At 62.8% G+C, this 55576-nt stretch carries 55 protein-coding genes (2 of these 55 running past the window's edge); 26 read left to right on the forward strand and 29 right to left on the reverse strand.

The window, feature by feature from the left end; translation table 11 throughout:
- The 4 genes from AC0L17_RS17780 to AC0L17_RS17795 form a co-directional block, all read right to left on the reverse strand.
- On the reverse strand, positions 1–1996 hold the 5' portion of the coding sequence (locus AC0L17_RS17780) for a bifunctional [glutamine synthetase] adenylyltransferase/[glutamine synthetase]-adenylyl-L-tyrosine phosphorylase (protein ID WP_473516796.1). It extends 962 nt beyond the left edge of the window; only the first 1996 of its 2958 coding nucleotides appear in the window; it begins with the start codon at positions 1994–1996; its stop codon lies beyond the left edge, outside the window.
- Complete coding sequence (locus AC0L17_RS17785; RefSeq protein ID WP_287216796.1) at positions 1996–3465, reverse strand: sensor histidine kinase; 1470 nt, start codon at positions 3463–3465, stop codon at positions 1996–1998. The genes AC0L17_RS17780 and AC0L17_RS17785 overlap by 1 nt, the downstream gene beginning before the upstream one ends.
- A gap of 1 nt (position 3466) precedes the next feature.
- Entirely contained in the window at positions 3467–4141 is a 675-nt protein-coding gene (locus AC0L17_RS17790) for a response regulator transcription factor (RefSeq protein WP_023800810.1), read from the reverse strand.
- Between the two features lie 361 nt (positions 4142–4502).
- A complete protein-coding gene (locus AC0L17_RS17795; RefSeq protein ID WP_473516797.1) occupies positions 4503–6032 on the reverse strand; it encodes a Do family serine endopeptidase in 1530 nt (509 codons plus the stop codon).
- Positions 6033–6217: 185 nt separating this feature from the next.
- On the opposite strand from AC0L17_RS17795, the gene AC0L17_RS17800 reads away from it, so the two are divergent.
- Entirely contained in the window at positions 6218–6487 is a 270-nt protein-coding gene (locus AC0L17_RS17800) for a CopG family ribbon-helix-helix protein (RefSeq protein ID WP_473516798.1), read from the forward strand.
- 71 nt (positions 6488–6558) lie between these two features.
- Here the strand turns inward: AC0L17_RS17800 and AC0L17_RS17805 are convergent, their stop codons facing one another.
- The 9 genes from AC0L17_RS17805 to AC0L17_RS17845 form a co-directional block, all read right to left on the reverse strand.
- Positions 6559–7026: a cytochrome c-type biogenesis protein gene (locus tag AC0L17_RS17805; protein WP_473516799.1), complete on the reverse strand. Its 468-nt coding sequence runs from the start codon at positions 7024–7026 to the stop codon at positions 6559–6561.
- The gene (locus AC0L17_RS17810; protein ID WP_473516800.1) at positions 7023–9014 is read right to left on the reverse strand and encodes a heme lyase CcmF/NrfE family subunit; all 1992 of its coding nucleotides are present in this window, start codon (positions 9012–9014) and stop codon (positions 7023–7025) included. Before AC0L17_RS17810 ends, AC0L17_RS17805 begins: the two co-directional genes overlap by 4 nt.
- A gap of 101 nt (positions 9015–9115) precedes the next feature.
- Entirely contained in the window at positions 9116–9559 is a 444-nt protein-coding gene (gene ccmE / locus AC0L17_RS17815) for a cytochrome c maturation protein CcmE (RefSeq protein ID WP_473516801.1), read from the reverse strand.
- Positions 9560–9562: 3 nt separating this feature from the next.
- Positions 9563–10696, reverse strand: a complete 1134-nt coding sequence (gene ccmI, locus AC0L17_RS17820) for a c-type cytochrome biogenesis protein CcmI (protein WP_473516802.1) — start codon at positions 10694–10696, stop codon at positions 9563–9565.
- 324 nt (positions 10697–11020) lie between these two features.
- A complete protein-coding gene (locus AC0L17_RS17825; protein WP_473516803.1) occupies positions 11021–11461 on the reverse strand; it encodes a hypothetical protein in 441 nt (146 codons plus the stop codon).
- Between the two features lie 180 nt (positions 11462–11641).
- A complete protein-coding gene (locus AC0L17_RS17830) occupies positions 11642–13093 on the reverse strand; it encodes an ATP-binding protein (protein WP_473516804.1) in 1452 nt (483 codons plus the stop codon).
- A complete protein-coding gene (locus tag AC0L17_RS17835; RefSeq protein ID WP_023800820.1) occupies positions 13077–13742 on the reverse strand; it encodes a response regulator transcription factor in 666 nt (221 codons plus the stop codon). Before AC0L17_RS17835 ends, AC0L17_RS17830 begins: the two co-directional genes overlap by 17 nt.
- Before the next feature lie 105 nt (positions 13743–13847).
- Positions 13848–14147: a hypothetical protein gene (locus tag AC0L17_RS17840; protein WP_023800821.1), complete on the reverse strand. Its 300-nt coding sequence runs from the start codon at positions 14145–14147 to the stop codon at positions 13848–13850.
- A 168-nt stretch (positions 14148–14315) separates the two neighbouring features.
- Positions 14316–14726 carry a DUF3168 domain-containing protein gene (locus tag AC0L17_RS17845; protein WP_473516805.1) on the reverse strand — a complete coding sequence of 137 codons (411 nt, stop codon included), beginning with the start codon at positions 14724–14726 and terminating at the stop codon, positions 14316–14318.
- Positions 14727–14834: 108 nt separating this feature from the next.
- On the opposite strand from AC0L17_RS17845, the gene AC0L17_RS17850 reads away from it, so the two are divergent.
- Positions 14835–15140 (forward strand): hypothetical protein, encoded by a 306-nt coding sequence (locus tag AC0L17_RS17850; RefSeq protein WP_473516806.1) that lies wholly within the window; start codon positions 14835–14837, stop codon positions 15138–15140.
- Between the two features lie 322 nt (positions 15141–15462).
- On the opposite strand, the gene AC0L17_RS17855 is transcribed toward AC0L17_RS17850, so the two are convergent.
- The gene (locus AC0L17_RS17855; RefSeq protein WP_027152775.1) at positions 15463–15729 is read right to left on the reverse strand and encodes a DUF1488 family protein; all 267 of its coding nucleotides are present in this window, start codon (positions 15727–15729) and stop codon (positions 15463–15465) included.
- Complete coding sequence (locus AC0L17_RS17860; RefSeq protein WP_027152776.1) at positions 15726–15998, reverse strand: hypothetical protein; 273 nt, start codon at positions 15996–15998, stop codon at positions 15726–15728. Before AC0L17_RS17860 ends, AC0L17_RS17855 begins: the two co-directional genes overlap by 4 nt.
- Before the next feature lie 246 nt (positions 15999–16244).
- Between AC0L17_RS17860 and AC0L17_RS17865 the strand changes: the two genes are divergently transcribed.
- From AC0L17_RS17865 to AC0L17_RS17880, 4 genes are all read left to right on the forward strand, one after another.
- Positions 16245–16607, forward strand: a complete 363-nt coding sequence (locus AC0L17_RS17865; protein WP_473516807.1) for a co-chaperone GroES — start codon at positions 16245–16247, stop codon at positions 16605–16607.
- 100 nt (positions 16608–16707) lie between these two features.
- The gene (groL, locus tag AC0L17_RS17870) at positions 16708–18327 is read left to right on the forward strand and encodes a chaperonin GroEL (protein ID WP_473516808.1); all 1620 of its coding nucleotides are present in this window, start codon (positions 16708–16710) and stop codon (positions 18325–18327) included.
- Between the two features lie 87 nt (positions 18328–18414).
- Entirely contained in the window at positions 18415–18804 is a 390-nt protein-coding gene (locus AC0L17_RS17875) for a hypothetical protein (RefSeq protein ID WP_091590375.1), read from the forward strand.
- Positions 18805–18904: 100 nt separating this feature from the next.
- Positions 18905–19069: a hypothetical protein gene (locus AC0L17_RS17880; protein WP_167366301.1), complete on the forward strand. Its 165-nt coding sequence runs from the start codon at positions 18905–18907 to the stop codon at positions 19067–19069.
- A 20-nt stretch (positions 19070–19089) separates the two neighbouring features.
- Here AC0L17_RS17880 and AC0L17_RS17885 read toward each other — a convergent pair whose 3' ends face one another.
- A complete protein-coding gene (locus AC0L17_RS17885; protein ID WP_473516809.1) occupies positions 19090–20643 on the reverse strand; it encodes a trimethylamine methyltransferase family protein in 1554 nt (517 codons plus the stop codon).
- A gap of 171 nt (positions 20644–20814) precedes the next feature.
- Here AC0L17_RS17885 and AC0L17_RS17890 point away from each other — a divergent pair, with 171 nt between their 5' ends.
- The 5 genes from AC0L17_RS17890 (at position 20815) to AC0L17_RS17910 (ending at position 26573) form a co-directional block, all read left to right on the forward strand.
- Positions 20815–21453 carry a TetR/AcrR family transcriptional regulator gene (locus AC0L17_RS17890; RefSeq protein WP_473516810.1) on the forward strand — a complete coding sequence of 213 codons (639 nt, stop codon included), beginning with the start codon at positions 20815–20817 and terminating at the stop codon, positions 21451–21453.
- A gap of 158 nt (positions 21454–21611) precedes the next feature.
- Positions 21612–23771, forward strand: a complete 2160-nt coding sequence (locus tag AC0L17_RS17895; protein ID WP_287216823.1) for a transglycosylase domain-containing protein — start codon at positions 21612–21614, stop codon at positions 23769–23771.
- 115 nt (positions 23772–23886) lie between these two features.
- Positions 23887–24471, forward strand: coding sequence for a DUF1214 domain-containing protein (locus AC0L17_RS17900; protein WP_473516811.1), 585 nt, complete (start codon positions 23887–23889; stop codon positions 24469–24471).
- A complete protein-coding gene (locus AC0L17_RS17905; RefSeq protein ID WP_027152781.1) occupies positions 24464–25012 on the forward strand; it encodes a DUF1254 domain-containing protein in 549 nt (182 codons plus the stop codon). The genes AC0L17_RS17900 and AC0L17_RS17905 overlap by 8 nt, the downstream gene beginning before the upstream one ends.
- A 553-nt stretch (positions 25013–25565) precedes the next feature.
- Positions 25566–26573 (forward strand): hypothetical protein, encoded by a 1008-nt coding sequence (locus AC0L17_RS17910; protein ID WP_473516812.1) that lies wholly within the window; start codon positions 25566–25568, stop codon positions 26571–26573.
- A gap of 49 nt (positions 26574–26622) precedes the next feature.
- Here AC0L17_RS17910 and AC0L17_RS17915 read toward each other — a convergent pair whose 3' ends face one another.
- The 3 genes from AC0L17_RS17915 to AC0L17_RS17925 form a co-directional block, all read right to left on the reverse strand.
- Positions 26623–26970, reverse strand: a complete 348-nt coding sequence (locus AC0L17_RS17915; protein WP_023800831.1) for a DUF1491 family protein — start codon at positions 26968–26970, stop codon at positions 26623–26625.
- Between the two features lie 80 nt (positions 26971–27050).
- Positions 27051–27815, reverse strand: a complete 765-nt coding sequence (locus tag AC0L17_RS17920; RefSeq protein WP_473516813.1) for a peptidoglycan-binding domain-containing protein — start codon at positions 27813–27815, stop codon at positions 27051–27053.
- The gene (locus AC0L17_RS17925; protein WP_473516814.1) at positions 27790–29529 is read right to left on the reverse strand and encodes a PAS domain-containing sensor histidine kinase; all 1740 of its coding nucleotides are present in this window, start codon (positions 29527–29529) and stop codon (positions 27790–27792) included. The genes AC0L17_RS17920 and AC0L17_RS17925 overlap by 26 nt, the downstream gene beginning before the upstream one ends.
- Before the next feature lie 532 nt (positions 29530–30061).
- Between AC0L17_RS17925 and AC0L17_RS17930 the strand changes: the two genes are divergently transcribed.
- Together AC0L17_RS17930 and AC0L17_RS17935 are read left to right on the forward strand one after the other, a co-directional pair.
- Complete coding sequence (locus AC0L17_RS17930; protein ID WP_473516815.1) at positions 30062–30412, forward strand: DUF5330 domain-containing protein; 351 nt, start codon at positions 30062–30064, stop codon at positions 30410–30412.
- Between the two features lie 128 nt (positions 30413–30540).
- Entirely contained in the window at positions 30541–30969 is a 429-nt protein-coding gene (locus tag AC0L17_RS17935; protein ID WP_128172659.1) for a SufE family protein, read from the forward strand.
- 91 nt (positions 30970–31060) lie between these two features.
- Here the strand turns inward: AC0L17_RS17935 and AC0L17_RS17940 are convergent, their stop codons facing one another.
- Both AC0L17_RS17940 and AC0L17_RS17945 read right to left on the reverse strand, forming a co-directional pair.
- Positions 31061–31486, reverse strand: coding sequence for a Ros/MucR family transcriptional regulator (locus tag AC0L17_RS17940; RefSeq protein ID WP_473516816.1), 426 nt, complete (start codon positions 31484–31486; stop codon positions 31061–31063).
- A 426-nt stretch (positions 31487–31912) separates the two neighbouring features.
- Complete coding sequence (locus AC0L17_RS17945; RefSeq protein ID WP_473494121.1) at positions 31913–32281, reverse strand: SH3 domain-containing protein; 369 nt, start codon at positions 32279–32281, stop codon at positions 31913–31915.
- A gap of 118 nt (positions 32282–32399) precedes the next feature.
- Here AC0L17_RS17945 and AC0L17_RS17950 point away from each other — a divergent pair, with 118 nt between their 5' ends.
- The 3 genes from AC0L17_RS17950 to AC0L17_RS17960 all read left to right on the forward strand — a co-directional run bounded on the left by AC0L17_RS17950 (position 32400) and on the right by AC0L17_RS17960 (position 36129).
- Positions 32400–34550, forward strand: coding sequence for a S9 family peptidase (locus AC0L17_RS17950; protein WP_473516817.1), 2151 nt, complete (start codon positions 32400–32402; stop codon positions 34548–34550).
- A gap of 136 nt (positions 34551–34686) precedes the next feature.
- Positions 34687–35076 (forward strand): SET domain-containing protein, encoded by a 390-nt coding sequence (locus tag AC0L17_RS17955; RefSeq protein ID WP_473516818.1) that lies wholly within the window; start codon positions 34687–34689, stop codon positions 35074–35076.
- A 204-nt stretch (positions 35077–35280) separates the two neighbouring features.
- Positions 35281–36129 (forward strand): LON peptidase substrate-binding domain-containing protein, encoded by an 849-nt coding sequence (locus AC0L17_RS17960; protein ID WP_473516819.1) that lies wholly within the window; start codon positions 35281–35283, stop codon positions 36127–36129.
- 10 nt (positions 36130–36139) lie between these two features.
- Here the strand turns inward: AC0L17_RS17960 and AC0L17_RS17965 are convergent, their stop codons facing one another.
- The 4 genes from AC0L17_RS17965 to AC0L17_RS17980 all read right to left on the reverse strand — a co-directional run bounded on the left by AC0L17_RS17965 (position 36140) and on the right by AC0L17_RS17980 (position 39320).
- The gene (locus AC0L17_RS17965; protein ID WP_473516820.1) at positions 36140–37087 is read right to left on the reverse strand and encodes a c-type cytochrome; all 948 of its coding nucleotides are present in this window, start codon (positions 37085–37087) and stop codon (positions 36140–36142) included.
- 9 nt (positions 37088–37096) lie between these two features.
- Positions 37097–37540: a c-type cytochrome gene (locus AC0L17_RS17970; protein WP_287319011.1), complete on the reverse strand. Its 444-nt coding sequence runs from the start codon at positions 37538–37540 to the stop codon at positions 37097–37099.
- A gap of 198 nt (positions 37541–37738) precedes the next feature.
- Positions 37739–38335 carry a superoxide dismutase gene (locus tag AC0L17_RS17975; RefSeq protein ID WP_077382015.1) on the reverse strand — a complete coding sequence of 199 codons (597 nt, stop codon included), beginning with the start codon at positions 38333–38335 and terminating at the stop codon, positions 37739–37741.
- 106 nt (positions 38336–38441) lie between these two features.
- A complete protein-coding gene (locus tag AC0L17_RS17980; RefSeq protein ID WP_473516821.1) occupies positions 38442–39320 on the reverse strand; it encodes a branched-chain amino acid aminotransferase in 879 nt (292 codons plus the stop codon).
- A 157-nt stretch (positions 39321–39477) separates the two neighbouring features.
- Between AC0L17_RS17980 and AC0L17_RS17985 the strand changes: the two genes are divergently transcribed.
- Together AC0L17_RS17985 and AC0L17_RS17990 are read left to right on the forward strand one after the other, a co-directional pair.
- Positions 39478–40140 carry a haloacid dehalogenase type II gene (locus AC0L17_RS17985; RefSeq protein WP_023800845.1) on the forward strand — a complete coding sequence of 221 codons (663 nt, stop codon included), beginning with the start codon at positions 39478–39480 and terminating at the stop codon, positions 40138–40140.
- A gap of 229 nt (positions 40141–40369) precedes the next feature.
- Positions 40370–41194 carry a L,D-transpeptidase gene (locus tag AC0L17_RS17990; protein WP_473516822.1) on the forward strand — a complete coding sequence of 275 codons (825 nt, stop codon included), beginning with the start codon at positions 40370–40372 and terminating at the stop codon, positions 41192–41194.
- A gap of 120 nt (positions 41195–41314) precedes the next feature.
- On the opposite strand, the gene AC0L17_RS17995 is transcribed toward AC0L17_RS17990, so the two are convergent.
- Entirely contained in the window at positions 41315–42862 is a 1548-nt protein-coding gene (locus AC0L17_RS17995) for a helicase HerA-like C-terminal domain-containing protein (RefSeq protein ID WP_473516823.1), read from the reverse strand.
- A gap of 256 nt (positions 42863–43118) precedes the next feature.
- Between AC0L17_RS17995 and AC0L17_RS18000 the strand changes: the two genes are divergently transcribed.
- The 4 genes from AC0L17_RS18000 (at position 43119) to AC0L17_RS18015 (ending at position 47357) form a co-directional block, all read left to right on the forward strand.
- Positions 43119–44558 carry a methylmalonyl-CoA mutase subunit beta gene (locus AC0L17_RS18000; RefSeq protein ID WP_473516824.1) on the forward strand — a complete coding sequence of 480 codons (1440 nt, stop codon included), beginning with the start codon at positions 43119–43121 and terminating at the stop codon, positions 44556–44558.
- Positions 44555–46678, forward strand: coding sequence for a methylmalonyl-CoA mutase (scpA, locus tag AC0L17_RS18005; RefSeq protein ID WP_473516825.1), 2124 nt, complete (start codon positions 44555–44557; stop codon positions 46676–46678). The genes AC0L17_RS18000 and scpA overlap by 4 nt, the downstream gene beginning before the upstream one ends.
- A 71-nt stretch (positions 46679–46749) precedes the next feature.
- A complete protein-coding gene (locus AC0L17_RS18010; RefSeq protein ID WP_023800850.1) occupies positions 46750–46971 on the forward strand; it encodes an AbrB/MazE/SpoVT family DNA-binding domain-containing protein in 222 nt (73 codons plus the stop codon).
- Entirely contained in the window at positions 46968–47357 is a 390-nt protein-coding gene (locus AC0L17_RS18015; protein WP_287320679.1) for a type II toxin-antitoxin system death-on-curing family toxin, read from the forward strand. The genes AC0L17_RS18010 and AC0L17_RS18015 overlap by 4 nt, the downstream gene beginning before the upstream one ends.
- Here the strand turns inward: AC0L17_RS18015 and greA are convergent.
- The 3 genes from greA to AC0L17_RS18030 form a co-directional block, all read right to left on the reverse strand.
- Positions 47354–47827 (reverse strand): transcription elongation factor GreA, encoded by a 474-nt coding sequence (greA, locus tag AC0L17_RS18020; protein ID WP_077382045.1) that lies wholly within the window; start codon positions 47825–47827, stop codon positions 47354–47356. The genes AC0L17_RS18015 and greA overlap by 4 nt on opposite strands.
- A gap of 168 nt (positions 47828–47995) precedes the next feature.
- Complete coding sequence (locus AC0L17_RS18025) at positions 47996–49000, reverse strand: asparaginase (RefSeq protein WP_473516826.1); 1005 nt, start codon at positions 48998–49000, stop codon at positions 47996–47998.
- 129 nt (positions 49001–49129) lie between these two features.
- The gene (locus AC0L17_RS18030; protein ID WP_023800854.1) at positions 49130–50296 is read right to left on the reverse strand and encodes an acetyl-CoA acetyltransferase; all 1167 of its coding nucleotides are present in this window, start codon (positions 50294–50296) and stop codon (positions 49130–49132) included.
- Between the two features lie 220 nt (positions 50297–50516).
- On the opposite strand from AC0L17_RS18030, the gene betI reads away from it, so the two are divergent.
- The 4 genes from betI to betB all read left to right on the forward strand — a co-directional run.
- Positions 50517–51107 carry a choline-binding transcriptional repressor BetI gene (betI, locus tag AC0L17_RS18035; RefSeq protein ID WP_473516827.1) on the forward strand — a complete coding sequence of 197 codons (591 nt, stop codon included), beginning with the start codon at positions 50517–50519 and terminating at the stop codon, positions 51105–51107.
- Positions 51104–52633: a choline-sulfatase gene (betC, locus tag AC0L17_RS18040; protein ID WP_473516828.1), complete on the forward strand. Its 1530-nt coding sequence runs from the start codon at positions 51104–51106 to the stop codon at positions 52631–52633. Before betI ends, betC begins: the two co-directional genes overlap by 4 nt.
- A complete protein-coding gene (betA, locus tag AC0L17_RS18045) occupies positions 52633–54294 on the forward strand; it encodes a choline dehydrogenase (RefSeq protein WP_473516829.1) in 1662 nt (553 codons plus the stop codon). The genes betC and betA overlap by 1 nt, the downstream gene beginning before the upstream one ends.
- 162 nt (positions 54295–54456) lie before the next feature.
- Positions 54457–55576 carry the 5' portion of a betaine-aldehyde dehydrogenase gene (gene betB, locus AC0L17_RS18050; protein ID WP_473516830.1) on the forward strand. Its footprint extends 344 nt past the window's final position, so only the first 1120 of its 1464 coding nucleotides appear in the window; it begins with the start codon at positions 54457–54459; its stop codon lies beyond the right edge, outside the window.

The raw sequence follows: 55576 nt of genomic DNA on the forward strand, positions 1-55576 counted from the left end.
GCGCCGGATCGATCGAGCCGGCAAGCAGCCTGACGCCGATCAGGAATTTTTGCTCGGACGCAAAGATGCGCAAGCGGTCGAGCACGTCCTCATAGGCCCTGTCGCCTTCGAGGAACGCGGCGAGACGGCCGGACAGATAGGCGCGGTCCGGCAGTTCGGTCAAAAGGGCCGGATCAAGCAGGCCGTCAAACACGTGCGGCCGGCGCGTGATGATGGCGGCCAGCCGGGGCGCCGCGCCCATGATGGTCGCCAGCAGCTTCAGCAGAGCCGGATTGGAGTGGAGCAGCGAGAACAGCTGAATGCCGGCGGGCAGACCGGCAAGGAATTCGTCGAAGCGTATCAACGCCTCGTCCGCGCGGCGCGTCTGGCCGAAGGATTGCAGCAGCGCCGGCGTCAGTTCGGTCAACCGCTCGCGCGCCTCGGCTGACTGGGTGACGCGATAGCGGCCGAAATGCCAGCCGCGGATGACGCGGCAGATGTCGCTCGCCCGCTGGAATCCCAATCTCTGCAGGGTCTGCAACGTATCGGGGTCGTCGACATCGCCGGTAAAGACCAGATTGCCGATGCCCGCCGAAAGCTCGGGCGCGGTCTCGAAAAGCGCTGCGTAGTGGCGTTCGACCTGATGGAGTGCGGCGCGGAACGCCTCGGCAAAGGTCGCCGCATCGGCAAAACCGAGCAGGCGGGCAATGCGTTCGAGCCCTTCGTCATCGTCCGGCAGTATGTGGATCTGCTCGTCGGCGACCATCTGAACGGCGTGCTCGACGCGGCGCAGGAGCCAGTACTGCCTTGTGAGCGTATCGCGCGCATCGGCAGTGATCCAGCCGCGTGCCGCAAGCTGGCCAAGCATCGGCACCGTCTCGCGGCCGCGCAGTTCGGGGAAGCGGCCGCCGGCGATGAGCTGCTGGGTCTGGACGAAGAACTCGATCTCGCGGATGCCGCCGCGGCCGAGCTTGACGTTGTGGCCCTTCACCGCGATCTCGCCAAGACCCTTGTGGGCATGGATCTGGCGCTTGATCGAATGGACGTCGGCGATCGCCGCATAGTCCATGTATTTGCGCCAGATGTAGGGCTGGAGCTCCTTCAGGAACGCAGTGCCGGCGGCGACATCGCCGGCCACCGGACGCGCCTTGATCATTGCGGCCCTCTCCCAGTTCTGGCCCCGCGCCTCGTAGTAGCGCAGCGCCGCCTCGACCGGAATCGCCAGCGGCGTCGAACCGGGGTCGGGACGAAGCCTGAGGTCGGTGCGGAAAACATAGCCGTGTTCGGTGCGGTCCTGGAGCATGCGGACCAGCCGGCGGGTCAGGCGCGAAAACAGCTCCGTCGCATCGAGCGGATCGACGACTGCTGGCGCTTGCGGGTCGAAGAAAACGACGAGGTCGATGTCGGAGGAGAAGTTCAGCTCATGCGCGCCAAGCTTGCCCATGCCGAGCAGGATCCAGCCCGACCGGCGCGCCGGATCCTCGAGATCCGGCAGTTTGAGCTTGCCTTGTCGGTGCGCGTCGCGAAGCAGGAAGTCGACGGCAGCGCGGGTGCAGGCGTCGGCGAGATCGCTCAGCCGCCGTACTGTGATTGCAGTTTCGGCCTCGCCTGCAAGATCGGCCAGCGCGATCAGGACATGCGCTTCCGCTTTCCATTGCCGCAACTCCATCATCAGGCCGTTTTCAGAGATGGCTTCCGCCCGCGCGGCCTTGCCGATGGCGGCGCCGATCGACGCCAGCCGCGCTTCGACGGTCTCATCGAAAAGCGCATCCAGGATCTGCAGGCGGCGGCGCACCGTGTCGCGCAGGAACGGCGACAGGTCGAAGACTGCCGCGAGAAACTCCTGGACGGCGCCCTCGCCGGCCAGGAATTTCGCCAGCACGGCAAGCCCCTCTTCCTGCGCTGCGGAAGCGATCTCCGACAATTCCCGCCGGGCTCGGTTCTGATCCAGAGGCACGAGACTTGCCGCCGGCTTCAGAAGCCAGTTGGTGTGTTCCGCAGCCGCCTTCACCGCCATCAGCGATCCTCCCGTTCGGGAAAACTCATGACGACGGATAATCCAGGATTGGCGGGCAGGAGATCAAGCCGCCCTTTGTGGAATGTCATGATCGCCTTGGCGAGGCTGAGGCCGAGACCGGAACCCGGCTGCGAGCGGCTCTTCTCCAGCCGCACGAAACGCTCGGTCGCCCTGGCGCGATCGGCATCGTCGGGAATGCCCTGGCCGTTGTCGGTGACGGAAAGCCTGATTTCGCTGCCGACGCGATCGAGCGCCACGCGAACGGTCGGCTTGGCTGTCGAGTCGGTCGAATATTTGATCGCGTTGTCGACGATGTTCGATAGCGCCTGGCCGATCAGCTCGCGATTGCCTTCAACGGCGAAGCCATCCTGCACCGAGGTCTCGAGTGTCACTCCCGCCTCCTCCGCCACCGGCTCGTAGAGCTCGACGACATCGCGCACGGAAGCAGCCAGATCGACCCGGCTGGTGATTTCTGAAGAATAGCCCGCCTCCAGCCTTGAGATCATCAGGATGGCGTTGAAGGTCTTTATCAGATGGTCGGACTCGGCGATGGTCGCTTCCAGCGCCTGCCGGTAGTCGGCGGAGTTGTGCTTGCCGGAGAGCGTCGCCTCGGCGCGGTTGCGCAGCCGGGTCAGCGGCGTCTTCAGGTCGTGGGCGATGTTGTCGGAGACCTGCTTCAGCCCTTCATTCAGCGTGGCGATCCTGGCCAGCATGGAATTGAGATTTTCGGAGAGCCGATCGAACTCGTCGCCGGCGCCGGTGACCGGCAGCCGGCCGGAAAGGTCGCCGCCCAAGATGCGGCGACTGGCCTGCGAAACCGAGTCGATGCGCTTCAGCGCCGCGCGGCCGACGAAGAACCAGATCAAAATTCCGCCAAGCGCCATCATGCCGAGCGCCAACGTCAAGGCGCGGCGGATGACGGCGCGGAACCGCTCCGGCTCGCCGAGATCGCGGCCGACCAGCATGATCATCTGGTTCGGCAGGCGCAGCACCAAGGCAATGGCGTTGTGGCCCTTCTCGCCTTCGACCTGGACTTCGCTCTGGCTGGGTTCGTTCGGGTCGGCGATCGGGTTGCGTTGCCGCTCGAGCTCGCCCTCGCCAAAGCGCCGGTAGGAAAACGGCTCCGTCGTCCAGCCCTCGGCCACGAGCACGCCGGGTTCCAGGCTCTGCACGTTGCCGGTCAGGATCTGGCCGTTGGCATCGGCGATCAAATAGAGATTGGCGCCGGGTTGGCGGGAGCGCTGCTCGACCACCCGGACCAGCAGCGGCAAGCCGCCGCGCTGATAGACCCGGGCGAGGCCGAGCACCTCGTCGTTGATGGTCTCCTGCGTCTGGCCGGTCAGCATGCGCGCCGACAGCGAGGTCATGTAGAAGACGAGCAGCACCGCACAGATGGCGAACAGCAGGAGATAGAGCGCCGAAAGCCGCGCTGCCGTCGTCTTCATGATGGCCGGCATGGAAAGGGCCATGCTAGCCGCTCTTGAGCATATAGCCGGCGCCACGAACCGTGTGCAGGATCGGCTTGTCGAAGCCCTTCTCGATCTTGCCGCGCAGCCGCGAGACGTGAACGTCGATGACGTTGGTCTGCGGATCGAAATGATAGTCCCAGACATTTTCCAGCAGCATGGTGCGCGTCACCACCTGGCCGGCATGGCGCATCAGATATTCGAGCAGGCGGAACTCGCGCGGCTGCAGCGTAATCTCTCGGGCCGCGCGCCGCACCGAATGCGACAGCCTGTCGAGTTCGAGATCGCCGACCCGGTAGACGGTTTCGGCCTCCCTGGCGCTGGCGCGGCGGTTCAGCACCTCGACTCGGGCCAGAAGCTCGGAAAAGGCATAGGGCTTGGTCAGATAGTCGTCGCCGCCGGCGCGCAAGCCGGTGACCCGGTCGTCGACTTCGCCGAGCGCCGACAGGATCAGCACCGGCGTAGTCTTGCCTCGGGATCTAAGACCGGCGATGACCGACAGGCCGTCGCGGCGCGGCAGCATGCGGTCGACGACCATCACGTCATAGTCGCCGGAGTCAGCGAGCGCGAAGCCGGTTTCGCCGTCGCCGGCGACATGGGCGGTATGTCCGGCCTCGGTAAAGGCTTTCTGGAGGTAATCGGCCGCTTCGCGATCGTCTTCTATGACGAGAATCTTCATGGGACCGTTATACGCGATTTCGCTGGAAGATTGAGTGGCCGGCATAAGCATCATGGCCTCAAGGTGTATCGCGAACAAAATGATTCAAGAACGAGCAGTAAGTCTTTGTTTTATAATGTTATTGGCGTCGAGCCGCCGCGTCCTCGGATTTGGGCGACATGCTTTGTTGTTTGAGCATGTCGTCATCCCAAAACCGCTTCACACTTTGGGCGACTGCTCTGTTGTTCGAGCGGCAGCGGGCGATGGGCGCCCGCTGCCGCTGGGGCGGAACACGATGACTGACTAACGTATTCAAGCCCCGTGCTTTCCCATGCGACGGTTCGGGGTGTTTGAAACCGCCGCATCGGAAAAGTCTGGAACGTCAGCCCTTGGCGACAGGCAGCGCGACGAAGCGGTTGCTGTCGTCGCGGGTGATCTGCATCAGCACCGCCTTGCGGCCCGACTTCACCGCGTCGGCCATGGCCTTGGCGACATCCTCGGTGCCGTTGACCTCCGTCGAATTGACCGAGGTGATGACGTCGCCGGGCTGGATGCCGCGATCGGCGGCATCGCTGTCGGGATCGACATCGGTCACCACGAGCCCTTTGCCATCGTCGGACCTAGTAACGGTGAGACCGAGGTCGGCCAGCGTATCGGCCTTTGGCGGAGCGGAAGGCTGCTGGTCGGCCGAAGCCTGCTTGTCACTCGAAGGCAGCGTGCCGAGGTCGACTTTGACCGTTTCACTCTTGCCGTCACGCCACAGCGTGACGTCGACCGGCTTGCCGGGCGGGTAGGCGCCGATCAGACGGGCGAGTTCCTTCGGCGAAGCGACGTCCTTGCCGTCCACCTGAGTGATGACGTCACCAGCCGATATGCCGGCGTCCTTGCCGGGACCATCGTCCTGGGCGCTGGAAACGAGAGCGCCCTTATCGGACTTCAGCCCGAGCGATTCGGCGATTTCGGAGGTGACCGGCTGGATCTCGACGCCAAGCCAGCCGCGCTGGACGGTGCCGTCCTTCATCAGATCCTGAACGACCTGTTTGGCGGTCGAGGCGGGAATGTCGAAGGCAATGCCGACGCTGCCGCCGGACGGCGAGAAGATCGCGGTGTTGATGCCGACGACCTGGCCGTTGAGGTTGAAGGTCGGGCCACCCGAATTGCCGCGGTTCACCGAGGCATCGATCTGGATGAAATCATCATAAGGACCGGCGCCGATGTCGCGACCACGGGCCGAGACAATGCCGGCAGTGACCGTGCCGCCGAGGCCGAACGGATTGCCGACGGCCACCACCCAGTCGCCGACGCGAACCTTTGAATCATCGGCGAAGTCGACATAGGTGAACTTGCCGTCGCCTTCGACCTTGAGCACTGCGAGATCGGTGCGCGGATCTGTGCCGACCAACTTGGCGTCGAGCTCCTTGCCGTCATGCATCACCACCGTGAAGGACGAGCCCTCTCCGACGACATGGTTGTTGGTGACGAGGTAGCCATCCTCGGAGATGAAGAAGCCGGACCCTTGAGCGACCGGCCGCGGCTGGCGGTCACCACGTCCGAAACGTCGCATCCCATCCCGGCCATCCTGATCGCCAAAGCCACGGAACTCCCTGAAGAAGCGGCGCAATTGCGGATCGTCGGGGAGATTGCCGAAGGCGTCGGGCAGGTCAGAGCCATCGTCGGCGGTCGATTCTATCTTGGCTTTGACGCGGACACTGACGACCGCCGGCGAAACGCGCTCGACCACGTCGGCGAAGCTCGGGACCTGAGGCGCCTCGACACGCACGGCCTCGGCCAGGACGGGGGCTGTCCCGGTGGCAACCGCGCCGAAGCCGATCGCGCCGGCAATGGCCACTGATGCGGCGGCAGCCATCAGGCGTTTGCGGGTGCGGGAATGTGAATTGGGGGCAATATTCATGGGTCTCGTATCCTCTTTCAAGGGATGCGCTTCGGTCGGCATCCTCGGCCAAGAGAAATAGAGGCGCGCACATTACGGCGCCATTTCCAGTGCATGAAACTTTGGTAATGTTTGCAGGCACCAACCCTTTGGTTGCGCCCGCCCGTTGCCCTATGTTGTACACAGTTCAGCACAAGGCTTTCACCATGACCGCAAGCGCCATCATGACGATTCGGGTTTCGTCCGAAACCAAGCTGAAGCTGGAGCGGATCGCCGCCGACACGCGGCGCAGCAAATCCTTCCTCGCGGCCGAGGCGATATCGGCCTATGTCGATCGCGAGCTTGAGATCATCGAAGGCATCAAACGCGGCATGGCCGATGCGGCAGCTGGCCGTGTCGTGCCGCACGACGAAGCCATGGCGGAAATCGACGCCATCATCGAAGCGTCGGAAGCCAGGCGCGCAGACCAGGCTTGAAGCGGTTCGTCACCTGGTCGCGAGACATCGTGACACGGCCGTGGCCTTGGCGGCGGGGCGGCCGGGCCGAATTAGTTACCCAGCACCTTGTCCAACGCTGCCTTCTCCTCGGCGGTGAGCATGGCCGCAGGCGCCGATCGGCGCGACCGGGCGGTCAGCACGATGAAAATCCCGCCGGCAAGCAGCAGAAGGACCGGCGTGCCCCACAACAGCGCATTGCGCAGGCTGAAGCGCGGCTTCAACAGCACGAACTCGCCGTAGCGGGAAACGATGTAGTCGATCACCTGCCGGTCGGTATCGCCGGCGACCAGGCGCTGGCGCACCAGCACGCGCAGGTCGCGGGCAAGGTCGGCGTCGGATTCGTCGATCGACTGGTTCTGGCAAACCATGCAGCGCAGCTCTTCCGAAAGCGTCCGTGCTCGCGCCTCGAGCGCCGGGTCGGCCAGAACCTCGTCCGGCTTCACCGCAAGTGCGGCGCCGGCAAACAACAGCGTCAGCAGCAGGATCAGGGAGGCCAATGAAGTTTTTCTTGCGGTCATGGCAGGCTCGCCGAAGGCATGGCGCCCGCCGATCTGCGGCGGCGCGACGGTGCGCCGACGCGCAGCCGCCGGTCCATCAGCGACATCGCAGCACCTGCCATCATGACAAGGGCGCCGCCCCAGATCAACGTCACCAGCGGCTTCCACCACAGCCGCACCACGACGGAGCCGTCGGTCGCCTCGTCGCCAAGCGAGAGGTAGAGCTGGCTGAAACCGATCGTCTTGATACCGGACTCGGTCGTCGTCATCTGCCGGACCGGATAGGAGCGCTTGGACGAGGTGATCACGGCGGTGGTGCTTCCATCAGCGCCGAGCACGGCGAAGCGGCCGCGATCCTCGCTGTAGTTAGGCCCCTGGGCCGGATAGAGCCCTTCGAAGCGCAGTGTGTGGCCGGACAGTTGCACGGTCTCGCCTGCGCGCATCGACAGTATCTTCTCGGTGCCGAAGCAAAGTGTGCCGATGATGCCCAGAGTCGTCAGCCCAAGGCCAAGATGGGCGAGCGCGGTGCCGAAGACCGAACGCGGCAGGCCGGTGAAGCGCCTGAGCATGATGCCGGGCGCGACACTGCCAAAGCCGGACTTGACGGCAATATCGGTGAGCGCGCCGCAGATCAGCCAGAAAGCCAGGCCGACCCCAAGTGTTGCGAACACCGACGCGCCGTCGATGAACAAGACCGTCACCAGCACGGCCAGAAGCGCGGCGGCGAAGGCCGCCATCAGCCGCTGGGCGACGGCGAAAATGTCGCCGCGCTTCCAGGCCAGCAGCGGCCCGAACGGAACCGCTACCAGGAGCGGCACCATCAGCGGGCCGAACGTCAGGTTGAAGAACGGCGCGCCGACCGAAATCTTGTCGGCCGAAACGGCCTCGACGACCAGCGGATAGAGCGTGCCGATCAGCACGGTGGCGGTGGCCGTGGTCAGGAACAGATTGTTGAGGACCAGCGCCCCTTCGCGCGAGATCGGATGAAACAGGCCGCCGGCCGTCAACCTCGAGGCGCGAAAGGCGAACAGCGCCAGTGATCCGCCGATGAACAGTGTCAGGATGCAGAGAATGAACACGCCGCGCGTCGGATCGGTGGCGAAGGCGTGGACGGAGGTGAGCACGCCGGAGCGCACCAGGAAGGTGCCGAGCAGCGACAGCGAGAAGGTCAGGATCGCCAGCAACAGCGTCCAGATCTTCAGGGCCGAGCGCTTTTCCATGACGATCGCCGAATGGAGCAGCGCGGTGCCGGCCAGCCAAGGCATGAACGAGGCGTTCTCGACCGGATCCCAGAACCAGAAACCGCCCCAGCCAAGTTCGTAATAGGCCCAGTAGGAACCCATGGCGATGCCGCCGGTCAGGAACATCCACGCGACCAGCGTCCATGGCCGCGCCCAGCGCGCCCAGGACGCGTCGATGCGGCCTTCGATGAGGGCGGCGACCGAGAAGGAAAAGCAGATCGAGAAGCCGACATAGCCGAGATAGAGCAGCGGCGGATGGATGGCGAGGCCGAGATCCTGCAGGATCGGGTTGAGATCGCGGCCCTCGATCGGCGCCGGATTGAGCCTGGCGAACGGGTTGGACGTCGCCAGGATGAACAGCAAGAAGGTGGCGCCGATCGCGCCTTGCACGGCTAGCACGTTGGCTCGAAGGGTCGCTGGAAGATTGCTGCCGAAAGCAGCGACGAGCGCCCCGAAGAAGCTCAGGATCAGCACCCAGAGCAGCATCGAGCCCTCGTGATTGCCCCAGGTGCCGGTGATCTTGTAGATCAGCGGCTGCAGCGAATGCGAGTTGTCCCAGACGTTGGCCACCGAAAAATCGGACGTCGCATAAGCCGTCGCCAGCGCCGCGAAGGAGAGAGCGGTCAAGGCAAAGCCGGTCACCGCGACCGGGCCGCCGACGGCCATCATCTTATGGCTGTTGATGCGCGCGCCGAACAGCGGCACCAGCGCCTGCACCAAAGACAGCGCGAACGCCAGGACCAGCGCGAAATGTCCGGTTTCAACCATCGTGCATAAGCCCGCCAGGTTCTTGTTTTGCGGCAGGGTCTTGCCGCAAAACCGTGGAAACCCTCGGGCCAAGCCCGAGGGCAGGCTTTTGCGGAACCTGCTTAGTCACTTTTGCTCTCCTGCCACACGCCCCTGGACTTGAGACCGTCGGCCACCTCCTTGGGCATGTAGTTCTCGTCGTGCTTGGCCAGCACGCTGTCGGCGACGAAGACGCCGTCGGGGCGAAAAATGCCTTCAGTGATAACGCCCTGCTCCTCGCGGAAAAGGTCGGGAAGAATGCCGGTGTAGGTGACCTTGACCTGCTTCTGGTTGTCGGTCACCGAAAAGGCGACGGTGGTCCCCTGACCGCGCTCGATCGTGCCTTTTTCGACGAGGCCGCCGAGCCTGATACGCTGCCCGGGCTGCAGGCTGGCGGTGGTCAGATCGGCGGGCATGTAGAAGTAGGAGGCCTTCTGGCCGAGCGCGTAGAAGGTCAGGCCGGTGGCGGCACCGAGGAAGGCCAACCCTGCAGCGATCACCGACAGTCGTTTCTGCTTGCGCGTCATTTTTTACTCCGTCGCCGTCAGGCCAAGCGAGGCGGCAAAGGCAGTGAATTTCTTCGCTTCGTCACTATCGGAGCCAAAAACGGCGATACCGCGATTGAGCGCGTCGCGCGCCTGATCCGCCTTGCCCAGCACGACATAGGAACGAATAAGCTGCATCCATCCTTCCACATCGCGCGGGTTTTGCCGCAGTTTTTCATCAAGCCCCGCAACCATGGTGTTGATCATCGCTTCCCTATCCTGCGGCGACATCGACGCGGCGGCATCGACATCCCCGGCGTTCGGGCCCTTTGCAGGCACTCCCGAAGCGACGCTGCGCCTGGCGGATTCGGCCAGTGCCTGCTCGACGGCGCCGCGCCAGGGCGAGTCCTGTGGCAAGGCCGCGAGCATTTTCTGCCAGCCAATCGTCGCCTCCTCGATGCGGCCTTCCTGCGCCATGCCCATCGCCAGATAAAAGCTGGCCTTCGGATTTGCCGGATCGAGCTTCAGCGCCGCCTCGAAGGCTGCCTGAGCATCGGCCGAGACAATGCCGCCCGCTTCGCTGGCGATCGCCTCGCCGAGGCCGGCCTGGCGGGTTGCGCTGTCGCCGTCGAGGCGAATGGCGTTGCGGTACGCCGTCACCGCGTCGGAGAACCGCTGCATGCGCAAATAGATTGGCGCCAGCACGTCCCAACCCCTGCCATCGGACGGGTTGGCGGCAAGGTGGGCCTCGGCGCGTGCCACCAGTTCGTCGACCGAACTGTCGGCGGGATTCTTGGCCAGTCGCTCGCTGAGCGGCTGCGACGGCAGATCGGGCGAGCCGAGCTGGCTGTACAAGCCCCAACTGACCAGCGGAACCGCCAGGACCGCAGCCGTCGCAACCAGCCTGGTCGCCATCGATGGCTGCCGCGCCGCTGCCTTGTCGGCGGCATTGTCGAGGCGAAGGATGCGGCGGGCGATCTCCGCACGCGCCTCTTCGGCCTCCGCCGGCTGGATCAGGCCACGCGCCACGTCGCGGTCAAGCTCGGACAACTGGTCGCGATAGACTTCAAGGTCATGATCGCTGCTCGCCGAACCACCCTTCGGGCCGCCGGCCAGCGGCAGCAGAACCGCCAGGCTTGCACCCAGCGTGAGAATGGCGGCTATGACCCAGAACAGCATGCTTCTTCCAATAACGGCAGAGCCCTGCCCTGCCAACACAGGCGTCCTGCGACGCTTTGACGGCAGATGCGTCGCATGTCCCTGATTGATGTCAACCGGACCTAAAGCGCGTCGCGTTCGACCGGCGTCATGCGACGCGCCTTAGATAGTTGTTTTCATGCATATCGTCATCGCAAGATCGCTGCACACCCTCGAGTCAGGCCCGAGGGCATGCTTTTGCGCGAATTCCTGTTTTTATGCATGTCGTTATCGCAAAACCGCTGCACATCCTCGGGTCAGGCCCGAGGGCATGCTTTTGCGCGACATGCACTATCCGGCCGGTCGTTACGTCAGCGGCGTCCAGCTGCCATCGGCGTTGCGGCAAGCGGTTCCGCGCGCGGTGGCGCCGGCGGCGCCGGTAAACACCGTATGGGTGTATTGTCGGCAGTCCTGCGAGCCGACACGATAGGGCTGGGCGGGCACGACTTCACCGTAATGCGCCGACCGATCGCTCTTCCACGTCACCTTCTGGCTGCTCGCCGTGTACTCGAGCGCCCTGTATTCCGCCTCCAGCGCCTTGCGCTTTTCGGGATCGCTCAAGCCGGTACCGATCGATCCGCTGACGAGGCCGCCGCCCATGGCGGAAATGACCGTCGTCGCGATCTTGCCGTCACTTGGCGGCGTTGCGGCCGGCTGCGGCGCCACCGTGGGGCCAGGGCTGCTGCCCAGCGTCGTGCAGCCGGAGACGGCCAGCAGTGCGGAAACGAGCGCGACGCGAATCTTCATGCCAACAACCGGTCTCTTGAGTTAATGCTGGGGGGCCGCGCCATCGGGGGAAGTCGGCGTGGCCATAGTGTCGATGTTTGTCGGAAATTTGGCCGCGGCCGACGGCTCCGGGACCAGTCGACATGCCGCCATATCACGCACCGTCGATCAATGTCGACTGGCCCAGCAAAAAGCATCGGCCTAGTGAAGGCTCCGCAATCGAACCACCGCCTTCAATCCGCCCATGCTGGACCGTTCCAGAGCCAGAACGCCTCCGTATTCGTTGACGAGGTCGGCGACAATGGCAAGTCCAAGCCCGGTGCCCGGCCTTGTCTCGTCGAGACGCCGTCCGCGCTTCAGCGCCTCGCGTGCCTTGTCTTCCGGAATGCCCGGGCCGTCATCCTCGATGCTGATCTCGAACAGGATGACAGCACCCTCCTTGCCGGAGCCAGTCTTCTTGCCGGGGATTGGCGCCACCGATACCGCGACCGCGCTCTTTGCCCATTTCATGGCGTTGTCGAGCAAATTGCCAAGCAATTCTTCCAGATCCTCGCGTTCGCCGGCAAAGACGATATCGACTGCCGGCAGCGACAGTGACAGATCGGTCTGCGGATTGAGTTTTTGCAGGACGCGCACCATGCGCTGGACCAGCGGCGCCACCGGCGTTCGGTAGACGACGCTGTCGCGTTGCGCCGCGACGCGGGCGCGCTGCAGATAATGGTCAATCTGCTTCTGCATCGAGGCGGCCTGTTCGGCTATGAGCTGGCCCTTGGCGCCGCCGAGCGCCCGTCCCTCGTTGATCAGCACCGCCAGCGGCGTCTTCAGCGAATGGGCCAGGTTGCCGACCTGCGTCCGCGAGCGCTCGACGATACGCTTGTTGTTTTCGATCAACGCGTTGGTCTCGTTGGCGAGCGGCTCGATCTCGGCGGGGAAGCGACCGTCGAGCTTTTGCGCGGTTCCTTCGCGCACCATGGCGAGAGCGTCCCTGACCCGGCGCAATGGCTGCAGGCCCAGCAGGATGGCGATGGCGTTGATGGCGATCATGCCGACGCCGAACAGCGAAAGATAGGTCAGCAGGCGACGCTGAAAGGCGCTTATCTCCTGCTCGAGCTCGGTCCGGTTGCCCATGACGCGGAAGCGCGCTGCGCGATTTTTCGCGTCGAGAACGAATTCGCTCTCGAACACTTCCAGTTCCTCGCCATCGATGCCTTCTGTCGTATAGCTGCGCTGGAAGCTGGCATTGAAAGGAACCTCGGCGACGCTTGGCGACAGGATCGCCTTGGTCATCGAGGAGGAGTGCAACTCACCACTCACGCCTTCCGACGCAGGCTCCACCGACCAGTACCAGCCGGAATTCGGCTCCGAGAACCGAAGGTCGCCCAGGTCGGGGGCGCCGGTCAGCGAACCGCCTTCGGACACGCCGACCGAGCCGATCAGATTGAACAGATGCGCCGACAACAGGCTGTCGAAACCGCGCTCGCTCGCCTGGCGATAAAGGGTTGTGATCAGCGTGAAGATGACAATCAGGGTGAGTATCGCCCAGACGGTGGAAAAGGCGATCACCCGGAACGCCAGCGACCGCGGCCCGAACCGCAGTGAAAGCGGCGTCCTTGCAGTCTGTTTGAGCGGTTCCGCCTTACGCCTCCGGCTCACGCATTCGATAGCCCATGCCGCGAACGGTTTCTATCATGTCGATGCCCATCTTCTTGCGAAGCCGCCCGACAAAGACCTCGATTGTGTTGGAATCGCGGTCAAAATCCTGATCGTAAAGGTGCTCGACCAACTCGGTTCGGGACACGACCTCGCCCATATGGTGCATCAGATAGGCAAGCAGGCGAAATTCGTGCGACGTCAGCTTCAACGGCACGCCGTCGACATCGGCCTTGGAGGCTTTGGTGTCGAGCCGCAACGGCCCGCAGGTTAGCTCCGACGACGCATGGCCGGCCGCGCGCCGGATGAGCGCTCGGACCCTGGCCAGCACCTCTTCGATGTGGAACGGCTTGGTGACATAATCGTCGGCGCCGGCGTCGATGCCGGATACCTTGTCGCTCCAGCGATCGCGCGCCGTCAAAATCAGGACCGGCATCTTGCGGCCGCCGCGCCGCCAGCGTTCGACCACGCTGATGCCGTCCATCTGCGGCAAGCCGATGTCGAGCACCACGGCGTCATAGGGCTCAGTGTCGCCGAGGAAATGCCCTTCCTCACCGTCGAAAGCCCGGTCGACAACATAGCCGGCATCGACCAGCGCGTCTGATATCTGCCGGTTCAGATCCTTGTCATCTTCGACGACGAGTACGCGCATGCGGGAATCATACCCAGTTGAAGAATCGGCCTGTTGAAAAATCGGCCTGTTGAGGAGCTGGACGTCAGATATAGGCCGATTCCAGCGCCTGGGATACGGCAGGCATCAGTTCAGCGGAACGACGATCTCCGTGCGGCGTGGACGCTGCCCATCCTTGCCCGGAACCAGCACGACGATGACGCAGACCGGCTGGCCACCGCGCGTCGACTGCGACGCCTTGGCCAGCGTGCCGCCATTCTGCTCGGCGACCTGCTGACCGATCGCGTAGCAGTCGGAGGCGGCCAGGACGATCGGCCGGTTCTGCTCGGGCACGACGACCGGCAGCGCCGTCGCCTGCGACGCAAACAGACCGGCAGCGCAGAGTGCAAGTGTCGCGGTTGGGAAGTGGGAGCGAAGCGTTTTCATGATCAGCGTCCTAACGCATCGGTGCTGAACGTGATATGAACATTGCCTGCAACACATGCCTGTCTCACCCCCTGAAATGCGACGCAACCAACCCCGGTGATTTGGCCGCCCCAACCCGGCAAATCCAAGCGCCAGTCTAGACTGTGTTGCAGCCTTATTGAAAGCGTGTCAGGCGTTTTCTTCCGTCACGGCAAGAAAGCGCAGCAGCCCGTGACAGGCTGAAAGATCCTCGTCGTAACGGACCTCAGTGAATTCGAGCCTGAGATTGACGCGGTGATGCTCGTCGAGCGCGAGCGCCGCATCCTGGAGGCGGGCGCTGACCATGTCCATCACGTTGAGCATTTCTTTCCTGGCCTCGGATTTCGACCAGAAATGCAGAGTGAAAAGCTGCTCGGCGTCTTTCTCCCTGCCTGTTACCCAATCATAGACGCTGGTCCGGCCGAACGTCACATAGGGAAACGGGATGTTTTCCGGGACATGGTCGAATAGTTTTGCGCCGCCCAGCGCCGCTGACAGGGAACCGTCAGCGTCCAGCGCCTGGAACAAGGCCTTCTGCAACGCGGCAGCCGGCGCGGTCATTGTATTCTCCCTCGCCCGTCGCGGCTGAACAGGCCTTTGTGCCGTCAACGATTCGTGCTTGCAGCGTAGCCGCGTTGAGGTTGCTGCGCCAGATCAGGGGGATCTCAGGTGGCTACCCACACCTTTCATTTGACATGCAAGGCGTTTGAAAAACGGTGCTATGGAGTATTTGTTCTCCAGACCTTCGAGGTTGTTTTCGTGCGCGAGCCATCGCTGCTGCCTGTTTTCGGAAAGCTTGGGATCAAGACGCCAGTCGTCGTTGCGGCGGCGCCGACCATGTCGAAAAGCATTAAGAACATTGTGTCCCGCATGCGGGAGGTTCTGTCTTCATACGGAGGCCTAGCCTTGAAGCTGTTCGTCGTCGTTTGGACGGTCCTTGTCCTGGCGGCAGTGTTCTACATCACGCAGGCCTGACCAATCGCATTCATCGATCGGGGGCGGAAACGAAACGGATGCCGGAATGGCAAACCGCTACGCACTGCGCACGGAGCATCCGCACAGCTGGACCGTCTTCGATGGCTTCACCGGCCAGCCCGTCGAGCTTAAGCACCAGGTCTTGGTTGGTATGAACACGCGCGATGCAGACGCGATGGTCGGATCGGCTGAACAGCCGAGATGTCAAGCGACGGGCAAAGGCGGAGAGCAAGCCCTGATCCTGCCGCTAGGTTCACTCGGCACATTCGTGCGCCTGGATCGGATCTGGCGCGTTGGCCGTGAACGCGATGACGTTCGGGATTTAACGAAAATCGGCCGCCGTCAGCACATATATGCTCTTGCGGGTCCGGTCATAGGCATTCCTGGCGACGTCGTGGATGGAGCTGGAAGCCGTATCGAAGGCGGCGAGATAGGTGGCTTCTGCAGTTGGTGTCCCTGACTCTGCCTTCGAGATGGCATCCGTGGCGACGGAGAAGGAAATCTGGAACATGCCGTCATGGCCGACGAAGCGGATGCGTTTGCCCGCCTCGTCGTAGCTCCGGCTTCGATTGGGAAATGTCAGGCTCATGACTTGACCTCCGTTGATGCAACGTCTGCTTTCTTGATCGCCCGCGACGCCCGCTTTTTCTTGGGGGCGACGGGATTGAGGGCCTCCGCGGCGCGGTCGGCCTCTTCCTTGGCCAGCCGCAACGCCCGCAATCTTGCCGTCTTGATGGTCCTGGCCTTGGCCTCTGAAACATATTCGGCCGTTGCCTGATTGCGTTCCGCGGTTTTCTTCTGCTTCTCCATGAAGCGCGCTTCGGCTTTTTCCATGATGTTCTGGCTAACTTCCGCCATCGATCAAAACCTCCTTTTGGCTGCAATGATGAAAATGATTTTCTCCCTTAAAATAGTCACTCGATGTGGAAAAATCAAATTCTGACCTATTTTTGATCGAGCAAATTTCTGAAGCGAAAAGGCAAAATAATACTATTCAATGTTTTACGGCGGCCAACGAATATTTTTTGGCACTCCTATCTATCGAGTGCCAACGCGCCTATAGAAGGGAGCGGCCGCCTAAGCCGGCCCCAGAAAGAAGTTTCCATGAAATTCCGGCCACTCCACGATCGCGTCGTCATTCGGCGCGCCGAAAGCGACACCAAATCCAAGGGCGGCATCATCATCCCCGACAATGCCAAGGAAAAGCCGCAGGAAGGCGAAGTGATCGCCGTCGGGTCGGGCGCGCGTGACGAAAGCGGCGCGCTGATCGCGCTCGATGTCAAGGCCGGCGACCTCATCCTGTTCGGCAAATGGTCCGGCACCGAGGTCAAGATTGACGGAGAGGACCTTCTGATCATGAAGGAGGCCGACATCATGGGCATCATCGACAAGAGCGAGATGGGCATCATCGACAAGAGCGAGATGGGCATCATCGAGAAGACCGGGGCTGCCAAGAAGGCCGCCTGATTGGAGCGCCGCGCGTCTTGGACGCGCAAAGGACGCTCCAAATTTTTGATTCAGGCGGTGCTGACAGCGCCCTGCCGCAACCAACCGAACTGGAAAAAAGATGTCTGCCAAGGAAATCAAATTCTCCACCGATGCGCGTGACCGCATGCTGCGTGGCGTCGAAATCCTCAACAACGCCGTCAAGGTGACGCTCGGCCCCAAAGGCCGCAACGTCGTCATTGACAAGGCCTATGGCGCACCGCGCATCACCAAGGACGGGGTGGCGGTAGCCAAGGAAATCGAGCTTTCCGACAAATTCGAGAACATGGGCGCGCAGATGGTGCGCGAAGTGGCGTCGAAGACCAACGACCTTGCCGGCGACGGCACCACCACCGCCACGGTGCTTGCCGCTTCCATCTTGCGCGAGGGCGCCAAATTCGTTGCCGCCGGCATGAACCCGATGGACCTCAAGCGCGGCATCGACCTTGCCGTTACCGCTGTCGTCAAGGAAATCCAGGCACGCGCCAAGAAGGTCAAATCTTCCGGTGAAATCGCGCAGGTCGGCACCATTGCCGCCAATGGCGACACCACCGTTGGCGCCATGATCGCCAAGGCGATGGACAAGGTCGGCAATGACGGGGTCATCACCGTCGAGGAAGCCAAGACCGCCGACACCGAACTCGACGTCGTCGAGGGCATGCAGTTCGACCGCGGCTATCTCTCGCCCTATTTCGTCACCAATGCCGAGAAGATGCACGCCGAGCTGGAGGACCCTTACGTCCTCATCCATGAAAAGAAGCTCGGCAATCTGCAGGCGATGCTTCCGATCCTCGAAGCCGTGGTGCAAAGCGGCAAGCCGCTGCTGATCATCTCCGAGGACGTCGAAGGCGAAGCGCTGGCGACGCTGGTCGTCAACAAATTGCGAGGCGGCCTCAAGGTTGCGGCCGTCAAGGCGCCGGGCTTCGGTGACCGCCGCAAGTCTATGCTGGAAGACATCGCGGTGCTCACCGCCGGCCAGATGATTTCGGAGGACCTCGGCATCAAGCTCGAAAACATCACCATCGACATGCTAGGCCGCGCCAAGCGCGTGCTGATCGAGAAGGACACGACGACGATCATCGACGGCGCCGGCGAGAAGGCCACGATCCAGGCGCGTGTCCAGCAGATCAAGGGGCAGATCGAGGAAACCACTTCCGACTACGACAAGGAGAAGCTGCAGGAGCGGCTGGCTAAGCTCGCCGGCGGCGTCGCGGTCATTCGCGTCGGCGGCGCGACCGAGTCCGAGGTCAAGGAAAAGAAGGACCGCATCGACGATGCGCTGAACGCCACGCGCGCGGCAGTGGAAGAAGGCATCGTTCCCGGCGGCGGTGTCGCGCTGCTGCGCGCCAAGGCCGTGCTGAACGGGCTGACCGGAGCCAATGCCGATGTGACGGCGGGCATTTCGATCGTGTCGAGAGCGCTCGAAGCGCCGATCCGCCAGATCGCCGAGAACTCCGGCGTCGAAGGTTCGATCGTTGTCGGCAGGCTCACGGACAGCAAGGATCACAATCAGGGCTTCGACGCCCAGAACGAGACCTATGTCGACATGATCAAGGCTGGCATCGTCGATCCCGCAAAGGTGGTGCGGACCGCGTTGCAGGATGCCGGGTCGATCGCGGCGCTGCTGATCACCGCGGAAGCCATGATCACCGACATTCCGGCAAAAGACGCTGCGCCTTCGGCCGGCATGGGCGGCTACTGACCACCCCTCCCGTAAATAGGCCCTGCAAGGCCTGGCCCCAGCAAGGCCAGGCGACCGATCCCAACATCAACCAGGAAGGAACTGTCCGTGGCCACACAAAGCAGCAAGCCATCTCTCGCGCGTCGATGGGAAGATTACCAGCCGGCCAAATCCACGCTTTTGTGGGCATGCGCTGCAACCGTCGTCGCCACGCTGATCATTGGTTTCAACTGGGGCGGCTGGGTGACCGGCGGCACCTCGCGCGCGCTGGCGGCCACCGCCGGCGATACGGCGCGCGGCGAGCTGGCCTCGGCGGTCTGCGTCGATCGCTTCAATACGGCGCCCGACGCGGCCGCCAAACTTGTCGAGTTCAAGGCCATAACTGACAGCTACAAGAAGCGGCAGTTCATCGAGACGGGCGGCTGGGCGACCATGCCCGGAAAAACCTCGCCCGACAGGCTGGGTGCGCAAAGCTGCGCGGTCGCTCTCGCCACCTAACATCTTCGACCTCTCGGAGAGAACGTGCTCTTGACGAGAGCCCGAAAGACAGCCGCCGGGGCATCCTCCGGCGCGCAGCCGTCGGCAAGGAGATCGATCCATGATTGCATTCGTCCCGAAGCCAAATGCTGTAGTAAAGACCAAAGTGGCCGAGGAAAGCCGCTTCGATCGCATTCGCAGACTCGCCGCCGACAAGCACAGGAAAGCCGATGCCGGCACGATCCGCCGCGACCCGCAGAAGGCAGGCGACAAGCGCCCCATGTAACGCGCGCTTGCTGAACTACATCACGAGACCGGTGCTGCGCCACCCTCTTCCGTGCGCCGCGCAATGAATTCGTCGAGAACATCTGATGTGGCAGCGGCGCAAGTCGGCGGCCGAAAATCGGCCAGCAGCCGTTTCCAGATGCCGGTGGCGCGCTCCGTGGCGGTTCTTGACCCGGCCTCAGTCCAGTTGCCGAAATTCGACCAGTCGGCGACCAGCGGCTCGTAGAATGCGGTGCGGTAGCGCGCCATTGTGTGCCCGGCCGAGAAGAAATGCCCGCCCGGCTGCACTTCGGCGATGGCCTCGAAGCCGATCGCGGCCTCGTCGCCGGGCGTCGCGGCGCAGAGTTCCGCGATGGTCTGCAGCGCCTCGATGTCGGTGATCAGCTTCTCGAACGAGACGCTCAAGCCGCCTTCGAGCCAGCCCGCAGCATGGATGCAGACCGTCGCGCCGGCGAGCACCGAACCCCACAGCGCGAACTGCGTTTCGTGGGCTGCCTGCGCGTCCGAAATGTTGGCGGCACTGCCGCCGCCGGACCGCCAGGGAAGGCCGGTGAAGCGTGCAAGCTGACCGGCGCCGAGCGTCGCCTTGACGTGCTCCGGCGTGCCGAAGGCTGGCGCTCCGGACTTCATGTCGACATTGGAGGAGAAGGAGCCATAGACGACCGGCGCGCCCGGCCGCACGATCTGGGCCAGCGTCAGCCCGGCCAGCGCTTCGGCGTGCTGCAGCGTCAGTGCGCCGGCCACGGTGATCGGCGCCATGGCGCCGGCCAGGCAGAAGGGCGTGATGATCAGCACCTGCCCCGCCCTGGCAAAATCGATGATGCCTTGCGCCATCGGAATGTCGAGCTGACGCGGCGAGTTGGTGTTGATGACGGTGTAGCAATGAGCGTCCGAACGGAATTCGTCCTCGGACAAGCCGCGCGCCAGCCGCAGCATCTCGAAGCCGTCCTCGACCTGCGGCGTGCCGCGCGCGAAGACGAACGGCAGCTTGTCCGACAGCGTCAGCTGCGCGCGGTTGACGGCATAATGGCGGAAGCGGTTGTCGATGTCCTGCGGCTCGATGCAAGGTCCCAGCATGTGCAGCACGTCGAAATGCTGCACCAGGCGGATGAGATCCTCGAAAGCGGCAAGCGTTCCCGGCCGCCGGCCGTGCTCCAGATCGGTGACGTTCGGCGCCCCGGATCCTGCCAGGAACGTCATCGAGCCGAGTTCGAGCGTCAGGTCGCGGGCACGGTCACCGGCATGGACGCGGATCGATTTCGGCGCCGAGCCCAGCGCCGCCGCGACGATGTCGCGGCCGATGCGCACCATCTGGCTGTCCTCGTCGACCAAAGCGCCGGCACGGGCAAGAATAGCGCGCGCCTCCGGCAGCAGCACCTTGACGCCGAGTTGCTCGAGCACGCGCAGCGCCGTGTCGTGGATCGCGGCGACCTGGTCGGCCGAAAAGATCGGCTGCGGCAGAAACGGGTTCTTCAGCGAACGATAGTCCGGCCGGCGGCTGGTCTCACTGCCGGCCTCGCCGGTTCGTCCGCGCCTGCGTTCGCGCCTGAGGTTGCGTGCGGCGTCATCGACCATGGCGGATACTCCTTATTGCCGTATTGCCCTGCGTTGCGGATCGTAGGCAGGAGCCGCGATGACGCGCGTCGGCCGCTCGGCCCAGTTCGTAGAGGCAGACAGGATACTTGCACTGTACATATGTGTCTAGTACGGTTGTATGCAGTTCGCCCTCATGCCTATTGTGCGGCCATGATCATGATTTCTCCGCAGGACGAGCCGGCGTCCGGCAACACCAAGGTGACGCGCCGGGACTGGATCAATCTTGCGCTCCAGACACTGATTTCAGACGGCATCGCAAGCGTGCGCGTGCTGCCGCTTGGCCAGAAACTCGGCGTATCGCGCTCAAGCTTCTACTGGTATTTCGAGAGCCGTCAGGACCTGCTCGACCAGTTGCTTGCGCATTGGCGGGACACCAACACCAAGTCGATCATCGAACGCGCGCAGCGGCCGGCCGAAAGCATCATCATGGGGGTCATGAACGTGTTCGAATGCTGGGCGGACGAGCGCCTGTTCGATCCCAGGCTCGACTTCGCCATCCGGGAATGGGCGCGTCGCTCCGAGGACGTGCGCCGGGCCATCGACCAGGCCGACAATGACCGACTGGGTGCGATCCGCGACATGTATCGCCGGCATGGCTACGGCGAAGAGGATGCCTTCATCCGCGCCCGTGTGCTCTACTACATGCAGATCGGCTATTATGTACTCGACCTCAAGGAACCGGTCGAGGCGAGGGTCAGTCATCTCGCCGCCTATCTGCGCAGTTTCACCGGCCAGGAGCCAAGCGATGCCGAGGTGGCGCATTTCATGCGCTTTATCGCGGCGCAGTAAGCGGGCGCGAGGTGGCGGAGGTGGCAGGCCCGACCCTGGTATCAACAAACTGTACCGCGAAAGCCCCCCTCACCCTTGTGAGCGAGGCCAAAATGGACAAATAGTCTGGTATGAATGCCGCTTCTCAGTGGGAGGCGTAGCCGCAGCCGGATCTTGGAATGGCCAGTCCTTTGAAAACACGCAGGAGAAGGGGTCCGATTGCCGCAAGACTGCTGGCGGCGGATGCGTGGTTCGATTCCTCGCTCTACGAGACCGGCTTCAAGGCGCGCCGGTTCTGGGAAGCGGCCACCATTTTTTTTCGGCGCTTCCGCGTCTCCGGCTGGCGCCGCGGCATCATCGAACTGTTGAGCGAAGGTTTCACGCTCGGCGCCGGCGGCATCGTCGTCATGCTGGCGCTCGCCTTGCCGGCCTTCCAGGAAACCGCCGGCGACTGGCGCGCCCAGGGCGATTTCGCCATCACCTTCCTCGACCGCTACGGCAATGAGATCGGCCAGCGCGGCATCATCCAGCGCGATTCGGTGCCGGTCGACGAGATGCCCGACCAGGTCATCAAGGCGGTGCTGGCCACCGAGGATCGGCGTTTCTTCGATCACTACGGCATCGACGCGCTCGGCCTTTCGCGCGCGATCTTCGCGAACGTGCGGGCGAATTCCGTGGTGCAGGGCGGCTCGAGCATCACCCAGCAGTTGGCCAAGAACCTGTTCCTGACCAATGAACGGACGTTGGAGCGGAAGGTCAAGGAAGCCTTCCTGGCGCTGTGGCTCGAGGCCAATCTGTCGAAGAAGGAGATCCTGCAGCTCTATCTCGACCGCGTCTATATGGGCGGCGGCACGTTCGGCATCGAAGCGGCCGCCGATTTCTATTTCGGCAAAAGCGTCAAGGATGTGAACCTCGCCGAAGCGGCGATGCTGGCCGGCCTGTTCAAGGCACCGACCAAATACGCGCCGCACATCAACCTGCCTGCTGCCAGGGCGCGGGCCAATGTGGTGCTGTCGAATCTCGTCGAAGGCGGCTTCATGAGCGAGGGTCAGGTGCTGCAGGCGCGGCTGCATCCGGCTGAAATCGTCGACCGCGGCGAGCAGAAGAGCCCGGATTACTACCTCGACTGGGCATTCGAAGAGGTCAAGAAGATCGCCGCGAAGTCCGGCCAGCATTCGCTGGTCGCCCACACCACTTTCGACGCCAACATCCAGAAGGCGGCGGAAGAATCGATGGAGTTCCATCTCCGCCAGTTCGGCAAGGAATACAACGTCACCGAAGGCGCCATGGTCGTCATCGAAACCAATGGCGCAGTCAGGGCGATCGTCGGCGGCCGCGACTACGGTGCCAGCCAGTTCAACCGCGCCACCAAGGCGCTGCGCCAGAGCGGCTCATCGTTTAAACCCTACGTATACGCAACGGCGATGGAGCACGGCTTCACGCCGGACTCCGTCGTTTCCGGCGCGCCGATCTCCTGGGGTGCCTGGTCGCCGCACAATTACAATGACGGACGGGCCGGCAAGGTCACGCTGATCACGGCGATGGCCAAATCGGTCAACACCGTGCCGGTGCGGCTGGCCAAGAATCATCTCGGCATCAAGCCGATCAAGGCGATGGCGGAAGCCATGGGCGTCGAATCGCCGCTCGAATCGCACAAGACGATGGTGCTCGGCACATCGGGCATGACCGTGATGGACCAGGCGACAGGCTTTAGCGTGTTCGCCCAGAACGGCTTTGTCGGCTCCCGGCATGGCGTCACCCAGCTCGTCACCCGTACCGGCGAGGTGGTTTACGATTTCGCCAAGGATGCGCCGCCGCCGCGCCGTGTGCTCTCGGAGCAGGGGCTGAAATCCATGAACACCATGCTGGCGGCGGTGCCGGTGATGGGCACGGCGCGGCGCGCCGCGCTTCCCAACATCGTTTCGGCCGGCAAGACTGGCACAACGCAGTCTTACCGAGACGCCTGGTATGTCGGCTTTACCGGCAACTATACGGCTGCCGTGTGGCTCGGCAATGACGACTTCACCCCGACCAACAACATGACCGGCGGCTCGCTGCCGGCGATGGTTTGGCAGCGGCTGATGGTCTATGCGCACCAGAATATCGACCTCAAGCCGATCCCCGGCCTCGATCATCCCTTCGTCGACGAAGAGATCGCTGCCAAGGCCGAGGAGGCGGAAAAGACGAATGCCGAGCAGGCAGCGGCCGACGCCGCGGCCGAGCGGCCGCCGGTGCTGTCCAGCCAGACGACGCGGGCGCTCAGGGACATCACCAGGCTGTTCCAGTCGGCGCCCGTCCTCCAGGCGCCTGCGACACCGGAGACCCTGTCGGCGCTTTGATGCCGGCACGAGGGGCCAGGCCATCCCTCGCGCCGCAATTCCACAGAGGTCCGCTTGCCATGGCCCCCTGCCCCGCGATATCCCCCAGCGGCACTCCTCTTGCCAGCGGCTCTTCATGCTCAAGAACGCATTCCTGACGCTCCTCGCGCTTGCCATAGCCATCGGCGGCGGCGGCGGCAGCGTCTGGTACGCTCTCAAGACGCAGGATGGCATTGGCGCGATCAGGATCGGCCAATGGACGGCGTTTCCCGATATCGGCACGCAGACGGCGGATCCTTATTCGAAAGCCCGCGTGGCGCGCGAGGGTGTCCTTGCACTCGGGCAGGCAGAAGGCCTGTCGTTTATCGCCGAACGCGATTCCGATGGCGAACTATTGAAACGCCAATGCGGCTATGAAATCGAAGGCGGATTTCCCACAGCCCGGTTCTGGACCCTCTATGCCGCCGATCGGTCGCTCGGCGTGGTCGAGACCGGCAAGCCAAGGCTTGCGGCACTTCAGTCCTACCAGGTGCTGCGCCAGCCCGACAATTCCGTGCTTATTTCCGTCAGCAACCGCCCCACGCCCGGCAACTGGCTGCTTTCCGACGGCTTCGGCCGGATGTATCTCGTGCTGACATTCTACGACACGCCGATCGCCAGCAGCACGGGCCTTTCGGATGTCACGCTGCCGCAGATCGTGAAGGTCGGCTGCAATGCGTAGGCTGCTGCACGCGATCCTGCTCGGCCTGCTTGGCGCCGGCATCGTACACATCATCGTGCTGCTGCTCGCCCCGGAATTTTCCGAACGCAATGCCTGGTCGCGGCTGGCCATGGCCTCCAACCTTTATCGGATGACCAGGCTGGACGCTGAGGCCGGCGGTACGCCTGTGGTGAAATCGGTCGATCCGCTGTTTTATGCTGCGGCTTGCCGCTTCGATCTGTCCGATGGGATGGTTCGGGTGAAGGCACCGGGAAACGTCCCGTTCTGGTCCGTATCGGTCTATGACCGCAGCGGCCATAACATCTACTCCTTCAACGACCACAGCGCGACCGGAAGGGTGCTGGACAGTATCGTACTGACGCCGGCGCAGATGATCGAGATCCGCAAGGATCTCCCGGAGGAATTGCAAGGGGCAATCTTCGTCGAAGCGCCGATCGACGAAGGCATGTTCGTCATCCGCTCCTTCGTGCCCGACGACAGCTGGAAGCCGACCGTGTCGCGGTTTCTCGAGCAGAGTTCCTGCGAGCTGCAGGACTACTGACGACAACCGAAACATGCCGCCGGTTGCGGCCCATGCCTTGCGAGCCGCCGCGGCGCTCATTCAAGGGGATAGAGCGTCCTTTGCGCGCCCAACAGGGTGCGGCGAATCCATTCAGCCGCGACGCGCTTTAGTGATGCGGAACAGGCAACGTCCCCGACGTCCCCGGCATCGTCCTTGACGAACCCGGCTTGTCCGGACCGGCGCCTGGCCGCGTCTCGCCCGTCAGTGGTGGTTGCTCGTAGCGGACGCCGGGGAAAATGATCACCGCCGCCGGCGCTCCGGTGTTTCGGTCTGCTCGATTGGTTGCCGCCGGTCGCGGCACGAAAGACAGTACCATGCCCATGGTTCGTGCATTCCTCTCGGTTGCCCCGGAGCACAACGCAACGCCTCCAATCTGATTAAGGAGCCAGTAGGTTAACGGAACGCTAACGGATCGCCGCTAATTTGATCTTTGTTCTGAGGTCAGGAAGTCCTGACCCGTGGCAAATGCGAAACCGACACAGTCCCGGTCGAGCATGGTCAAGATTGTGTCGAGTGTTCAGGCGTATCCTTCGTGTCATCTGCGGATTTCAGGCAAATCGCTATACGGGCTGAATCGGGAAAGGCCGAAAGGCTGTTCCGCGCCACGGTGTCGGCGTTCTGTTCGCTGACCCGCCCTTCGCGCCGGGAGATCGCGCAACTTGAGGATCTGACGCTGCCGCTTTTCGCCGATGTGTCGGTCGAATCACGCCGCTACGTCGCCGCCGCCCTTTCCGAATGCGAATATGCGCCCGCTGCGCTGGTCCGGCGGCTTTGCGAGGAGCCGGTCGACGTTGCCGCGCCGCTGCTCATCCGCTCGCGCGCGCTCAGCGATATCGACCTCATCGCGCTGATCGGCCGCCATGGCCTGCCGCATGCGCGCGCCATTGGGCGCCGCAAGGATCTGAACCCGACCATCGCCCACCTGATCAGGGCGCTTGAAAAGCCGACGCTGGTGAGCGTGCGGCAGCCTGAGGCGAACGCCAAGACGGTGCCCGAAAGCGCCGAAGTCGTCGCCGACAGCCAGCAGGTGCCCGGCGCCGCCGCCGAGACTGCACGGCGCCGGCTGCGGTCGATGATGCGTGATGCCGAAAGCGGCGGCGCGGCCATCAATCCGTTCGCCGGCGCTAACACCTATGTCAAACTGCGCGAGACGGCGCTGACCGGCAATGCCGCATTCTTCCAGACAGCACTGGCCGACGCGCTCGAGATCGATTTTTCAACGGCGCGGTCGCTCACCGCGAACCGGAACTACACGTCGCTGCTGGCCGTCCTGCGCGCGCTCGATCTCGGCGAGGAGAGGGCGTTCCTGATCACCGCCGCCGTCTATCCCACAGAGTTTTCGCATCCGCAGGCCATCCGCATCTTTCTCGACCGCTATCGGCTGCTGCATCGCGACGCAGCGCTGGACAGGCTACGCGGCTGGAAAGCCGAGACACTGTCGAAGGCCATTCGCAATGCCGGACCGATCGCGGCAAACGCCGACGTCCGCAAGGCGGACAGCGACAATACTGCCGCCAGCCCTAAAGCGCGTCGCGTTTGACCCTGAAAAGAGATTCAAGCGAACGCTCTAAGCCTTTGTCTGCATATCGCTATTGCGACTTGACGGAAAGAAGCTCCTCGACGGGAACAGAGCCGGCCTCGATCTCGACCACCCAGATGTCGGGGTCGAATTTCTTCTCCCTTTCCAGTCGCGCGTCAAAGACGGCGGCATCGTCGCCGGCGCCGAGCAGACTGAAGAAACGGTCGTCGGGTTTGGCTGAATCGTAGCTCGTCTGCGGCGCCGGGCCAAACAAGGCAATCTCGCCCATGCGGCCACGCGCCAGCACGAAGACGGCGCCGGCCTCGGTTGCGCCGCGCTTGACCACGGCGGCAAAGCCACCGGCGCCGAAAACCCGGCGCAGCAGGGCCGACACCCACAGATCGGTGGTTACGCGCATGGCAGCATTCCGGACGACATCGGGCGGTACTTAGAGCGCTTTGCGTTTGGGTGAAACCAAAAACCGCGCGCCTGCGCCCATCAGTTGGTCAGGCCGATCTCGCGCATTTTGACGTAGACGACCTCGTCGGGCTCGCCGGTCTCGGGCAGACCAAACAGCGACTGAAACTCCTTGATCGCTGCCTTGGTGCGGGCCCCGACCACGCCATCGAGCTGCATGTCGTCATTGCCGAACGCCTTCAACCCGGCCTGGATCTTGATGATGCGGGCGTCGGGTGCCTGCCTCGGCGCATCTGCCGGCGAAGCCGAGACGGGAATCGCGGCCGTGTCGTCCGGACGGGGTGCCGGATGCGGCACGACTGTCGAGGCGGTTGGCATGGCGCCCAGTTGATCGAGCAGAATGCTGTCGATCTCGCCGGAAGCGTTGAGCCCGACCTTCTGCTGATAGGCTTGGATGGCCTTGCGCGTGTTGGGGCCGGAAATACCGTCGACGGTGCCGGAATAGAAATCGAGATCCTTCAATATGCCCTGGACCTGCTCGACGACCGGATCGCTCTTGATCGGGGCCGGCTCCGGCCGCACGATGTTGATGGTGGTTTCAGGCTCGTCGGCGCCGGCTCGAGGAAAGCCCACCATGCTCCTGGTCGCAAAAAATGCGCCGGCATGAGGAAAAGGCTGATACCACAAAGCGTTCGCCGAGACGTAGAACAGCGTCACCAGGAAGGCGGTCGAACCGCCAACCAGAACCGGATTGCGTGAAATCTGGCTGCCGAGGGCGACCGCGCTGCGCTGGAAGGCATTGCCGCGGCGCTTGACCGCCCTAGGCTGTTTTGCGGAGCGAGCCATGCCTGTCCCCTTTCGTCTCCGCCTTGGCTGCAGGCATCGGCAGTACGCCGGGCTTGTCGTTCGAACGTCCTTTCGGTCCGTCCACCGGCAAGCTGATCGTGACCGTGGTGCCCTCCCCCAGCATGCTTTCGATCGACATCGTGCCCTCGTGCAGCGCCACCAGACCCTTCACCAGCGACAGGCCGAGCCCGGTGCCCTCGAAGCGGCGCGTATAGTCGTTCTGGATCTGCATGAACGGCTTGCCGAGATTGGCGAAGTCTTCCTCGGCGATGCCGATGCCGGTGTCCCTGACCCAGAAATGCAGTCGCGAGCCGATCCGCTTGGCGCCGACGACGACATCGCCGCCATCGGGCGTGAACTTGATGGCGTTGGAGACGAGGTTGATGAGTATCTGCTGCACGGCACGACGGTCGGCGTTTATCTCGCCTGCATCCGGTGCGACCTGGGCCTGTAGATCGATGTTCTTTGCCTCGGCCTGCAAGCGCATCATCGATTGGCACATTTCGACCGCTTCCACGAAACGGAATGGTTCCGGCTCGGTTGCGTAGGCGCCGGCTTCGATCCTCGATACGTCGAGTATCGAGGTGACGACGGCAAGCAAATGCTGGCCGGACTCCTTGACCAGGCCGACATATTCCTTCTGGCGCGGGTCCTTGAAGGTGCCGAACATCTCATGCAGCAGCATGTCGGAAAAACCGATGATGGCGTTCAACGGCGTGCGCAGCTCGTGGCTGACGACCGCCAGAAACCGTCCCTTTGCCACTTCGGCAGACGCGGCCGCCTCTTTCGCAGCGGCAAGCTCTTCGCGCAAGCCGGCGAGTTCGTCGTTTTCGCGCAGGACGAACGTGAGGACGTCCTGCTGCTCTTCCCCGCGCGCCAATTCAAGCGAAAACGGCCGGTAATTGTCCGCCGTCGGGCCATTGCCGTTTTGCGGCAGCCGGACGCGAAGATCCAGCCGGCGCGCCGGCGCGCCATCGCGCATGTCGGCCAGCGCGCTGAGGTATGCGACGCGATCGGAAAGATGGATGCGGTCGAACAGGCCGGTACCGAACAGCAGCTCCGGCTGCAGCTTCAGGATCGTGCGCGCCTTTGCCGACGCATCCAGAACCTCGCCATGCCTGCCGGCCCGCAGGACAACGGCGTCGATGATGTTCTCGAGCCGGTCGCCGGTCGCCGGATCAAGCTGCGCGTCGGCCGGGCTGCCAAGCGCTGCGACGCGGGGAACGAGAGTGAGCCCCCAGGCCAGCGGCAGCAGCCAATGCCAAGCGGCGATTTCCGCCGAGCCGAACGGAAAGACAGAACCGGCAAAAGCCTGCAGCAGGATAGCGACACATGCGGATACGGCACCCCAGAATGCAGCGCGACGAGACGCGCCGATCCACCAGGCTTCGAACGGCAGCGCCACGACAAGCATGGCGACCGGCGAGGCCATCCCGCCCGCCGCGGCAATGATACCGGCAAGAGCAAGACTGCCCATCACCAGGGCGACCTGGCCGGCGAACGCCATCTTGCCCGATGCTGCCACCAGCAAGGCAGCAAACCAGCAGAGGCCGAACGTCGCAAAGATCGCAGCCATGGTCACGGCCACGCCCATGCCCGAGGTGACCAGCGTGACTGCTGCGCCTGCGGCAAAGAACGGAGCGGCGAGCATGACACCGATAAACCGCCTCTGGCACCGGCGGTCGTTCTGTCCGAGGATCGACGGATGAACCATACGTTCGCAACCGGCTGCCATCGCGCGGGGCAACTCAACGTATCTGGCCCTTATCGAACTCAACTCAACGCACTCGCACCTGGTCGTGAACAGCCCTGCTTCGCAGTTGCTTTTGTTGATCTGAAACTCGCATCCAGCGTTTAAGGAATGGATAAGGCAGGACCGATCAATGCCCGGCCTGAGGCAGATATTGGGAGGCCGGCACGGCCAAACCTTGGCAATTGCGACCATAGTAAATGGAGCGTTATCCGGGCGAACCGCCCTTCCGCCTCCGACAATCGCCCCCGGGTAGCCGTACTTCTGGGAAATACATAATGAAAACAGCTGGATATATGGTTAACCTTAAGTGAAGAAAATCGGCTGGATTTGAGACAAATCCATTGCAAAATGCTTCGTTTTGAATTTGCCTAAAATTTGAGGAAAATTTTCGCTGACCGGGCAAGCCGTCCTTTGCGCGTCCATGCCACTATCGTATCCATAAAGAGGTCATGTCGCATGAACGCATGATCCGGTCACGAATGAGGGCATACAGATGGGCTTTCTGATCAGAATGGCTTTCTGGTTTTCGCTGGTGCTTCTGGCGTTGCCGCTGAATGTCGGCTCCGACGAGACAGGCCACCAAAGCGTCGGGCCGATCCAGGCGTTGTTTGCGGCACGCGAGGCGGTCGGCGACATTGCCGGCATATGCGAGCGCAAGCCCGACGTCTGCGAGACCGGCAAGTCCGCAATGCACACGATCACCGCCCGGGCCAGGGAGACAGCCAAGATCGCGGCCGCCATGTTGGACGACAAGACCGCCGAACCCGACACGGCGACAACGACCGGCAGCGTGCCCGAAGACATCGTGTTGCCGGCGAAAGTCGATTTGCCGGTGAAAAACTGAGATCTTTTTCAGCGCATCTGTCACAGCACCGCAGCCCGTCCGCCCTAAAGCGCTTTGGCCGGCCTCACGCGACGCGCTTTTCCTCTTTTTCCGTGACGCGGCGCCGCCGGATGATTATATCCGGGGCTATGACCACGACGATCCAAACGATCCGCGACGACTTCTCCCTGCTTGACGAGTGGGAAGACCGCTATCGCTATGTGATCGAACTGGGCGAGGCCCTACCGCCATTTCCCGATGAGGAACGCAACCCTGCCAACAAGGTGCCCGGCTGCGTCAGCCAGGTCTGGCTGACGACCCAATATGGACCGGGGCCCGACCCAGTCGTCACCTTCGCTGGTGATTCGGACGCGCATATCGTGCGCGGTCTCGTCGCTATCATGCTGGCGCTGTTTTCCAGACGACCCGCCAGCGAGATCCAGAAAACCGATGCGGAAGCCACGCTGAAGGCACTTGGCCTCGACGAGCACCTGTCGCCGCAACGTGCCAATGGTCTTCGTTCCATGGTCAAGCGCATCAAGCGCGACGCAGAGGCGGCCTTGAAGCAGACCGCCTGATCATATCGATTGCTCGAGCATCGCCCCAAGATCAAAACGGCGCCCGGAGGCGCCGTTGATCATCTAACCCAGGTTGGGAAGGGAGCCGGTATCAGCGCCCCTTGCGCTTGCGGCCGAGACCCATCTTCTTGGCGAGCTGTGAGCGGGCGGCAGCATAGTTGGGAGCAACCATCGGGTAGCTGGCGTCCAGGCCCCATTTTTCACGATACTCGTCGGGCGTCAGACCGTAGTGGGTCATCAAGTGACGCTTCAGCGACTTGAACTTCTTGCCGTCTTCAAGACAGACGATGTAGTCGTCATGGACGGAGCGTTTCGGGTTTACTGCCGGCTTCTGCTTGTCGGCAGGAGGCTGTTCACTGGCCCCGCCCACGCGCCCGAGGGCGGCATGGACATCGGCGATGAGGCCAGGCAGCTCGCCGACCGGCACCGGATTGTTGCTGACATAGGCGGCCACGACATCGGCCGTCAATTCGATCAGCGCATCACTATTTCTGGAAGGTGTTTCGATAATATCCATGGCTTCCTGGCCCCAACGTGAGTTGTTTCTACCTGCGCCCTATTTTTGATAGGTCGGGCATCGCGCGAAATTTTTGCAGGAAAGAGCCTCTGCGATTCGCGTCGCAGCATCCTAATGAGCCACTAAACCAAGTAAGTCAATTCGCTTCTTGCGCTGTATTCATCGATGGCAATAAAATATTCGACGATCAGCTTCAACCTTTCGTGCACTCTGTAACTTTGCGATATTTTCTGGGCAGACCAGCAGCGGCGGACGCCCAGTCAAGCTGCCGTTACATCCATGAGAGCCAGTAAAAAAATCTCAATGCTTGGCTATGCTTGGTTGTGGTGCAGGCTATCTGGTTGTTTTTAGAGTCCGCAAAACCATAGGTTGCGATTTGCTGTTGCAAGCAAGCCGGCAATCAGCCCTGCGGACCGGCACCGTCCATCAATGTGGGGTGATGTATTTTCCGTAGACCCAGCCGGTGACGAAATTGCCGTTGTGTGCCGGATCGTGCCAGACTTCGCACCAGCGATAGCGGATCTTCTGTTCCTGCTTCCAAACCGGCTGCTTGGCGATGTCGAGCAGGTTTATGCCGCCGGTGCATCTCCCGGTCATCTGCAAAACGGCACCGTTGGGATAGGCCGCCTGTTTCTGGGACGATCCCGCCGGATACTTGCGCACGTTGAGCGTGTCGCCAAACGGAAGGTTGGTCACTTGCCAAGCTGCGAACACGGTTGCATGAGATTGGCCGATAAAGGCCAAGACTGTCGAAGCGACGGCGAAAGCCGCAGCAGCGTGAAAACGGAACTTCATTTTTCCCTCTCCTCCGGCTCATCTTATGGAGCCCGGCGCAAACATATACCCCGGCACTTGAACCTGCGCTGATCGGCGTGTTCATTCTCCATACAAGTAACTTCCACAGCGAGACGCAATGACCCGAACCCCAGCATTTCCGACTGCCAGCCCGCCGCAACCAGAGAAGCGACCGGTCTTCGATGTGCATCATGGAGTGACCCGGACGGACGACTATGCCTGGCTGAGAGCCGACAACTGGCAAGAGATGTTCAGGAATCCGTCGCTGCTCGACGCCCAGATCCGCGCCCATCTCGAAGCCGAGAACGCCTATCAGGCAGCGCTCATGGCCGAGACCGCCCAGGTGCGGAAGCAGCTTTTCAAGGAGATGAAGGGCCGCATCAAGGAGGACGATTCGTCCGTGCCGATGAAGGATGGGCCGTACGCCTATGGGTCATCTTTCAAGCTTGGCGGCGAGCAGCCGCGTTATTTCCGCACGCCGCGCGAGGGCGGCGACCAAGAGATCCTGCTCGACGGCGATCTCGAGGCCGAAGGCAAGGCCTATTTCCGCCTCGGCGGTGTCGACCATTCGACCGACCACCGCAAGCTTCTGTGGGCCTTCGACGACAAGGGTTCCGAATTCTACACGCTTCGCGTCCGCGATCTCGCCGACGGCAACGATCTGGCCGACAGGATTCCGGATACCGGTGGCGGCGGCGTGTGGGATGCCGAAAATGATGGATTTTTCTACACCCGCCTCGATGCCAACCACCGTCCTTCCAAGGTGCTGTTCCATGCCCTTGGCGACAGTCCTGAGAACGACCGGCTGATCTACGAAGAAACCGATCCGGGCTTCTTCATGAATGTCGGCGGCACACGCTCCAACGAATGGATCATGGTTGGCATCAACGACCACGAGACCTCGGAATATCGCATCATGAGCGCCAGCGAGCCGTTCGCCGAACCGAAGCTGGTTACGCCGCGCGAGACCGGCCTGCAATACGACCTCGAAGAAGGCGGCGATGTCTTCTTCATTCTCACCAATGCCGACGGCGCCAAGGATTTCAAGATCATGACTGCGCCGGCAAGCGACCCGGTGCGCGCCAACTGGCAGGAGCTGGTGCCGCACGAAGCGGGCCGGCTGATCCTTTCGGTAATCGGTTTCAAGGACCACATGGTCAGGCTTGAACGCAAGGAAGGCCTGCCGCGCATCGTCGTGCATGACCGCAACAGCGGCGAGGAACACCTGATCTCCTTCGACGAGGAAGCCTTCTCGCTCGGCCTGTCGGGATCCTATGAATACGATACCGAGATCATGCGCTTTTCCTACTCGTCCATGACAACGCCGGCGCAGGTCTTCGACTACAACATGCGGACCCGCGAGCGCGTGCTGCTGAAGACCCAGGAAGTTCCGTCCGGCCACGACCCGGACGATTACGTGACGCGGCGGCTGATGGCGCCCGCAGCCGGCGGCGAACTGGTGCCGATCTCGCTCATCCACCATCGCGACACGCCGCTCGACGGATCAGCGCCTTGCCTGCTTTACGGCTACGGCTCCTACGGCATCACGGTCCCGGCCGCCTTTAACACCAATTTGTTATCGCTGGTCGACCGCGGCTTCGTCTACGCGATTGCCCATGTCCGCGGCGGCAAGGACAAGGGCTATGGCTGGTACGACGACGGCAAGCGGGCCCACAAAATGAACACGTTCACCGATTTCATCGCAGTCGCCCACCACCTCGTCGCCGAACGCTATACGCAACATGACCGCATCGTCGCTCAGGGCGGCTCGGCCGGCGGCCTGCTGATGGGCGCCGTCGCGAATATGGCGCCGGAATGCTTCGGCGGTGTTGTCGCCGAAGTTCCGTTCGTCGACGTGCTCACCACCATGCTCGACGCGACCCTGCCGCTGACGCCGCCGGAATGGCCCGAATGGGGCAATCCGATCGCCTCGGAGGAGGACTACCGAACGATCGCCGCCTACTCGCCCTATGACAATGTCGCCGCGCTCGACTATCCGCCGATCCTGGCGCTTGCCGGCCTCACCGACCCGCGTGTCACCTATTGGGAGCCGGCCAAGTGGGTGGCGCGGCTGCGCGATCGCAAGACCGGCGACAATCCGGTGCTGTTCAAGATCAATATGGACTCCGGTCATGCCGGCGCATCCGGCCGGTTTTCCAGGCTCGAGGAAATTGCCTTCACCTATGCGTTTGCGCTGAAGGTGGCGGGCAAGGCCGACCTTGCCACCACAGCGCCGCCGACCCTTTTGGACGCACAGACGGCGCTGTAGGAGCTTGATCTTTGCGCACCACGGGTCAGGCCATGTCGATTTTCCGCTCGCAATTGCCATAGCTGCGCGCTAGCCAATGCGCGGCTTCTCGCAGCCGCGCCACCCAAAAATCATTCAGTCACGGCAAGGGTCCGCAATGTTGCTCGTCGACGTCTATCTCGACAAATCGCCCATCCAGGGCATCGGTGTCTTTGCCAAGAACCACATTCCCCGCGGCACACTGGTCTGGAAGCTCCATCCCAATTACGACCGGTGCATCCCTGTCGAGGTCTATGAGCGCGAAACCGGGCCGGTCAGAGCCTATCTCGATCGCTATTCCTATCCCGATCGGCGCGACCCGAACTTCGTCGTCTTCGAAGCCGACGACGCCCGCTTCATGAACCATGCCGATGACCCGAATTGCGACGTCGCCTCGCCCGACGAGACTTATGCACTGCGCGACATCGCGCCCGGCGAGGAAATGACCTGCAACTACAATCATTTCTTTGAAACCGGCTTCGATTTCCTCGGCGACCGCCACCTGTAAATCGGGAGCGTGGAATGCAGCGCGGGCAGGATTGACAACAACGGACCTTCAGCGCACCTTCCAAACAGGTGGATACAACCTGCTGCTTGCGCCCTCCCGGGTAAGGTGAATGTATCGAGCCACTTCAGGCTCCCTTTGCCCGAACGAACGGGTCAGTAACGCAAGCTCTGACGTCTTCCGTTCTTCGAAGCAAAGGATGATTCCATGCGCGATTTCCGCGATGCAAAAGCCATGGCGCAAACGCTGTCCGAAGCGCTGAGCGCCAAATCCGTTTCGCTGTCCCACAGCGAAAGCCTCGAGCTCATTGCTAGGGTCCTCGGCTTGCGCGACTGGAACGTATTGGCTGCAAGGATTCAGGCGAGCCAACCAGTCGGAGCTGGACCCAGAAACCCGGCGCCCGAGGCCAGCCCGCCCCCGTCCTCCGGCACGGATCTGCCGATTTTTCCAATGCGGGATTTCGTGCTCTTTCCGCAAATGACTGTTCCGGTCTTCGTGGGCCGCGACAAAACGCGGCGCGCTGTGGAGCACGCGATGGCAGGCGACCGCCGCGTTCTTGTGGTCGCACAGAGGCACGCGACCGACGAGGATCCCGGCAACCTTGCTTCTCTCTATCCGGTGGGTGTCACGGCTAGCGTGATAAACTGCCAGACGCAGGTGGATGGGGTACTCAAGGTTTCGGTCTCCGGCCTCCAGCGAGCCGCGATCCTTCACCTGGTCAACGCCGACTTTCTGGCGGCGGAGGTCGCGCCGGTCGAAGAGCAGCGTCGCCAATCGGCGGAGGCGGCAGCACGTTCGAGCGCGGTTCTCGATACATATCAGAGCTATGCCAACATCGATTTTTCCTCGCTTCCACGAAGGCCCAAGGCGCGACTCGGCCTGCCCTCCATCGGCGATCCCGGTGTCCTAGCCGATACGCTCGCGCCGCTGCTGTCGATCAGTATCGAGCAGAAGCAGCAGCTTCTGGAAACCAGCGATGTCGTCGCCCGGCTTGAAAAGATCCTCGACCTGATGAAGGCTGGCCGGCCTGAGAATGGGCCAGAGCCAGCCGGCTGACGGGTGCTAACTAATTCGCCGGCTTGCGTGGGGGATAGCCGTTGGGGTGCGGCGGGACGGCCTTCAGATAGGCCGCGATCGCCGCCCGGTCCTCGGGCGTCAGCTCGGCCATGTTTCTCTGCACGTCGACCATGGCGCCACTGACGGAATCGAAATCAGGCGTGAAGCCGGTTTCCAGAAAGTAGGCGATGTCGGCCTCCGACCAGTCACTGAGCCCGCCTTCGCCCGAGGTGATGTTCGGCACGATGCCGCTGCCTTCGGCAGCGGTGGCTCCGGCCAGCCACTCGCTCTTCCTGGTGCCGCCAGCAAAATCGCGCGGCGTGTGGCATTCGCCGCAATGGCCGGGCCCTTCGACCAAGTAACGGCCGGCCATCACCGGATCCGGCGTGCCATCGGGGAAGGAGACCACCGGCTGGTCACTCAAATAGAGACGTTTCCACAGCCCGATGCCGCGACGGATGTTGAACGGGAACCCTAGCGAATTGGGCGGCGCCTTGCCCGCCACCGCCGGAAGCGTTTTCAGGAAGGCATGGAGATCGGCGATGTCGGCCGGCTTCATGCGTGCGTAGGACGCATAGGGAAACGCCGGATAGTAGTGCTCGCCGCTCGGCGATACGCCCTTCAGCATGGCGTTGGCGAGGTCTTCGACCGACCAGCCGCCGATACCGTCCTCGGCATCTTGTGAGATGTTCGGTGGCACGAAGATGCCGAACGGCGTCTTGAGTTCGAGACCGCCGGCCAGTTGAAGGCGGGCGTCGCCTTGCGAGCCTGGCTTCGCATGACAGGACGTGCAGCCGCCGGCATAAAAAATGCGCTTGCCCCTGGCGGCATCGCCGGGGCCGAGCTGCGCCAGGGTCTCGCTGTCGAGCCTGACCGGTGCCGACAGGAACCAGCCGGCGACCGCGCCGGCGGCGCCCAGAACGAGGGCGGCGCCGACGAGTTTTTTCAGCAGGCGCATCGCCCGCTATCAGCCCTTCTTAATCCTGTATGTCTGGTGGCAGGTGCCGCAATCGCCGCCTATGGTGTTGAACCCCGCCTTCAAGGCATCGACGTCGGCAGGAGCGGCGGCCGCCGCAGCCTTGACGTCGGCGAGATATTTGCCTTCCACCGCCTTGAAGCCGGCCATATCCTCCCAGATTTTTGGGGCAGCGGTGGTGTCGCCGGTGCCGCTGCCAGCCGGGAAAAGAGTGTCGACTTTTGCATGGAACTTCTCGGCGTTTGCCTCCAATGCCTTCAACGCCGCCAGCACGGCCGCTGCGTCATAAGGGGTCTCGCCCTTGACGACTTTCGACAATTGGCCGGCGATCTTTCCACGTTCCTTCATAATGGCCTGCCGCTCCTGGATCGGATCGGCAAACGCCGCCGAACCGGCGAAGGCGAGCATCGAGATGGCGAGGATAAGCTTTCTCATTCAACTGGCTCCATGGTGAAGATGTTTCGGGTGAAGGTCCGACTGATCGATAACGGCAAAACTGGCTTGAAAATTCCGGAAATTCGCCTCACGCTTGTGTGAATTTTTCGCGACGGTCGTTGGAAAAGGGCGGCCGATCATTTGGCACACAGAGAAAAGCCCCGGTTTTGCCGGGGCTCTTCTGCAACTCAGTCAGGCCTACGCCTTTTCGTAGAGCTCGAGGACATGGTCCCAGTTGATGAGACTGTCGACGAAGGCTTCGAGATATTTCGGCCGGGCGTTGCGATAGTCGATGTAATAGGAGTGCTCCCAGACATCGACGCCCAGGATCGGGGTCGCGCCATGGACCAGCGGGTTCTCGCCGTTCGGGGTCTTCGAGATCGCCAGCTTGCCGTCCTTGACCGAAACCCAGGCCCAGCCCGAACCGAACTGGGTGGTGCCGGCGGCGATGAAATCGGCCTTGAACTTGTCGTAACCGCCAAGATCGCTGTCAAACGCCTTTTGCAGCGCGCCGGGCAATTTGTTGCCGCCGCCGCCCTTCTTCATCCACTGCCAGAAGTGGATGTGATTGTAGTGCTGGCCGGCATTGTTGAAGAGCCCGGGGTTCTTGCCGAAGGATTGTTTCACAACCTCTTCGACCGACAAATCGCCGAGCCCGGCTTCGGCAGCCAGCTTGTTGCCGTTGTCGACATAGGCCTTGTGGTGCTTGTCGTGGTGATACTCCAGCGTCTCCTTCGACATGTAAGGCTGCAATGCCTCGTAGTCATAGGGCAAGGCGGGCAATTCAAAAGCCATCGGTCGTACTCCTCGTGGAAAAATCCGGTGTCGATACCGGACTAACATAGGTCTGGATTGGTGTGGAGCAACTCCGGAACGAAGCGCCGGTTCGCTTTTTAGCCAGTCAACCGACCGAAGTCGAATGCGCCCACTCCCAATAGAGTTCGCGCGCCTTTTTCGCTACAGGCCCGGGCTGGAGACTGCGATCCTCGATGCGGGTGACCGGCACGACTTTCGAGTGGTTTCCGGTCGAGAATATCTCGTCCGCTTCGAGGAATTCGCGCACCGACAGCGCCTTTTCGATGGTCTTGAAGCCATACTCGTCAAGCAGCGTCATCGTCCGAGAGCGGGTGATGCCGGACAGGAACGTGCCATTCGGCGCCGGCGTCAGGACATGGCCATCCTTGACCAGGAAAATGTTCGAGGTTCCGGTCTCGGCGACATTGCCCAGCATGTCGAGCACCAGCGCGTTGTCGAAGCCGCGCATCTTGGCTTCGAGGATGGCACGACCGTTGTTGGGATAAAGGCAGCCGGCCTTGGCGTTGGTCGGCATGGTCTCGATGGTCGGGCGCCGGAACGGCGAGACGGTGACCGAAAAGCCCGACGGCGGGATCATCGGCGATTCATAGAGGCAAAGGCAGAAACGGGTCGAGGCCGGATCGGCCGGCACGCCCATATAGCCACCATGCTCGGCCCAGTACATCGGCCTTATGTAGACCGCCGTCTTGCCGTCGAACTTCTTCAGCCCGTCCCAGGTCAGCCCGACGATCTTTTCGGCGCTCATGGATGGTTTGAGACCAAGCGCGATCGCCGAGGCGTTCACCCTCGCGGCGTGGCGGTCGAGGTCGGGGGCGACGCCCTCGAACCAGCGGGCGCCATCGAACACGCTGGTGCCGAGCCACACGGCATGGCTGCGCGGCCCCAGAATGGCGACGTTGCCTTCATACCAGTCGCCATCCACGAAGGTCCATGTCGCGGATTGCGCCGCAGCCGCCAGTGTCATCGCTTGATTCCGCGTTTCAGAGCTGTCCTGTCTCGCCATTGGAAGATGCTTTGGCGTCTGCCGTCAACTGATTTGGCTGAGATTTGTTAAGGCCAGCGGCATGCGAAATTGCAATCCGTGCTTGCGCCCGGCCTTGCCTCGCCGCAAAACTGTTACCATGCAACATGCGGCTTACGTTTTCGACGCTTACGGAACGCTGTTCGACGTGCACGCAGCGGTCCGCCGTCATGCCGACCAAATCGGACCGGACGGCCAACTCCTGTCGGAGATCTGGCGCGCCAAACAACTGGAATATTCCTGGGTGAGGACGCTGATGGGCGCCTACGCTGATTTCTGGCAACTCACCGAACAGGCGCTGGATTTCGCCTTGCGAAAGGTTCCCTCCGCGGACAAGGGACTGAGGGCCAAGCTGCTCGACGCCTATTGGCGGCTGGACTGCTATCCGGAGGTGCCGGCCGTGCTCAAGGCGCTCAAAGCATCTGGCGCCAAGCTGGCGATCCTATCCAACGGCTCGCCTGAAATGCTGGAAGCGGCGGTCAAATCGGCCGCGCTCGACCAGGTTCTGGACGACATCTATTCCGTCGAGGCCGTCAAGCGCTTCAAGGCCGATCCGTCGGTCTACGACATGGTCACGACAGGCTGGCGTCTCTATCCGGGTGCGGTGTCGTTTCAGTCATCCAACCGCTGGGACGTCGCCGGCGCCACCAAATTCGGGTTCCGGACAGTCTGGATCAACCGCTCCGACCAGCCCGAGGAATACCGGGACTTTCCGCCGGCCCTGATCCTGCCCTCGCTCGAAGGCCTGCTCGCCGCAGGCTGACACATGAGCCCATATCGGAATCGATTTTTGGAAAGGATCATTACGCGCGGCGCTGTGGGCCTGTTGCCTCGGCGCAACAGGGGCTGAACCGTCACAGCTTTGCCTTTGTTTGTTCACCCTCAGGCCCAGAATCGGAACCACCTATCGCGCCAGGCATTGGTAGGGCTGGCGCGCCGCACTGATTGGCGTATTCATGTTCTGTTTCGATATGAGACTTAAAAAGGCAACGATGTTCACAACCGAAATCGACCCCTATCGCCTGAGCCGTCGCGGCTTTCTCAACGCCGCTGCGCTCGGCGCCGCCTCGATTGCGGTTTCCGCCTGCACCACGACGGCAGGCCGGCCTGTCGAGCCGCCGCCGCCAGCCAGCGTCGAGCCGCCGCTCATGGACTATGCAACAATGTACGGTCCGGTCAGCGACAATGGGTTCGAGCTGCCGGGCATACCCTACGAGAAAATCGACGAGCAATTTCTGCGTCAGATCGTTCCCGATCCGACCGGCCAAGCGCCCGGCACCATCGTCGTCGATACGGCCGGCCACCACCTCTATTTCGTGCGTCCGGGCGGACAAGCCATTCGTTATGGGGTCGGGCTGGGTCGCGCCGGTTTCGAATGGTCTGGCGATGCCGTCGTCCAGTGGAAGCAGAAGTGGCCGAAATGGACGCCGCCGGCCGAAATGATCGCCCGCCAGCCCGAGTACGCAAAATACAGCGAGGAGAATGGCGGCATGCCCGGCGGGCTCACCAATCCGCTCGGAGCGCGCGCGCTGTATCTCTTCGAGGGCAACGAGGACACGCTTTACCGCCTGCACGGCTCGCCGGAGTGGTTTTCCATAGGCAAATCGGTGTCATCTGGCTGCGTTCGCTTGATAAATCAGGACATTATCGACCTTTATGACCGTGTGCCCAACAAGACGCCGGTGATCGTTACCTCCGGTGTCGGTCAGGAACTAGTTGCCACGGCAGACCGCAAAGCCATTCCGATCGATGCGGGCGTCCCGGAAGGATCGATCCTGCTCGGCCCGGCGGGGGCGATCTCGGAGCCGATCTTCTGAGCTGGTCGAAAGCGCTGGAGCGGTGGACTTTCGGTGCCGCAACTTGCCGGTCCGATGCTTTTCCCTGAGCATGGATCCTAGCAAAACCGGTGCCCAGTTTTTTGGTCCGATGCGGTGCTTTCAGCGCCGCCCCCTAGCCAGGCTGCCGAGGATGCCGCGCACGATCGCCCGTCCAACTGACGTGCCGACCGAGCGAACCACCGATTTGATCGCCGCCTCCGCCACCGACTGGCGATTGGACGCTCGCGGCGCCGGTGTTCGCCTGCCGCCGGTGGGCTGGGGGGCGGGATCGTCATTGCCGAAGCCTGGAATGGTCCAGCGCGAGCCGCCGCTCTCCTGCTGCTGCGCCTCCGCCTCCAGCGCATCCTTGGCTTTTTTCTGCAGCATCTCGAAAGCCGATTCGCGATCGACGGTCTGGTCGTACTGTCCCGCAACCGGGCTCTCGGTGATCAGCGTGCGGCGCTCATCAGGCGTGATCGGGCCAAGTCGCGACGACGGCGGGCGAACCAGCGTCCGCTGGACCATGGACGGAACACCTTTGGCTTCCAGCGTCGAGACCAGCGCCTCGCCGGTGCCGAGCTGCGTGATCACGGTAGCACAGTCGAAGTCGGGATTGGGCCTGAACGTCTCGGCGGCGGTCCTCACGGCCTTCTGCTCCCGTGGCGTGTAGGCGCGCAGGGCGTGCTGCACCCGGTTGCCGAGCTGGGCCAGAACGGTTTCGGGGATATCCAGCGGATTCTGGGTGACGAAGTAGACGCCGACGCCCTTCGAACGGATCAGGCGGACCACCTGTTCTACGCGGTCGATCAGCACCTTAGGCGCGTCGTCGAACAGAAGGTGCGCCTCGTCGAAGAAGAAGACCAGCTTTGGCTTGTCGGGATCGCCGACTTCGGGCAGCTCCTCGAACAGTTCCGACATCAGCCACAACAGGAATGTCGCATAGAGCCGGGGATTCATCATCAGCTTGTCGGCGGCCAGCACGCTGATCGCGCCGCGCCCGTCGCGGGTGGTGCGCATGATGTCGGCGATCCGCAATGCCGGCTCGCCGAAGAAGTTCGTCGCGCCCTGCTGCTCCAGAACCAGCAGCGTGCGCTGGATTGCGCCAACCGAAGGTTTCGTCACATTGCCGTAGCGAGCGCCGATTTCTTCGGCGCGTTCGGCGATGTTGGCAAGAAGCGCTTGCAGGTCCTTCAGGTCCAGCAGCAACAAGCCTTCCTCGTCGGCGATGCGGAAGGCGATGTTCATGATGCCTTCCTGCGCCTCGGACAGGTTCATAAGCCGCGACAGCAGCAGCGGCCCCATTTCCGAGACGGTGGCGCGGATCGGATGGCCCTGCTCGCCGAAAAGATCCCAGAATATGACCGGAAATTCCTGGAAATCATAGGGATCGAGCTTGACCTGCTCGGCGCGCTTGACCAGAAAATCCTGTGCCGCGCCCATCATGGCGATACCGGACAGATCGCCCTTGATGTCGGCGCAGAAGACCGGCACGCCGGCATTGGAGAAACCTTCCGCCAAAATCTGCAAGCTCACGGTCTTGCCGGTGCCGGTCGCGCCGGTGACCAGGCCATGACGATTGCCATACTGAAGCAGCAGGTTTTCGGCGCGCTGGTAGCTGTCATCAGGCTTTCGGCTGGCTCCGATGAAAATACTGATGTCGTCAGCCATGTGTCGGGTCTCCGCAACCTGAAGTGTGAATGCCCTGATCTATTGAAAGTAGCGGGGCTCGCCGCAGGTATAATGACGCCATTGCGCAGCGACAATGGCCATGGTCGAAATTGGGTTTTGGAGCTTGCGGATTTTGCCCATGTTTGGCAATCGGTTGACGGTTCACCGTCGCAGGGCGCGTGTTGCATTGTGATATGCGACGGGGAACCGTAGACTGACGTTCCAGGCCTATCGGCCGAGAAGACGAGGAGAGCGGATGGCCGGTGCCTTGAACCACGATGCCGAACTTCCGAACCCTGACCGGCAGCGGTGGCTGGCCCTTGCGGAAAAAGCCCTGGCCGGCGGATCCTTCGAGGAAAAACTCGTATCCCATACGGACGATGGCATCCGCATCGAACCGCTTTATGATCGTTCGGTCACCGCAGAGCCTCTCCCACGGGCAAACCCCGGATCGCCGTGGATCGTCAGCCAGCGTATCGACGATCCGGATGTCGGCCGCGCCCAAGCCCAGGCCCTGGAGGACGTCGCACAGGGCGCCACCGGATTGTCGCTTGTCTTCGAAGGCGCGCCGAATGCGTTCGGCTACGGCCTGCCGAGGACTGCCGAGGCGCTGGAGACCGTGCTGGACGGCGTGCCGCTCAACCGCATCCAGGTCCGCATCGACGCGCATCCCTGGAGCCGCGCCGTGGCCGACTGGCTGGTTGCGTTCTTGAGCAAGCGCCGGTCAGACCCGGCAAAGCTCAACCTATCCTTCGGCATCGACCCGGCGGCGATCTTTGCCGGAACCGGCCGGTTGCGGATGTCGATAGAGGCCTTGCGGGCATCGATGCCGCAGTCCCTGGCGCACTTTTTCTCGATGGGCGTGCCCGGGGTCCTGCTGGAGGCAGACGGACGCGTCTTCCACAATGCCGGTGCCACCGAAGCGCAGGAGCTGGGTACCATGATGGCTTCGGCGGTCTCCTATCTCCGGATGTTTGAGGAGGCGCGCCAGCCGCTTGTCTATGCGGCGCCCCATATCGGCTTTGCGCTGAGCGTCGACCAGGACCAGTTCGTATCGATGGCCAAGGTCAGGGCCCTGCGCAGGCTGTGGGCGCGGGTCCAGGAGGCATGCTCGATCTCCGCCGCCACCGCCAACATCCATGCCGAGACATCGTTCCGCATGATGACTTCGGCAGACCCGGAGACGAACATACTGCGCACCACGATCGCCGCTTTTGCCGCGGCAGCCGGCGGGGCGGACTCGATCTCCATCCTGCCGCATACGATCGCGCATGGCCTGCCGGCGGGCTTTGCCCGCCGTATTGCCCGCAATACGCAACTGATCATGGCCAACGAAAGCCATATCGATCATGTCGCCGACCCTGCTTGCGGTTCGGGCGCCGTTGAAGCGCTGACTGCCGAACTCTGCGAAGCGGCGTGGGAAGAATTCCAGCGGATCGAGGCGGAAGGCGGCGTGCTGTCCAGCCTGCAGCAAGGACACATCCAGAAACGGGTTCAGGCGGCCGCCGCACGCCGCAATGTTGCCTATCAGACGGGCGACCGGGCCATCATCGGCACGACGCTTCACCCGTCGAAGATCGAACGTCCGGTCGAAACCTTGGCGGCGGAGCGGCGGCCCTCGGTCACCGAGGGCGTCGCGGTGTGCGAGCCGCTGTTTCCGATCCGTATCGATCAATCGATCGGAGCAGCATCATGATTCCGGATTTCAGCCAGATCGGCTGGTCGGCGCCGCGCCGGGCGCCGATTGAGGTCAAGGGCCAGCGGATGACCCCGGAAGGACTGGCCATCAAGCATCTGTACAACCAGGGCGACCTCAAGGGGTTGCCGCATCTCAACACTTATCCGGGCCTGCCGCCATTCGTGCGCGGCCCCTACCCCACCATGTATGTCCAGCAGCCGTGGACGATCAGGCAATATGCCGGCTTCTCGACGGCGGAAGAGTCGAACGCCTTTTACCGGCGCAACCTCGCGGCCGGCCAGAAGGGACTGTCGGTCGCTTTCGACCTTGCCACGCATCGCGGCTACGACAGCGATCATCCGCGCGTTGCCGGTGATGTCGGCATGGCAGGCGTCGCCATCGATTCCATCCTCGACATGCGCCAGCTCTTCGACGGCATCCCGCTCGGCGAGATGACGGTGTCGATGACCATGAACGGCGCGGTGCTGCCGATCATGGCGCTCTACATCGTCGCCGCGGAAGAACAGGGCGTTGCGCAAAAGGACCTCGCCGGGACCATTCAGAACGACATTCTGAAAGAGTTCATGGTGCGCAACACCTACATCTATCCGCCAAAACCTTCGATGCGGATCGTGTCGGACATCTTCTCCTATACGTCGCAGCACATGCCGAAGTTCAATTCGATTTCGATCTCCGGCTATCACATGCAGGAGGCAGGGGCGACCGCCGACCTCGAGCTCGCCTACACGATCGCCGATGGAATCGAATATGCCCGCGCCGGTGTCGCGGCGGGTCTCGATATCGACCGTTTTGCGCCGCGCCTGTCCTTCTTCTGGGCGGTCGGCATGAACTTCTTCATGGAGGTCGCCAAGCTGAGGGCAGCCCGCCTTTTGTGGTCGACCCTGATGCTGAAGAACTTCTCGCCGAAGGACGAGCGCTCGCTGTCGCTGCGCACCCATTGCCAGACTTCGGGCTGGTCGCTAACGGCGCAGGACCCTTACAACAACATCATTCGCACCATGATCGAGGCGATGGCGGCGACGCAGGGTCATACACAATCGCTGCACACCAACGCCTTCGACGAGGCGATGGCGCTGCCGACCGACCATTCGGCCCGCATCGCCCGCAACACGCAGCTCATCCTGCAAAAGGAATCCGGCACCACCCGCATCATCGACCCGTGGGGCGGCTCTGCCTATCTCGAACGGCTGACGCATGACCTGGCGGCGCGCGCGCTTGCCCATATCGAAGAGGTCGAGAGCCTGGGCGGCATGGCCGCCGCAACCGAAAAAAACATCCCGAAGCTGCGCATCGAAGAGGCCGCCGCGCGCACGCAGGCGCGGATCGATTCCGGCGAGCAGGTCCTGGTCGGCGTCAACGCCTATCGTCCCGAGACGGATATCAAAGTCGACGTGCTGAAGATCGACAACGCCGAAGTCAGGGCCCGGCAATTGTCGAAACTGCAGCGGCTGAAAGGCACGCGCGACGTCGGCGCCGTCGAGAGCGCACTGAGTGCGCTGAGCCGGGCTGCGGAGAGCGGCGAAAATCTGCTGGAGTTCGCCATTCGCGCGGCTCGCGCCAACGCCACGGTCGGCGAGATTTCACTGGCGCTGGAAAAGGTTTTTGGCCGCCATGTCGCCTCCGTCCAGACGATCTCCGGCGTCTATCGCAAGGCGCTCGGCGACAATCCGGCGGTCGATCGGCTGCAGGACAAGATCGTCGCGTTCGAGGAGAAGTCCGGCGGCAAGCCACGCATTCTCGTCGCCAAGATGGGACAGGATGGCCACGATCGCGGCCAGAAAGTGATCGCCACCGCCTTTGCCGATCTAGGCTTCGACGTCACCGTCGGGCCGATGTTCCAGACGCCGGACGAGATCGCCAGGCTTGGCGTCGAGCACGACGTGCATATCATTGGCGCCTCGTCGCTGGCGGCGGGTCATTTGACGCTCATTCCCGAACTCAGGGACGCGCTGAAGAAGCTTGGCCGCGACGATATGCTGATCGTCGCCGGCGGCGTCATCCCGCCGCAAGATCATGAGGCGGTACGGCAGGCGGGTGCTGTGGAAATCTTCCCGCCAGGCACCGTCATCCCGGAAGCGGCGGAGCGGCTGATGGATAGGCTGCTGCAGGCCGGCTGAACTTGTTATAATCCATGTTGCAACGACCGACAATTTGAGTTATAATTGGCGTTGCAACAAGGGTTGAATCCATGAACACGACCATTCGCAAAATCGGCAATTCCGAAGGCGTGATCCTGCCCAAGGAAATTCTCGATCACCTGAATCTGAAGGCCGGCGATCAGCTTGAGATCGTCGAAACGAGCAAGGGCATCGCCCTTCGGCCAGTGGACGACAGCTTCGAGCGGCAGATGGAAGCTGCTCGCCAAGTCATGGACAAATACAAGGTCGCGCTTCAGAAGCTCGCCGAATGAGCTGGGAGTTCCTGAGCCGGCGTGCGGTCGAAGCCATGCACGCCGAGCAGTTGCGTCGGCACGGCGGCGCGCACGGTTTGAGGGATGAGAATGCCCTCGAATCGGCGCTCGCCCGAGCCGAGAACAAGGCCAACTATGGTGATCCATCGATCGAGGATCTGGCCGCGGCCTATATCTTCGGCATCGCCAGAAATCACGCCTTCGTCGACGGCAACAAGCGCACGGCCATCGTCGCCGCCGGCGCGTTCCTGATTGTCAACGGCTATGTGCTGACGGCCGACAACGGCACGATCTATGAGTTCGTCATGGGCGTTGCCGCCGGCGAGATCGACGAGGCTGGTGCTGCGGCGTTCTTCCGCGACCATGTCATCAAGATCGATGTCTAATTGTCGGAGAGCTTGACGATTTCCCACTCCTTGCCGTTCACCACGGCAATTTCGCCGACCTTCTTGCCGAACAAGGCCAGGGCCATCGGTGAAACATGGGAAATCGTCCCCTTGGCCGGATCGGCCTCATCCTCGCCGACGATCTTCCAGTGCACCTTCCTGCCGTCATCGCCTTCCAGCGTGACGCCCATGCCGAAGCGAACCAGGTCGCTGCCCGGTTCCGGCACGGAAAGCTCGGCGCTTTCACGCCGCGCGGTCCAGTAGCGCAGATCACGCGAGATGAGCGCGATGCGCTCGCGGTCGGCCCTCTTTTCCGCTCTGCCCAGATCGTCGCGCAGGGCAGCCAGTTCGGCGTCGATCAGCGCCAGGCCGCGTTGCGTCACCAGATTGCGATGGTGGCTGATCGGCCGCTCGCCGATGCCGGCGATGGCGTTTTCGCTATCTTCTTCGCGCGTGAAGGCTCTGCTCATCAGTCGAGCTTATGCCTCGCGTGGCGACTCCACAAGCTATTGCCGGCAAACCGGATCTGCCGATCCGGCGTGACACGATTCCTGCGGCGCGACGGCAGGACGCTGGGAATTTGTGTGGCTTTGCGCAACTGACCGTCGGACGCAATCATGCGAGCTGAATGCCCGTTCTCAGTCCAGCGCAGCAGTAGGGCGGAGTGAGCCGACCTTGGCGCCGATCCGGCTTTCTATGGGCGGATGTGCCTGTTCGATCAGTATCGCCGCCAGCGCCTTGTCGGCGTGCAAAAACCTGGCCAGCACGGCCGCGACCGTGACTTCAGCGGCGCGGCCGGCGCCATCATCGCATTTCAGCGCAATGCCAAGGCCAAGCTCGGGAAGTGCCGCGCAATAGACGCCTTCTGCCCCTACCTTCACAAAAATCCGGCCTGACCCGGCCTGCATCAACGCCACATCAGCCCTGCCCGTGCCGGCGACCAGAAACGGCTCGGCCATGCAGGCGGAAAGCAGCCGCTTTGCGGCTTTGGCGCGCACGGGCTCAAAGCCGATACCTGTCGCCATGCGGGCAAAGCCGAGCGCGAAGCTGCGCAGCGGCGCGGCATAGGTCGGGATCGAGCAGCCGTCGGTGCCGCAATGATCGACATCATGAGCGGCACCGGTCACCGCTTGCATCGCATCGCGCACCAGCTCTTGCGAGGCATGGCCGGACTTGACATAGCCGCGATAGGCGATGCCGGCGTGGGCGCAGGTGCAGACAAAACCCGCATGCTTGCCAGAACAATTGTTGTGCAGCGCGTTTGGCGAGGTGCCGGCACGGGCGAGCGCAATTGTCGCGTCATGGCTGGACGGCCAATGGGCGCCGCATTCCAGCGCCGCCACGTCCAGCCCGGCCTTGGCCAGCATCGCCCGCGCCAGTTCGACATGCGCCGGCTCGCCCGAATGCGAAGCGCAGGCCAGCGCCAGTTCGCGGTCGCCGAAACCGTACGCATCGGCGGCGCCGCTTTCGACCAGCGGCAGCGCCTGGATCGCCTTGACCGCCGAGCGCGGGAACACCGGGCGAGCCGTATCGCCGATTTCCCAGACCGGCTTGCCATCGGCATCGAAGACCGCAATGGCGCCACGATGCGCGCTCTCGACCTCGGCGCCGCGCAAAACTTCGACCAGAACCGGATTTGTCATGAATTCCCCGCTAACGCACGACCTCGAAAATCGGATTCGATTTTCGAAAAGGATCATGCGTAAAATCAAAGTGTTACAGCGTCCTTTGCGCGCCCGGAAGGGCGCGCGGCGCCGTAATGCGGGCGGTTTTTATCTGATCCGATCGAGAATGGAAACATAGTTGGCGACGGCGGCGCCGCCCATGTTGAAGATGCCGCCGAGCTTTGCTCCGGGCACCTGGATGCCGCCGGCCTCGCCGACGAGCTGCATGGCGCTCAGCACGTGCATCGACACGCCGGTGGCGCCGATCGGATGGCCCTTGGCCTTCAGCCCGCCTGACGGATTGACCGGCAACCGGCCGTCCTTCGCCGTCTCGCCGTCCAGCGCCAGTTTTGCGCCCTCGCCCGGTTTGGCCAGGCCCATCGCCTCATATTCGATCAGCTCGGCGATGGTGAAGCAGTCATGCGTTTCGACGAAGGACAGATCGTCGAGCGTCACACCGGCCTTGTTCAGCGCCTGATTCCACGCCTGCTCGCAACCCTCGAATGCCAGGATGTCACGCTTCGACATCGGCAGGAAATCCTGCACATGCTCGTTGGCGCGGAAAGCGACGGCGCGGCGCATCTTCAATGCCGTCGCCGTGTCGGCAAGCACCAGGGCAGCGGCGCCGTCCGAGACCAGCGAGCAGTCGGTACGCTTCAGGGGACCGGCGACGAAGGGGTTCTTCTCGCTCTCGTGCCGGCAGAACTCATAGCCGAAATCCTTGCGCATCTGCGCGTAGGGATTGTCGACGCCGTTCCTGTGGTTCTTGGCGGCGATCATCGCCAGCGCGTCCGACTGGTCGCCATAGCGTTGGAAATAGGCTTGCGCGATCTGGCCGAAAACGCCGGCGAAGCCTGCCGGCGTGTCGCCCTCCTCGGGCAGATACGAGGCCTTGAGAAGATTCTTGCCGATTTCCGGACCTGATGTCGTCGTCATCTGCTCGGCGCCGACCACCAGCACGATACGCGCCGCATTGGCGTCGATGGCGCGGATGCCTTGCCTGACCGCCGCCGAGCCGGTGGCGCAGGCGTTCTCGACCCGCGTCGCCGGCTTGAAGCGAAGCCGGTCGTCGGCCTGCAGGACCAGGCTTGCGGTGAAATCCTGTGCGGAAAAGCCGGCATTGAAGTGGCCGAGCACGATCTCGTCGACCTCGTCCGGGCCGATGCCGGCATGATCGAGCGCCTCGCTAGCCACCTTGGTGATCAGGCCCTCCAGCGTCTCGCCTTCGAGCTTGCCGAAGCGCGAATGCGCCCAGCCGACGATGCATGCTGTCATGATTATCTCCATCCCTGCGGGCTACGCGATGTCGCGGCGCGCTATCAACATTGTTCAAGAATGAACCGTCCCAGCGACTTCGTAAAGGGGCCAGAACCACACAACGACTTGATCTTGATATCTGGTCACGGCAGCTGACATTTGCCACACAATCGCGTCGGATTTTTGTTGATTGATCCGTCAATAAAAAATAATCTTGCCGCGACGGACCGGAGCAAAGATGCCGAAAATCGGAATGGAGCCGCTGCGCCGCAGGGCGCTGATCGACGCGACGATCTCGGCGATCGGCGAGCGCGGTTCGCTTGATGTGACGATGTCGGAAATCGCCGGGCGCGCCGGGGTGTCCTCGGCGCTCGCCCATCACTATTTCGGCGCCAAGGACGAACTTTTGCTGGCGACGATGCGGCACATCCTGGCCGAGTTGACCGCCGACATGCGGCGCGCGCTTCGATCGGCCAGCACGCCACGCCAGCGCGTTTCGGCGGTGGTCGCCGTCAATTTCTCCGACGCCCAGTTCCAGCCGGAAACGATAGCCGCCTGGCTCGCCTTCTATGTCGAGGCGCAGAAATCGCCAGCGCTGCGCCGGCTGCTCAAGGTCTATGCGCGACGCCTGCATTCCAATCTGTTGAGCGGGCTGACCGGCATCCTGCCGAGAAGCGAAGCCGACCGTATCGCCGAGGCGACAGCGGCGCTGATCGACGGGCTCTACATCAGGCGCGCGCTGAAGGACGGCGTGCCCAATGCCGCGACCGCGATCGCGCTGATCGAGGACTATCTCGAAACGAAACTCGGCCAGCGGAGCGCGCAGTGACGTCGAAGCGACCCAATTTTCTGATCGTCATGGTCGATCAACTCAACGGCACATTGTTCCCGGATGGGCCGGCGGACTTCCTGCATGCGCCGCATCTGAAGGCGCTGGCGGCTCGTTCGGCGCGCTTCAAGAACAATTACACCGCCTCGCCGCTCTGCGCGCCGGGCCGTGCGGCGTTCATGAGCGGCCAGTTGCCGTCGCGCACCGAGGTCTATGACAATGCCGCCGAATTCGCCTCGTCGATCCCGACCTATGCGCATCATCTGCGTACCGCCGGCTACCACACCTGCCTGTCCGGGAAGATGCATTTCGTCGGGCCGGATCAGTTGCATGGCTTCGAGGAGCGGCTGACCACTGACATTTATCCGGCCGATTTCGGTTGGACGCCGGATTATCGCAAGCCCGGCGAGCGGATCGACTGGTGGTATCACAATCTCGGTTCGGTGGCCGGCGCCGGTGTCGCCGAGATCACCAACCAGATGGAATATGACGACGAAGTCGCTTTTCACGCGGTGCAGAAGCTCTATGATTTCGCCCGCGTCTCGGACGATGCCGCGCGCCGGCCGTGGTGCCTGACCGTCTCCTTCACCCATCCGCACGACCCCTATGTCGCGCGCCGGCGCTACTGGGATCTCTACGAGGATTGCCCGGCGCTCGAGCCGGAAGTCGGCTTCATCCCCTATGACGAACAGGATCCGCATTCGCAGCGGCTTTACCGCGCCAGCGACTATGACAGTTTCGACACCACCGGCGAGCAGATCCGCCGCGCGCGGCGCGGCTATTTCGCCAGCATCTCCTATCTCGACGACAAGGTCGGCGAACTGCTGTCGGTGCTCGAGCGCACGCGAATGCTCGACGACACGATCATCCTGTTCTGCTCCGATCACGGCGACATGCTCGGCGAGCGCGGCCTGTGGTTCAAGATGTGCTTCTTCGAGGGCTCGGCGCGGGTGCCGCTGATGATCGCCGGAAAAGATATTTCGGCCATCCTGATCGACGCGCCGGTTTCCAATCTCGACGTCGTGCCGACGCTTTGCGACCTCGCCGGCATCGACATGAGCGCGATTGCGCCATGGACCGACGGCCAGTCGCTGCTGCCGCTGCTCGACGGCAAGACGCGCGCTGAACCTGTGCTGATGGAATATGCGGCCGAAGGCTCCAACGCGCCGATGGTGGCGATCCGCGAGGGCCGCTACAAATTCATCCATTGCGAGATCGATCCGCCGCAACTGTTTGATCTTGAATCGGATCCGCGGGAATTGACCAACCTCGCCGCTGACCCGGCGCACGCGGCTTTGGTGGCTTCTTTCACCGGCAAGGTCCAGGCGCGCTGGGACATGGCTGCCTTCGATGCCGCCGTGCGCGCCAGCCAGGCGCGCCGCTGGGTGGTCTATCCGGCGCTGCGCAACGGCACGCATTACCCCTGGGAATTCCAGCCGCTGCAGAAGGCCTCGGAACGTTACATGCGCAACCACATGAACCTCGACCTGCTCGAAGAGCAGAAGCGCTTTCCACGAGGCGAATGATGACAGACGGTCTTGAGGCGGATTTCGTCATCATCGGCGCCGGCTCGGCCGGCTCGGCCATGGCCTACCGGCTGTCGGAGGATGGCAAATATTCGGTGATCGTCATCGAATTTGGCGGCAGCGACATCGGGCCGCTGATCCAGATGCCGTCGGCGCTGTCGATCCCGCTCAATATGAGCCTCTACGACTGGGGTTTTGCCAGCGAGCCGGAGCCGCATCTCGGCGGCCGTGTGCTGGCGACGCCGCGCGGCAAGGTCATCGGCGGCTCGTCCTCGATCAACGGCATGGTCTATGTACGCGGTCACGCCCGCGATTTCGACCATTGGGCAGAACAGGGCGCGGCTGGCTGGGGGTTTGCCGACGTGCTCCCCTACTTCAAGCGCATGGAGGACGCCAACGGCGGCGAGAATGGCTGGCGCGGCCACGGCGGCCCGCTGACCGTGCAGCGCGGCTCAAGGACGAATCCACTCTACGGCGCCTTCGTCGAGGCAGGCCGTCAGGCCGGCTTCGAGCTGACCGACGACTACAACGGCGCGAAGCAGGAAGGCTTTGGTCCGATGGAGCAGACCATTCGCGGCGGCCGCCGCTGGTCGGCGGCGAGTGCCTATCTCAGGCCGGCGCTGAGGCGGAAAAATGTAAGCCTGGTCAAGGGCTTCGCCCGACGGGTGATCATCGAGAATCAACGCGCCACCGGTGTTGAGATCGAAGTGCGCAGACGGATTCAGGTGATCAAGGCGCGACGTGAAGTGATCGTTGCCGCCTCCTCGATCAATTCGCCCAAGATCCTGATGCTGTCCGGCATCGGCCCGGCCCAACATCTGAGGGAATACGGCATTCCGGTGATCGCCGACCGGCCCGGCGTCGGCCGAAACCTGCAGGACCATATGGAACTCTACATCCAGCAGGAATCGACGCAGCCAATCACACTGAATTCGGTGCTGAACCCGTTCTCCAAGGCGCTGATCGGCGCGCAATGGCTGTTCTTCAAATCGGGCCTCGGCGCAACCAACCATTTCGAGGCGGCCGCCTTCGTGCGCTCGCGCGCCGGCGTCGACTATCCCGACATCCAGTATCATTTCATCCCGGCGGCGGTCCGCTATGACGGCAAGGCGGCGGCGAAGGCACACGGCTTCCAGGCGCATGTCGGGCCGATGCGATCGAAGTCGCGCGGTTCCGTCACGCTGCGCTCGCCCGATCCCGGATCGAAGCCGGTGATCCGCTTCAACTACATGTCGCATCCGGACGACTGGATCGAGTTCCGCCATTGCATCCGGCTGACGCGCGAGATCTTCGGCCAGTCGGCCTTCGACCCCTATCGCGGCAAGGAGATCTCGCCGGGGTCGCAGGTGCAGTCGGACGACGATCTCGATGCCTTCATCCGCGATCACACCGAAAGCGCCTACCACCCCTGCGGCACTTGCAAGATGGGCCGCAAGGATGATGCGATGAGCGTCGTCGATCCGCAATGCCGTGTCATCGGCGTCGACGGGCTGCGGATCGCCGATTCTTCGATCTTCCCGCGCGTCACCAACGGCAATCTGAACGCGCCGTCGATCATGACCGGCGAAAAGGCCGCCGACCACATTCTCGGCCGCACGCCGCTGGCGCCGTCCAACCAGGAACCATGGATCAATCCGCGCTGGCAGGTGTCGGATCGATAGAACGACGTGCGTCCATTCGGACGCACAAGCGCTCTATCGCTTTTTTAGTCCTCGCATCGTGCTTTCCGAAAATCGATTCCGATTTTCGGGCCGATGCGATAAGCGATGATCCGGCGGTGTCTGCCCGCCGGGCCCATCGAAAGACAATTTGGAGAAGATCCCATGCGCGCCCAGCCAAAGGCATCGCACTATGTCAACGGACGCTACATCGACGATGAGCAAGGTGCGCCGCTGCCGGTCATCTATCCGGCAACCGGCGAGACCATCGCGATGCTGCGTTCGGCGACGCCGAACGTGCTTGAACTGGCGATCGAAGCAGCGCGTGCAGCACAACCGGCCTGGGCGCGGCTGAAGCCTGTCGAACGCGGGCGCATCCTGCGCCGCGCCGCCGACATATTGCGCGTGCGCAACGCCGACCTGGCGCGCATCGAGACGCTGGATACCGGCAAGGCGATCCAGGAGACGCTGGTGGCGGACGCGCCATCGGCAGCCGACTGTCTCGAATATTTCGGCGGCGCGGTCGCTGCCTATAATGGCGAGTCCGTCGATCTCGGCGGCGCCTTTGCCTATACAAGGCGCGAGGCGCTGGGCGTCTGCGTCGGCATCGGCGCCTGGAACTACCCGATCCAGATCGCCGGCTGGAAATCGGCGCCGGCACTCGCCGTGGGCAACGCCATGGTGTTCAAGCCGTCGGAGAACACGCCGCTGTCGGCGCTGGCGCTCGCCGAAATCTACACCGAGGCCGGCCTGCCCGACGGGCTGTTCAACGTCGTGCAAGGCTATGGCGATGTCGGCGCCGGCCTCGTCGGCCACGATGTCGTCGCCAAGGTCTCGGTGACCGGTTCGGTGCCGACCGGCCGCAAGGTGCTGTCGCTCGCCGGCTCGAAGATGAAGCATGCCACCATGGAGCTTGGCGGCAAGTCGCCGCTGATCATCTTCGACGATGCCGATCTCGAAAATGCCATCGGCGGCGCCATGCTCGGCAATTTCTATTCGACCGGCCAGATCTGCTCCAACGGCACGCGGGTCTTCGTGCAGAAGGGCATCCACGACCGTTTCGTCGAACGACTGGTCGAGCGGACCAAGAAAATCCGTATCGGCGATCCGCTCGACCAGGAAACGCAGATGGGACCGCTGGTCTCCAAGGCGCAGCATGAAAAGGTCATCGGCTATATCGAGGCCGGCAAGCAGGATGGCGCTGTGCTCGCCTGCGGCGGCAATGTACCTTCGCTGCAAGGTTTCCAAGGCGGCTTCTTCGTCGAGCCGACGGTCTTCACCGGCG

The sequence above is a fragment of the Mesorhizobium sp. WSM4829 genome, from assembly GCF_055811475.1.

Bases quoted from the DNA above. Each gene is read 5' to 3' on its own strand.
- AC0L17_RS17930 (WP_473516815.1), top strand. From the start codon at position 30,062: ATGGGCTTTCTGATCAGAATGGCTTTCTGGTTTTCGCTGGTGCTTCTG.
- AC0L17_RS17960 (WP_473516819.1), top strand. From the start codon at position 35,281: ATGCGCGATTTCCGCGATGCAAAAGCCATGGCGCAAACGCTGTCCGAA.
- AC0L17_RS17860 (WP_027152776.1), bottom strand. From the start codon at position 15,998: ATGGCGGAAGTTAGCCAGAACATCATGGAAAAAGCCGAAGCGCGCTTC.
- AC0L17_RS17965 (WP_473516820.1), bottom strand. From the start codon at position 37,087: ATGCGCCTGCTGAAAAAACTCGTCGGCGCCGCCCTCGTTCTGGGCGCC.
- AC0L17_RS17920 (WP_473516813.1), bottom strand. From the start codon at position 27,815: ATGGCTCGCTCCGCAAAACAGCCTAGGGCGGTCAAGCGCCGCGGCAAT.
- betI (WP_473516827.1), top strand. From the start codon at position 50,517: ATGCCGAAAATCGGAATGGAGCCGCTGCGCCGCAGGGCGCTGATCGAC.
- greA (WP_077382045.1), bottom strand. From the start codon at position 47,827: ATGAGCAGAGCCTTCACGCGCGAAGAAGATAGCGAAAACGCCATCGCC.
- AC0L17_RS17880 (WP_167366301.1), top strand. From the start codon at position 18,905: ATGATTGCATTCGTCCCGAAGCCAAATGCTGTAGTAAAGACCAAAGTG.
- AC0L17_RS17885 (WP_473516809.1), bottom strand. From the start codon at position 20,643: ATGGTCGATGACGCCGCACGCAACCTCAGGCGCGAACGCAGGCGCGGA.
- AC0L17_RS17865 (WP_473516807.1), top strand. From the start codon at position 16,245: ATGAAATTCCGGCCACTCCACGATCGCGTCGTCATTCGGCGCGCCGAA.
- AC0L17_RS17955 (WP_473516818.1), top strand. From the start codon at position 34,687: ATGTTGCTCGTCGACGTCTATCTCGACAAATCGCCCATCCAGGGCATC.
- ccmI (WP_473516802.1), bottom strand. From the start codon at position 10,696: ATGCTGTTCTGGGTCATAGCCGCCATTCTCACGCTGGGTGCAAGCCTG.
- AC0L17_RS17950 (WP_473516817.1), top strand. From the start codon at position 32,400: ATGACCCGAACCCCAGCATTTCCGACTGCCAGCCCGCCGCAACCAGAG.
- AC0L17_RS17835 (WP_023800820.1), bottom strand. From the start codon at position 13,742: ATGCGCGTACTCGTCGTCGAAGATGACAAGGATCTGAACCGGCAGATA.
- AC0L17_RS17945 (WP_473494121.1), bottom strand. From the start codon at position 32,281: ATGAAGTTCCGTTTTCACGCTGCTGCGGCTTTCGCCGTCGCTTCGACA.
- AC0L17_RS17935 (WP_128172659.1), top strand. From the start codon at position 30,541: ATGACCACGACGATCCAAACGATCCGCGACGACTTCTCCCTGCTTGAC.
- AC0L17_RS17810 (WP_473516800.1), bottom strand. From the start codon at position 9,014: ATGGTTGAAACCGGACATTTCGCGCTGGTCCTGGCGTTCGCGCTGTCT.
- AC0L17_RS17970 (WP_287319011.1), bottom strand. From the start codon at position 37,540: ATGAGAAAGCTTATCCTCGCCATCTCGATGCTCGCCTTCGCCGGTTCG.
- AC0L17_RS17790 (WP_023800810.1), bottom strand. From the start codon at position 4,141: ATGAAGATTCTCGTCATAGAAGACGATCGCGAAGCGGCCGATTACCTC.
- AC0L17_RS17995 (WP_473516823.1), bottom strand. From the start codon at position 42,862: ATGGCTGACGACATCAGTATTTTCATCGGAGCCAGCCGAAAGCCTGAT.
- AC0L17_RS18015 (WP_287320679.1), top strand. From the start codon at position 46,968: ATGAGCTGGGAGTTCCTGAGCCGGCGTGCGGTCGAAGCCATGCACGCC.
- AC0L17_RS17800 (WP_473516798.1), top strand. From the start codon at position 6,218: ATGACCGCAAGCGCCATCATGACGATTCGGGTTTCGTCCGAAACCAAG.
- AC0L17_RS17925 (WP_473516814.1), bottom strand. From the start codon at position 29,529: ATGGTTCATCCGTCGATCCTCGGACAGAACGACCGCCGGTGCCAGAGG.
- AC0L17_RS17905 (WP_027152781.1), top strand. From the start codon at position 24,464: ATGCGTAGGCTGCTGCACGCGATCCTGCTCGGCCTGCTTGGCGCCGGC.
- AC0L17_RS18025 (WP_473516826.1), bottom strand. From the start codon at position 49,000: ATGACAAATCCGGTTCTGGTCGAAGTTTTGCGCGGCGCCGAGGTCGAG.
- AC0L17_RS17845 (WP_473516805.1), bottom strand. From the start codon at position 14,726: ATGACCGCGCCGGCTGCCGCGTTGCAGAAGGCCTTGTTCCAGGCGCTG.
- AC0L17_RS18000 (WP_473516824.1), top strand. From the start codon at position 43,119: ATGGCCGGTGCCTTGAACCACGATGCCGAACTTCCGAACCCTGACCGG.
- AC0L17_RS17895 (WP_287216823.1), top strand. From the start codon at position 21,612: ATGGCCAGTCCTTTGAAAACACGCAGGAGAAGGGGTCCGATTGCCGCA.
- scpA (WP_473516825.1), top strand. From the start codon at position 44,555: ATGATTCCGGATTTCAGCCAGATCGGCTGGTCGGCGCCGCGCCGGGCG.
- AC0L17_RS18010 (WP_023800850.1), top strand. From the start codon at position 46,750: ATGAACACGACCATTCGCAAAATCGGCAATTCCGAAGGCGTGATCCTG.
- AC0L17_RS18030 (WP_023800854.1), bottom strand. From the start codon at position 50,296: ATGACAGCATGCATCGTCGGCTGGGCGCATTCGCGCTTCGGCAAGCTC.
- ccmE (WP_473516801.1), bottom strand. From the start codon at position 9,559: ATGACGCGCAAGCAGAAACGACTGTCGGTGATCGCTGCAGGGTTGGCC.
- AC0L17_RS17825 (WP_473516803.1), bottom strand. From the start codon at position 11,461: ATGAAGATTCGCGTCGCGCTCGTTTCCGCACTGCTGGCCGTCTCCGGC.
- groL (WP_473516808.1), top strand. From the start codon at position 16,708: ATGTCTGCCAAGGAAATCAAATTCTCCACCGATGCGCGTGACCGCATG.
- AC0L17_RS17990 (WP_473516822.1), top strand. From the start codon at position 40,370: ATGTTCACAACCGAAATCGACCCCTATCGCCTGAGCCGTCGCGGCTTT.
- AC0L17_RS17840 (WP_023800821.1), bottom strand. From the start codon at position 14,147: ATGAAAACGCTTCGCTCCCACTTCCCAACCGCGACACTTGCACTCTGC.
- AC0L17_RS17975 (WP_077382015.1), bottom strand. From the start codon at position 38,335: ATGGCTTTTGAATTGCCCGCCTTGCCCTATGACTACGAGGCATTGCAG.
- AC0L17_RS17795 (WP_473516797.1), bottom strand. From the start codon at position 6,032: ATGAATATTGCCCCCAATTCACATTCCCGCACCCGCAAACGCCTGATG.
- betA (WP_473516829.1), top strand. From the start codon at position 52,633: ATGACAGACGGTCTTGAGGCGGATTTCGTCATCATCGGCGCCGGCTCG.
- AC0L17_RS17915 (WP_023800831.1), bottom strand. From the start codon at position 26,970: ATGCGCGTAACCACCGATCTGTGGGTGTCGGCCCTGCTGCGCCGGGTT.
- AC0L17_RS17805 (WP_473516799.1), bottom strand. From the start codon at position 7,026: ATGACCGCAAGAAAAACTTCATTGGCCTCCCTGATCCTGCTGCTGACG.
- AC0L17_RS17785 (WP_287216796.1), bottom strand. From the start codon at position 3,465: ATGGCCCTTTCCATGCCGGCCATCATGAAGACGACGGCAGCGCGGCTT.
- AC0L17_RS17985 (WP_023800845.1), top strand. From the start codon at position 39,478: ATGCAACATGCGGCTTACGTTTTCGACGCTTACGGAACGCTGTTCGAC.
- AC0L17_RS17980 (WP_473516821.1), bottom strand. From the start codon at position 39,320: ATGACACTGGCGGCTGCGGCGCAATCCGCGACATGGACCTTCGTGGAT.
- AC0L17_RS17900 (WP_473516811.1), top strand. From the start codon at position 23,887: ATGCTCAAGAACGCATTCCTGACGCTCCTCGCGCTTGCCATAGCCATC.
- AC0L17_RS17940 (WP_473516816.1), bottom strand. From the start codon at position 31,486: ATGGATATTATCGAAACACCTTCCAGAAATAGTGATGCGCTGATCGAA.
- AC0L17_RS17855 (WP_027152775.1), bottom strand. From the start codon at position 15,729: ATGAGCCTGACATTTCCCAATCGAAGCCGGAGCTACGACGAGGCGGGC.
- AC0L17_RS17890 (WP_473516810.1), top strand. From the start codon at position 20,815: ATGATCATGATTTCTCCGCAGGACGAGCCGGCGTCCGGCAACACCAAG.